Origin of the sequence: Bacillus sp. JJ1532, from assembly GCF_036965085.1 — a bacterium.
In the GTDB taxonomy this organism is placed as follows: domain Bacteria; phylum Bacillota; class Bacilli; order Bacillales; family Cytobacillaceae; genus Cytobacillus.
In genome coordinates, this window is sequence record NZ_JBALOW010000027.1 from 1 (window position 1) to 53,083 (window position 53,083).

Genomic DNA, 53,083 nt, shown 5'->3' on the forward strand with positions numbered 1-53,083 from the left:
TTTTTAATGAATTTGACATATCTATTCCAAAACTTCAACCAAAACACAAGATTGTACAAAGGTTGAAGATGGTACTACCAAAAAGCATGAGAAATTTTATGATGTATATATTAAATAAATACTTTCAACAAAATATACGTAATTATAACAACTTTAATCAATTAGCCGAAAAACTATTACAAAATATAAATAGTAAGGAATCAGTAGAAAATATATATTTAAATCAAAATATAAATCATGTTTTTTCAATATGGTTTTTAGAAAAACTATTAAAAATAGATTAAAAATCAATTAACAACCTGAATTATTCAGAGCTTTAATCTAAATTGACCAAAAATGTAGTTATGACAAGTAATTTGAAGTAAAATGTTTTTCTCCCAAAAGGTGAAAGTCAAAAAACATTGAAAAAGGCCTCATTTTTGGTAATGTCATAGGTGACTAAGTCAAAAACAAAACCAAGAAGGGGGCTTCTCTATGACTACTTTAAACGAACAAACAATGGATTTCAAGAGGAATTCACTTAAAGGAAAGTGATGGGTAAAATGAGGGATATTGGAAAGTGATTAATAGATTAAGGATTTTACTAAATAAGAAAATTCCTACAGGCAGTTTATTTAGGAATGTAATAACCCTAATTTCTGGAACAACTTTTGCACAAGTGTTACTAGTATTAATATCCCCAATATTAACAAGACTTTACGATCCAGAGGATTTTGGATTATTTACTATGTTTAGTTCAATTTTAGCAATTTTAGCGGTAGTATCTTGCTTTAGATATGAATTAGCAATTGTACTTCCTAAAAAAGATAAGGATGCTGCAAATATTTTAGCATCAACAGTATTAATTTGTTTTATTATCAGCATGTTTGTTTTAATCATTATTATATTACTTAGGGAACAGATTTCAATTTTATTGGGAGCTTCAGAACTTAGGATTTGGCTATTTTTTTTACCACTTAGTTTATTAATGACTGGTCTTTATCAAGCATTTAATTATTGGAATACAAGAAAGAGACAATTCAATCGATTAGCTACTCAACAGATTACACAGAGTTTGGTAACAGCTGCGACTCAAGTATCATTTGGTTTAACCGGAAAAATGCAAGCTGGAGGACTAATAGGAGGACAAGTAGCAGGACAGGTATTATCAACTGGAAGATTAATTTGGAAAACCTTGGGGGAGGAAGGTAAACAAATAATAGAGTATCTTAGCTTTAGTAATATGAAATTGAACTTAATTAAATATAAAAACTTTCCGCTTTATTCATTATGGTCTGGGTTACTTAATACATCGTCTGTAATGATGCCACCATTATTACTTGGATTTTATTTTACACCTACAGTTGTTGGGCTTTATTCTCTAGGACATAGAGTCTTAAACCTACCCATGAATTTAATAGGAAGTGCTGTAGCTCAAGCCTTCTATCCGCATGCTTCAGAGGCATACAGAAACGGTGAGCTTGGGCGTGTGACTTTTGATGTATATAAGAATCTTATTTCTATTGGATTAGTCCCAATATTGTTGATATCTCTAATTGCACCTGAGTTATTTTTGTTTGTTTTTGGTGACAATTGGTACGAAGCAGGCCAATATGTGAGGTGGATAGGACTCTGGATATTTTTTGTATTTATATCGTCACCGTTATCAAACATATATTTAATTTTAGAAAAACAACGGTTAGGGTTGATAATGGATTTTCTTTTGTTTTTTTGTAGGTTAATAGTTTTAATTATTGGCGGCTTAAGTGGTGACGCATTATTAACTATAGCTTTATTTGGAATGATCGGGGCGTTATTGTGGATAATAAATTGCATTTTTATTCTTAAATTAGCTGGTATATCACTTTATATAGTCTTAAAACAAGTAATTAGGGAGTTTTTAAAGGCAATACCATATACTTTATTGCCGATTATTTCTATGATTTTCTTTAAAGATTCTTTTACTTTGATATTTTCTGCTATTTTATCAGGAGTATTTTTTTTAATAATTAAAACATTAGCATTACGTAAATATAGTCGTAATTTTCAGTAAGCAATTCCTCTAAATTTAATCTAAAAATAAGCCACAGCTGTAAGCTTCTTTGTATAGTAGTCCTGTTTAATCTTCTTAACCGCCTCTAATTCAGCATTCTGCTTTTTTTCAAGCTGCTCTAAACGCTTTTGAAGTTCTTCAATTGTAGGGTTTGAAGTTGAGTTTTGTGAATGGAAAAATCTTGGGTAGGATTAGCATTGTGAATCTGCGTTTTAATCAAGGGATTCCTAGAAAGAGGGTATTTTATTGTCTGACAATGGTAAATTAGTTATATCGTTGGATTTTGAACTTTATTGGGGAGTAAGAGATAAAAAAAGTTTAGAAAGTTATAAAGAAAACTTACTGGGGGTTTGGACTGCAATTCCTGCTATATTGGAATTATTCGAAAAATATGGAATACATGCTACTTGGTCCACCGTAGGATTTCTTTTTTTAAAATCACGTGAAGAATTAATAGATAATTGTCCTCAACAAAAACCCGTCTATCTAAATAGCAATTTATCACCCTATGAACATATTTACAATATAGGTTCTAACGAAGAAGAAGATCCTTATCATTTTGCTCCTTCCTTAATTCAAAAAATAATTTCATATCCATATCAAAGAATTGGAACACATACTTTTTCTCACTATTATTGTTTGGAACAAGGTCAAAATATAAATTCATTTAAAGCAGATATTAGCGCAGCTATAAATGTTGGCAAGAAATACGGTTTAAAGATTAAAAGTCTAGTTTTTCCTAGAAACCAGTGTGAAGAGAAATATCTATTAGTATGTAAAGAATTTGGAATAACATCTTATAGGGGAAATCCAAGTTCTTTGTTTTATAAAGCAAGTGATGAGAAAGGAGAACATAAATTGAAGAGGGTAGCTAGATTATGCGATGCATATATCAATATATCTGGTCATAATTGTTATTCAATTGAAGAGATAAAGAACAATAATTTACCTTTGAATATTCCTGCTAGTCGCTTTTTAAGACCTTATTCTAAAACATTAGAACATTTGGAGCCGTTAAGGTTAAAGAGAATTATCTCTGATTTAAATTATGCAGCAAAAAATAAATTAGTTTATCATTTATGGTGGCATCCTCATAATTTTGGTACTAATTTAAATGAAAATTTATCTTTTTTAGAGAGTATATTGAAACATTTTTCTTTATTGAGACGAAATTTCGGTATGGAAAGTTTAAATATGGAGGAATTATCGAAACATTTATTAAGGAATGAGTAGGTTGAAGGGGCCACTATGTTAGCAAGTAAAGGGAGGGGAAACTACTAATATTGAATATAATTATCTAAAAGTAAGCTAAGTAATATTGAAACTTAGTTAAATTTCCTGCTCATATTTCGCATCAGTAAAACTAAGGCATTTACCAAGAAAGGACTTGGTGAATGCCTTAGTTTTTTCTAATATTGCTGGATCTTTGGAATGTAAGCGACAAATTCTGTCCGCATTTTAAGGTTTCAAATTGTATCGAATAATCCCCTTAATATTTAAGTAAAGGTGGAGCTTATTTGACGCTTACTTTGGAATTAAGTTTGCCTATAAGTCTGATAACCTAGTCAGTACTTAAAATTTTTGGTAATTAATAATGTTCATTATTTTTATGCATATATATATAATACGGTATTCAGATGATTTCAGGTTATTTAATGTTTAGCAGTTGGAGGTCGTTAGATGGAAGAGAATATAAGGATACAAGATATTTTTATAATTCAAAAGCGGGTATTACATATAGACAATGTGACAATTTTATCAATGGCCAATGAAGAAGCTAGTCACGTGCTAATTAAGCCTCGCCCGATATTAAACATGTATAGCTAAGTTTATTGATCATCAGTTAATTGCAAAATTATGACTGGTCGAAAAGGAGTAAGATTGAGTAAAATGCAAACACAGTCACTTGAAACACCATGTTATATAATCAAATACGATGAACTAGAATATAATTACAATCGCTTGAAAATAGCATTCACTAATTATTGGCAAGGCCCTTTGAAAATTGGGTATTCAGTAAAAACTAATCATCTTAAATGGATACTCGAATTCATGAAGGAAAAAGAAGTATATGCTGAAGTTGTGTCAAATGATGAATTTAGATATGCAGAACTCGTTGGATATCCTACTAGTGAAATTATATATAATGGTCCGCATAAGAAGGCAGACCTTTTAAAACGTGCGCTTAAACAGGGGAGTATTGTCAATATTGATTCCTTTAGTGAACTAAATGTATTAAAAGCAATGAAAAAAATTGAAGGAATGAAAGTGGGTCTTAGAGTAAATTTTGATCTCGAAAGTGAATGTCCAGGTGAAAGTGCTATGGGGATAGAGCCAAGTAGATTTGGTTTTTGTCTTGAAAATGGCAGTTTTGAAAAAGCGTTAAAAATATGTAATAAACTGAATATTTTAGTTTGTGGACTTCATATGCATCAAAGCACAAAAACTCGCAGTTTAAATGTATTCAGAGCATTAGCAAAAAAAGCGGCAGAATGTATTAAAAACTTTGGATTAAATAATTGTCTAGAATATATCGACATAGGCGGGGGATTTTTTGGTGGAAGAGACATTGGAAATAACCCTAGTTTTGAAGATTATGCAAAAACGATTAGTGAAGAACTCAATCACGCAGCAGATATGAAAAATATTCAATTAATAATTGAACCGGGTGCATCACTTATTTCAACACCTATAAGCTATATGACAAAGGTTGTCGATGTAAGGGATGTAAGAGGTTCAAGAATCATCACGGTTGATGGTTCACTGCTTCATATCAATCCCTTTATTGCAGATCGCCAGCCGTCATATAGAATTGTTTCAAATGGCGAAAACTTTTCTAATAGACAAACAATATGTGGAAGTACGTGTATGGAAAATGACAGATTATTGAATATTGAAAATGCGCCGAAATTAAGGGAAGGAGACATCATTGAAATTGAAAAATGCGGTTCGTACACAATGAGTTATAATTCTTGCTTTATTAATTTGCCGCCTGCAGTATATGTAATTAAAGGTGGGAATTATGAACTAGTTAGGGAAACTTGGGCACCTACTAGGCTATTGTAGAGTGAAAGAAGGGGAGAAAACTGAAACAAACAGTTAATCTATTATTAACAAGTACAGGAAAGAGAACTAAGCTACTTGAATACTTTAAGAAGGAATTACGCGGGGAGGGGAATCTAATCGCGGTTGATTGCAGCGCTTTAGCTCCGTCACTATATATAGCTGACGAACATTATATTGTTCCAACAATTGACAGCGCTGGATATATGGATGTAATTAAAGAGATATGTAAAAAAGAGGAGATAAGTGCCGTTATTTCATTAATTGATCCAGAGCTTTCTCTATTATCTAAATATTCAGGTGATTTAAAGAGATTAGGTATTTCCAGTATAGTTTCCCCATTTGATGTATGTGAATTATGGCTAGATAAATACGAAGTAAGTAAGTTTTGTAGCAACAATGGGTTTAAATATGCGAAAACCTATAATTCTTTTGAAGTATTTCAAGCAGCACTTGAACGAGAAGAAGTATTTTTTCCAGTTTTTATTAAACCGCAAAAAGGCAGTGCGAGCTTTAATATTCATTTAGCTAGGAATATAGAGGAAGCAAAATTTATCTTCCAATATTCAAGCGAAATGATTATTCAAGAATTTTTAGATGGGCAAGAACTTGGAGTAGATGTGTATGTTGATCTAATTTCAAAAAAGGTAGTTTCTATATTTATTAAAGAAAAGTTAGTAATGAGAGCTGGAGAAACAGACAAAGCTAAGTCAATAAAATCGGAAGAATTATTTAATTTGATTGAAGAACTTGTTATGAAAGCAGGGTTTATCGGACCTATAGATATAGATGTCTTTTTTATTAATGGAGAGTATTATATATCGGAGATAAATCCAAGGTTTGGAGGAGGCTACCTTCTTGCATATGAATGCGGGGTTAATTTTCCTAAGTTCATAATCAATAACTTGAAGGGAATTGTGAATAAAGTTCAGATTGGAAATTACGAAGAAAATGTTTATATGATGAGGCATGACATTTTAACGATTAAAAAGTTTATAGAGAATTAGGGTAAAGTATTTTTTTGGAAATTTCGTTCTCCATAAGGTACAATTCGTTCTTAAAAACCTTATATAGGAATACTCTAAAATAGGTGGCATACAAAATTCACAATGGGGGATTGTTTTTTGCAAATGTATATAAAGTATTAAAATGAAGTGTCATTATGATAAGACATGTATAGGTAAATATGATTAAAATTATTCAAAGTTTGAAATTCAAGAATGACAACTAAAATAGAGAAAAAGTTATAGATTGGAGGGCTATTTCATTGTCTTACAGCCAGCGCCTTTCATTTATTATTCTATCCGATCTTTTTCTCATCACTGTTTCATTTATTTTTAGTTCTTGGCTGTTGAATGAATTGATGGAAAAAGAAGAATTTATGGCAGTACTCCTTTTCTCATTTATTTACTTCCTTTTAGTATACGGGTTTAAACTGTATAGAAAAGCGTGGGAGCATGCAAGTGTTCGAGATGTTTTACAAATAGTTGCCGTTACTACCTTAGCAATGATTATTTTTTTTGTCATCCAATTTTCAGCAATGACCTTTATCAGTTTTCGAATGCTTTTATTATTTTGGTTAATGATTTCAATGTTTATTTGTGGAGCACGACTTATTTGGAGAATATCTTTCATTCGTTTAGTAAGAGATACTACAAATAAAAAAAGAACATTAATTGTTGGTGCAGGTTCAGCAGGAACTACGTTGGTAAGGCATTTTATTATTAATAGTGCTGAACGATTTTATCCTGTTGCATTTATTGATGATAATGTGGATAAACAAAAGCTTGAAATTTATGGTGTTCCGGTAGTCGGAACAACATATGATATAGAAATGACTGTACAAAAACTAAAAATTGAACACATTATCATCGCTATTCCATCCTTAAAGAAACAGCAGTTAAATGAAATCCTTAACATATGTATAAAAACGAACACAAAAACGCAAAAAATGCCAATGGTGGAAGATATAATGGAAGGAAAAAAATCTTTTAATGATGTGAGTGATATTCAGTTTGAAGATTTATTAGGCAGGGAGCCTGTTATCCTTAATGATTTGCTTATTTCCGACTCGATTATCGACAAAGTGATTTTAATAACTGGAGCAGGAGGTTCAATTGGATCGGAAATATGCAGGCAAATTGCAAAGTTTAAACCAGCCAAAATGATCCTATTAGGCCATGGTGAAAACAGTATTTATAACATTGATATTGAGATGAAAGAGGAGTATGGAGAACAGTTAGTATTTATTACAGAAATAGCTGATATTCAAAATCGCGAGAGAATATTTGATATTATAGGAAAATATCAGCCTGATATTATTTATCATGCAGCCGCACATAAACATGTACATCTCATGGAGTGGAACCCAGATGAGGCTATAAAAAATAATGTGATCGGGACAAAAAACTTAGCCGAAGCCTCCCATTTTCATAAAGTAGGTGCTTTCGTAATGATCTCAACAGATAAAGCTGTCAATCCAACTGGAGTAATGGGTGCCACAAAAAGATTGGCGGAAATGATCATTCAAGATTTTGATGAAACAAGCCAAACAAAATTTGTAGCAGTAAGATTTGGCAATGTCTTAGGTAGCAGAGGAAGTGCGATTCCATTATTTATAAAGCAAATAAATAAAGGTGGTCCAGTAACAGTAACACACCCTGAAATGGTTCGCTACTTTATGACCATACCTGAAGCTGCGAGATTAGTTATTCAAGCGGGTGCGTTAGCAAATGGTGGGGAAATCTTTATTCTTGATATGGGCAACCCAGTAAAAATTATCGATCTCGTTCATAAATTAATTCGATTATCAGGCTATCGGCTAGATGATATAGAAATTATCTTTACAGGGGTTCGTCCAGGTGAAAAAATGTTTGAGGAGCTTCTAGCTGCAGATGAATTGATAGACAAACAAGTTCATTCAAATATTTATATTGGAAAAGCCAGTCCTATTGAAATTGAGCCGATTGAACAATTAATTTCGGATTACAAAAACATGGATAGAGAGGAAATTCGAAATCAGTTATTAAATATTGCAGGGCAGAAAGGACAAAAAGTATAAGTGGGCAGGCGGGGGTAAAGCAATTAACGTATTAAAGTAAATTTGTATTTTTAATGGAGATGTATTATGAAGAGATGCATAGATCTATTATCAGCTGTTTTATTATTAATCATCTTGTCCCCGTCATTTGTGATCGTATCATTAATGGTTTATATGAAATTAGGATCGCCTATTATCTTTAAACAGATTAGACCAGGGCTTAATGAAAAACCTTTTTATTTATATAAATTCCGTTCAATGACAGACTTAAAGGATGAAAATGGCAATCAATTGTCCGATGAAATGCGGATAACTCCTTTTGGTCAATGGTTAAGGAAATATAGTATAGATGAATTACCACAATTAATTAATGTACTTAAGGGAGATATTAGTCTAGTTGGTCCCAGACCTTTGCTAGTGGAATACCTCGCTCTTTATAGCGCGGAACAGTCTAAAAGACATCTTGTTCGTCCAGGGATAACAGGCTGGGCACAAGTAAATGGGAGAAATGAATTATCATGGGAAGAAAGATTTATATTAGATGTTTGGTATGTAGAAAACCAAAGTCTTTGGTTAGATATGAAGATTATCTTCCTAACATTAATGAAGGTGCTGAAAAAGGAAGGCATAAATTTTGAAGGCCATGCCACCATGTACAATTTTATGGGAACAAAAACGGGGGCTTCGAGAGAAAGTAGATTTATTATTTTAGATACTAAGGAAGAATGGGATGAGGCTTTAACAAATTTTAAGTATCTAGATGTTTTCTACTCCCAAAAATATGCTCAGCTTTTTGCAAGACATGAACAAGGAAAGGCAAAAGCTGCATTCTATGAGCGTGCTGACACAAAAATTTTGTACCCATTTATATTACGTGATATTCCAATTTTAGATAATCAATATAAAGATATAATAACCCCATATGGGTATGGTGGCCACTATGTTGAAGGAAGCAATGATGAGATAGTAAACTTCTGCATTTACTTTTCTGAATATTGCAAAAGTAATAATGTTGTTGCTGAAATGGTACGTCTTCATCCTTTATATAACAATAAAGAATACGTAAATAAAGTAATGACTACGCGATATATTAGAAAAACAATTGCTATAGATCTTAAAAAGTCGTACAACGATCTTTGGAAGGGCTACTCTAAAAATAACCAAAGAAATATTACTAAAGCTAAAAATTTAGGCTTATCCGCTGAAATTGCAACTAAAACCTTAACAAATATCACAAAATTTCAACAATTGTATGAATTAACGATGAAAAGAACCAATTCATCTAAATATTATTATTTTCATAAATCCTTATTTAGTGAATTACTATCTGAAGATTCATTGTATGAGTCTTATCTTCTATTTGCCAATTATCAAAATCAAGTGGTTGGAGGAATCATTTTATTAATTGGAATGGAATTTGCTCACTATCAATTTGGTGCTTCTCATCCTGATTACTTGAATTTAAAACCGAATAATTTTTTGTTTGATTTTATGATCAGATTTTGCCAAGAAAAAGGTGCAAAGTTGCTTCACTTAGGTGGGGGATATGAGGAAAATGATGGTTTATTTCGATATAAATCAACGTTTTCTAATAGCGATCATTATTCCTACTATCTTGGAACGAATATACATGATCAAAAGGTTTTTGAACAGTTAAATGAAATTGCTTCAAAGTATGATTCTTATAATCCGAATTTTTTTCCGGCCTATCGGAGTGTTTTATCGAAATAGAATTTTTCATTAAATACAAAACCTTGGAGGTGTAAACTGATGAAAAAAATATCATTATCCACACCCCATTTAACAGGTAAAGAACAAGAGTATATTAATCAGGCTATTGAATCAAATTGGGTTGCTCCGTTAGGCCCAAATGTAGACAGCTTTGAAAAGGAAATTACCCAATATGTAGGTTCAAAAGATGCGGTAGCATTAAGTTCTGGTACGGCTGCTATTCATTTGGCTCTTGATTTGCTAGGAGTTGGAAAAGGGGACATCGTTTTCTGCTCAACTCTAACGTTTATTGCAAGTGCAAATCCAATTATATATCAAGGTGCTATTCCTATATTCATAGATTCTGAACCAGAAACATGGAATTTATCTCCAATTGCATTAGAAAAAGCTTTGAATGATGCGAAAAAAATAAATAAATTACCAAAAGCAGTGATTGTTGTACATTTATTTGGCCAGCCTGCAAAACTAGATGAAATCATAAGTTTATGCAGTCATTATAACATTCCAATCATTGAAGATGCTGCTGAATCAATGGGAAGCCTGTACAAAGGAAAGCAAACTGGAACCTTTGGTGAATATGGAATCTATTCTTTTAATGGCAACAAAATTATTACTACGTCAGGGGGAGGAGCACTCGTTTCTGACAATATTGACGGTTTAAAAAGGGCTAGATTTTTATCGGCACAAGCGCGAGAACTAGAAATCCATTACGAGCATAAATATGTGGGTTATAACTATCGAATGAGCAATATATTAGCAGGGATAGGTAGAGCTCAGCTGGAAGCTCTGGATGAGCGAATCCATTTGCGGAGAAATATTTTTAATAGATATGAAGAAAAGCTGGGTAGCATTCCCGGAATCGAATTTGTGCCAGAATTAAAGTATACAAAGTCTAATAGATGGCTAACAGCATTCACAATGGATAACAATATTATCAATATTAGACCTTTTCAACTAATAAAATTATTAAGTGAACAAAATATTGAGGCTAGGCCAATTTGGAAGCCTCTGCACATACAGCCTGTATTTAAGGATTGCCAATGCTATGACCATTTTGAAAAAGAAAACTTTTCTGTTTCATTGTTTAATAGAGGCATCTGCATTCCATCCGGGTCGAATCTTTCTTCAGAAGATCAAAACAGAGTGATAGAAAATATCGGAAATATAATTACAGGGGATATCCTATGAGAAGAATTATAGGTAAGGCAATCTTGGTAACAGTGCTACAGGACACTTTGGAAATAAATTCATTCGAAGATTTTTAGAGAGGATTGTGAATAAAGTAATTTTTATCTCATCCTGTAACATATGATTACAGTTGCGAGGAGCTTTAATATGTTTTTAATAATATCGATATCATTCATGAGAAATTTCAATTTTTCAGGGAGGACTTCCTTGCTAGTGCTTTGCCTAGGTACATAGGAAACTTGACAATGAAATTATTACTTGCGCAAATTTAGCTGTTGTGTTTACTCAGCAAGGGAAAAAAGTATTATTAGTGAGTAAATTTTATTATTCGCTACTTGGAATTAAAAAGGGTGGTGTATATGAAAATCAACAAGGCAATTATTCCAGCTGCAGGACTTGGTACGCGTTTTCTTCCTGCTACAAAAGCAATGCCAAAAGAAATGCTGCCTATTGTTGATAAGCCAACCATTCAATACATTGTTGAAGAGGCAGTTCAGTCAGGAATTGAAGAAATAATTATTGTGACAGGGAAGGGAAAAAGAGCAATAGAAGATCATTTTGATTATTCATTTGAATTGGAACAACATCTATTTAACAAAGGAAAAGTAGACTTATATAATGAAGTTCAAAAATCTTCGAATCTTGTTGATATCCATTACATTAGACAAAAGGAGCCGAAAGGGTTGGGGCATGCCATTTGGTGTGCGCGGAATTTTATTGGCAATGAACCATTTGCTGTGCTGCTAGGCGATGATATTGTCCAGGCAGAAAAACCATGTTTAAAGCAAATGATCGAACAATATGATCGGTATAAAGTATCGATCCTTGGTGTGCAAAACGTTCGCGATGAAGAGGTTTCAAGATATGGCATCGTTAATGGGAAAGAAATTGGCGGCCGTCTATTCAATGTACACAGTCTTGTTGAAAAACCACATAAAGATGATACACCTTCAAACCTTGCGATTTTAGGCCGTTATATACTTAGCCCCAAAATCTTTAAGATACTTAGTACTCAAGAGCCGGGAGCTGCGGGGGAGATTCAATTAACGGATGCTATCGCAAAATTAAATCAATATGAAGCAGTTTATGCGTATGATTTTGAAGGGGTTCGTTATGATGTGGGGGAGAAGATGGGTTTTATCCAGACGACGATCGAATTTGCTCTTCAACGTGAGGAGTTAAGGGATGATTTATTAAAATATCTTTCAAAAGTGGTGGACAAAGACAATAATTAATTTGGAAGAAGGTAAAAAAATAAATATTATGGTTTTTAATGTTCATAACGAAAATAGAGGAGCATTATCCATACTAAATGATTTCTTTGAAGAGGTAAAATCACATCATGGTAAAAACATAAATTGGATATTTGTCATTAGTAAACCCCAGTTGCAAGAAACGGGAAAATATTAGTGTTTTAAGATTTCCTTGGCTTAAGATAAGTTGAGACCATAGATTACTATTCGATCACTTTGTAGCGGCTAATCTAATAAAAAAACATAAAATTGATAAGTAATATCATTTCAAAATATAGTCATTCTTCACACTAATATTCCTCAAAATCGAGTGACAAGACGCCACCAATCAGATTTGGGATTGTAGTTTGTGGATTTATTGCTAAGAAAAAATAGACCAATTAGTATTCGAGGAGGAATGATATGTCGGAAAAATTGACAGAAAATCTGGCAGCTATTCGCCTAATTGAAAAGTTTAGCAATAAAACAGCCACAGTCGGCGTAGTCGGGTTAGGCTTCATAGGCTTACCCCTTGCGGTTGAAAAGGCAAAAGCAGGTTATAAAGTAATCGGCTTCGATTTACAAGAAGAAAAAGTGAAAAAAGTCAATCAGGGTGAGAATTATATAGGAGATGTTATTCCTGCAGACTTACACTCTTTAGTCAGCAATGGGAAATTGGTGGCTACATCAGATTATTCATTTATTAAAGGCGTAGATGCTGTGGCAATATGCGTACCCACCCCATTAGATATTTACAAACAGCCAAACATGAAATATGTAGAAAGCTCTACAAAAGCGATTGCAAATTATCTTCAAAAAGGAATGTTAGTGGTCTTAGAAAGTACCACATATCCCGGAACAACAAAAGAATTAATTAAACCAATTTTGGAAGAATCAGGACTAATTTGTGGAAAAGATTTCTTTCTCGCTTATTCTCCGGAACGTGTTGATCCGGGGAATAAAGACTTTAATACAAAAAATACCCCAAAAGTAGTTGGAGGCATGACACCAACTTGTACGGAAGTAGCTGCTACTTTATATGAAAATGTTTTAGAAGGATCTGTTCATAAAGTTTCAAGCCCGGCGGTCGCTGAAATGGAAAAAATCCTTGAAAACACTTTCAGAAATATTAACATTGCCCTAGCTAATGAAATGGCAATTCTTTGTGACAAGATGGGAATTGATGTATGGGAAGTGATCGATGCAGCAGCAACTAAACCATATGGATTTATGCCGTTTTATCCAGGTCCTGGTTTAGGTGGTCATTGCATACCAATTGACCCATGGTACTTAACATGGAAAGCACGCGAATATAATTATCACACTCGATTAATTGAAACAGCTGGAGAAATTAATGACAACATGCCGGACTTCATTGTAAAGCGATGCATCGAAATCTTAAATGATCAAGGAAAAACACTAAAAGGTGCGAAAATTCTTGTACTGGGTGTTGCGTATAAGAAAGATATTGACGATTACCGTGAATCTCCGGTCCTGCCGATTTTAGATAAACTTACGAAATACGGAGCAGCGTGGTCTGTCGTTGATCCTTATGTAAAGGATTTTAAGCTGAATGGTAACATTTATAAAACAGAAAAGTTGAATAAAGAACTTGTCGAGCAAGCAGATTTAACGGTAATTGCTACAAATCATAGTGGATTTGATTATGACTTGATTATGAATAAATCTAATATAGTATTTGATACAAGAAATACACGACAAAATAAACATTACTCAAAAAAATATATAAAACTTTAATTTTTTCAATAGTTGCACAGCATGATATATGTAATCGGTATATTTATTAAATACAGATTTGGCGTATACCGACAATCAAATCCAAATAGCTAAGAGATAAATTCATATTGGATGCTGTATCATTACGTTCCATCAGGGTCAAATCTTGCTTTAGATGATCAAGATAGGGTGATAGAAAATATTAATAAAGACATTAAATATGGCGAGTAACGTTTGATCAAGGTTATTTCCCCGTATTTTACCAAAAGGGAGCCGCTATATTTTGAAAGGATATAGCGGCTCCCTTTTTACTATTCAACCTAAAGAATAACTCATAGTTTAAGAATTCCTTTGTAAATCTCTTTCTCACATGTCAAAACCGGTTCCCTATCCATATCCCGTATCCAAAGAAGACCGTCTTGAAGAGGATTCATTTTTTTATCAAGGGATGGAAACTCATTATATAGAATAATGTTTTTGTATATTTCAGGCATATTTAAACCAGCTTCTGTAAAGAAATAGCAGGTCGTGAAAAAGCGCATGTTGATTTCTGTAGGATTCGGAAAATTATTCTGATCATATGTCATGTCTACACCCAAAACTCCATGAGGCATTTTATCAATTGCTAATATTGTATCCATAGAAACTCTATCGACAATTTCGTTTGAGTATGTTTCTCCTACTCCGGTTATTCCTGTCACACCGGATAATGTCCGGTTTGCAAATCCCCAAGATTTTCTTCGCCTCGTCTGAGCAACAACTAATTCGCCTTCATACCAAATGGATAGCCATGTTACTGTTTTATCAGACTGAAGCAATTCTGAAGCAGTAAAGGTTCCCCAGCCTTTATAAGTGTCAATCCAGTTTTTTGCGAAATCATAGTCATTAGTAGGTAATGCTCCTCTTCCTCCCGCTCCAACTGTACACCTCAGCCAAACATTCCCTTCCTTATTCCCTAGGTGAGAAAATGCTGTTTTTAAGTCAGATTCGTTATTTATTACAATAGTCTTTGGGACTTTGATTCCTTCAGCTTGCCAGACTTTATAAGATTTATATTTATCTGTACAGTTGTCAATTACCTCATGGCTTGGCATAAATAATTTGGTTCCAATCGCAGTAATTTCATTGCGAAATTTCGATGCCTCTAAGATTTCCCTGTCACTCATAAAAACTGCTAGTTCTGGCTTTTCTTCTTCCAAGATCCTTAATAATGACTTTTTATATTCCTTTCCAAAAACATATTCATATGGGATGTGTCGTTTCGTTTGAGCTCTAGATGTGAAAAGGTTTACCGGGTTTCTTGACACACCGATAATCTCTTCTTTTACTATTGACTGGTTCCATGACTTAATAACATTTTCTGCAGGGGCTACACCAACATCGGTAATTAGGATTTTTTTCAAATAAACACCTCATTAAATTAAATTAAATTAAATCAAATAAAAAAACCTAATATATAGGTGCAAGTTTAAGTAGTATTGTTATTTGTTTATTCCTTGAAGCGTTCCATACTGTAATGGTCTTTTGCGCTGACCCCTTCTCTTTTTATAACTTTTATAATAGTAGTAACCATTATTTTTAGGTCAAGGAAAATGGATTGATTATCTACATACCAAATATCTAACTTGAATTTTTCATCCCAATTTATTGTATTTCGCCCGTTCACTTGCGCCCATCCCGTGATACCTGGCTTAACATCATGCCTTCTGGCTTGTTCTTTAGTATACAAAGGTAAATATTCCATTAATAATGGGCGGGGGCCGACTAAACTAATGTCCCCTTTAATTACATTAAACAATTGGGGTAATTCATCTAAACTATATTTTCTTAACACTATTCCTGTTTTAGTTAATCTCAAATTTCCCGGCAGCATTTTCCCATTTTCATCAAATTTTTCTTTCATTGTTCTAAATTTATAAATATTAAATGGACTTCCCTTATGACCAGGACGGACTTGCTTAAACAAAATGGGTGACCCCATATTAATAAAAATCATGATGGAAATAGAAACCATTAGGGGAGATAAAATAAGTATTAATAAGAATGATCCGATTAAATCTATCATTCTTTTCAAAATGAATACCTCCTATAAAATGGGAATAAATGACTAATACAAAAAAAAGTGAGACACAAGTTTTAAATAAATGAGTTATTTGCTGTTGTTTGAAGGAGGAGATTATTAATTAGAAGAAATAGTGCAATTTTTTTTCGATAAATTTTGGCTCAATGATATTGAAGTTAGTTCCTGCCAAAGCATGAATGGCATTTGCTTCAAGAGACTTTCGATATTCTAATGAATAATTATTTTCTATATATTTATAAGCATCCATTAGTTCAAATTTACGGCGAATATGATGGTGAGCATCAGAGGCAACAAAGTGAACAAGATAATGATTTAATAAATGCAGCGAGAAACTTTTTAATCGCCTGCCATAAGTTCCAGTAATACTACCCGCTGTAATTTGGACTAATATACCTTGTTGTACCATATGAAAAATTCTTTCTGGATGTCTTCTCAAAAATCTATTTCTTTCAGGGTGAGCAAGTACAGGAGTAAGACCTTTTCTTTGTAATTCATAAAGAGTATTTTCTGTATGAGCGGGATAATGACGGCTTGGAAGCTCAATAAGTATATATTTACCAGTATTATTTAAAGTTAGAAAGTGATCCAAATTGTTTTGAATATCATATTGAATGTTGTCATGTAAATGAAATTCGATTCCAGGGTATATTGTTAAAGGAATTTTATTTTCTTTTAATATTTGATTCACTTTCTCCACCATTGAAAGAATGGTAGAAGGAGCATTTTCAAAAAGATGATCATTAAGTTGATGCATATGATGTGGGGTTGCAATAACATGGTTTATTCCTGATGCTACAGCTTGTTTAGCGAGTAATATCGTTTCTTCCTGGTTTTTTGGACCATCATCAAGATCATATAAAATATGATTATGAATATCTACGATCATACTTTACTCCTTTCAATTAATATTAAATCGTATTTTCTTTATAAAGATATTATTTTCTCCTCAATATAGAACAGGTTTTTCACATTTATTCCCTTAGTAAAATACTCTAATACTATTGATTTTTTTTATTATACTCAACATGAATGATATTGTGACAAGTACTATTGGAATTAAAAGTCCAATTCAAAAAGAGATGGAGAATATTTGGATAAAGTAAAATAATGGATGGTAATACGAGAATAACCTAAAAATAAAGAACTAAAAACGGATGGAAAAATGTTGCCCATCCGTTTTTTTTGATTAAAATTTTTTAGATGAAATTCTACTTCGTCCCATTCGCCCTATGCGCCAACCTGCTCGATGCAGCCGCTGCAATCGCTCCAACAATATCATCTAAAAAAGTATGAACTTTCCCTGAGGATTTATCATTAAGGTCCTTTAAAATGCCAGGTTTAAGCTTGTCGATATAGCCAAAATTAGTAAAACCAATAGACCCATATACATTCACAATGGATAAAGCCAATACTTCGTCCACGCCATACAGACCTTCATCAATTTCGACTACATGCTGAAGCGGTTCTAACAGCTGTTTCTTTTCAGCAAGCATATCGAGCTGGATGCCAGTTAAGACTGCGTTTTGGACTTCCCTTTTGGAGAGGACACGTTCCACATTTTCAATGCAAACTGACATTTGTAAATCTGGATGATACTTTTCTTGGAGGAAAAAGACTAATTCCGCAATATCTTGTATGGATACTCCTCGTTCCTGCAGCCATTTGCGCGCTGTTTGCTCAATCAAATCTACACGTTTTTCTTCATTCATCGGCTCCACCTTTTTCCTGTTAGTTTCAATATATATATAACCTATTCATAGAAATTATTCCATCGTTCTCAGTTATGAAAGACGAAGGTTGGACATCCTCCTCAGCTTTTCCTGCCCACAGTTACTTATTCAAGAAAAGCACAAGTTTTGCTGCTGCCTCACATATATTTTCGTTAAGGGGTTCATTACCTTATAAGGAGGTATGAAATGTTAAAGCTTCTTAAAACGCAATACGGGCTGCAGGCGGATGATGAAGTAAGGATAGGGAAGTATCAAGCATACAGGAAGCAGGAAGAAATTTATATTCTTGTCCCGATCGGTGGGATGGAGGAAGATGAGCTTAGTGAATTAAATATGCTTACAGACCATCTAGTTAAGAGCGGTGAAAAATATTGCAGTACTTTTATTAAGACAAAGGAAGGAAAACAATTTAGTGAATGGGAAAACGGAAGATATTGTGTTCTTATGAATAAGGAAATACAAAATCGAAAATTACAGCGAAGCGGCAGAAAGCTTGCGAAGTTTCATTTTAGGGGCAGAACAGTTTCGTTTCCCGTAAAGAAGGTTAGCAGGATTGGCCAGTGGAAGCAATTATGGGAAACTAGATTGGATCAAATGGAAAAAGTATGGAATGAGATGCTCTTTCAACAGCCAGAACATGAATTTGATAAGATGTTTTTGGAATCATTTCCTTATTATAGGGGAATTGCTGAAAATGCCATTCAATATTTGGTGGACACAGAAATTGACGATAACCCAGGTGCAATTGATAGCGGGACGATTTGCCATATACGATTCACGGCAAAAACATGGGACCATACTTATTATATAAAAAATCCATTTGATTGGGTTTTTGATCATTCCTCAAGAGATCTAGCTGAATGGGCGAGAGAGAAATATTTCCGCAATATAAAAACGTACGAGCCAGAGCTCCGGCAATTTATGAGGGATTACCAAAGCATTGTCCCATTAACCTCTTTCTCATGGAGGCTATTTTTTGCCCGACTGTTATTTCCGCTTCATTATTTTTATTGCATTGAAACATATTATGGAGCATCCTCAGAGCAGGAGAAAAAAGTATCGGAGGAAAGACTGCAAAAGTTTCTTCAGCAATCCAATGAGCACGAGCGCTTTTTAGGGGGCTTCTATGATTTTGCAGAAGTGCCTGTACAAAAGTTGAGAATTCCCATCATCGGATGGCTGAAAAAATAATGGGACAAGAGACAGTTCATTGTCCCGATGAAATTTTCGAAAGCGACTTTATTCATGTCGCTTTTTTTTTATAAAAAATTTCTATAAATCCTCGGCAGTAAGCGATTACATACATATTAGTCTGAAAATAACTATTGTAAAAAAGGATATTTCCCTCTATAATGTCTACTATACAAATACAAATGTACATATAGAGTGAACAACTTAGGAGGGGAATGAAAGTGAAAGCAATCTCGATCGGTTTATTAGGATTAGGAACGGTTGGTACTGGTGTTGTCACCATTATTGAAAATCATCAGGATAAGCTTATGCATCAAATAGGCTGTCCCGTAAAAGTGAAGAAGATCCTAGTAAAGGATTTAAATAAAGCAAGATCAGTGGAAATAGCTGCTGACAAGTTAACGACAGATCCGGAAGATATTATCAATGACCCTGAAATTGATGTCATTATTGAAGTAATGGGCGGTATCGGTGATACAAAAAATTACATCACGAAGGCTTTGAAAAATCGAAAGCATGTCGTAACGGCTAACAAGGATTTAATGGCTGTACATGGTTCTGAGCTTTTGAAAGTTGCATCAGAGCATGACTGTGATCTATTTTACGAGGCGAGTGTTGGCGGCGGGATCCCAATTTTAAGAAGCCTTGTAGATGGTTTGGCTTCAGATAGAATTACGAAAATGATGGGGATTGTGAACGGAACAACGAACTTTATCTTAACAAAAATGAGCAAGAATGGCAGTGCCTACGAGGATGTTCTAAAGGAAGCACAGGAATTAGGCTATGCAGAGGCTGATCCGACTTCTGATGTTGAGGGACTAGATGCTGCAAGAAAAATGGCTATACTTGCAACGCTTGGTTTTTCCATGGAAATAGATTTAGATGATGTGAAGGCTGAGGGGATTTCTCGTATCACAGAGGAAGATCTACAATATGGCCGCCAGCTTGGCTATACGATGAAGCTGATCGGGATGGCCGAAAGAGATGGGGATAAAGTGGCAGTCAGTGTTCAGCCGACTTTATTAGCTGACACACATCCACTTGCATCTGTTCATGATGAATTCAATGCTGTTTACGTTCACGGAGAAGCTGTGGGCGAAACGATGTTTTATGGACCAGGAGCTGGAAGCTTGCCAACAGCTACAGCCGTAGTGTCAGATTTAGTTCAGGTTATGAAAAATATGCGTTTAGGTGTAACTGGAAAAAGCGCTATTACTCCGCAATTTGAAAAGCAGTTGAAGGATGCAAATGAAATCTTCTCGAAATATTTCTTACGCTTGCATGTAAAAGATGAAGTAGGCGTTTTCGCGAATATTACTTCCATTTTCTCTGAACATCATGTCAGCTTTGAAAAGATTCTTCAATTGCCACTGAAAAATAAAGAGCTTGCTGAGATCGTTTTGGTTACCCATCAGGCTTCATTACAAGATTATCAGGATATTTTAGTTAAATTAAGAGATTTACAAGCTGTTAAAACTATCGAAAGCTCGTATCGAGTTGAGGGGAGCGCAAGTGTATGAGATGGGAAGGATTACTAAAAGCCTATAAAGAATATTTACCGATTAACGAAAACACACCATTACTAACTTTGAATGAAGGTAATACACCATTAATTAGACTTGATAAGCTTTCTGATGAATGGGGAATTGACCTTTACGTGAAAACGGAAGGAACAAACCCGACTGGCTCGTTTAAAGACCGTGGAATGGTTATGGCTGTAGCGAAAGCAAAAGAAGAGGGCAGTGAAACCGTCATTTGTGCATCCACAGGGAATACATCGGCAGCTGCAGCAGCTTATGCGGCACGAGCTGGCCTTCGTTGCATCGTCGTTATTCCAGAGGGGAAAATTGCGATGGGCAAGCTTGCACAGGCTGTTATGTATGGAGCAGAAATTATCTCAATTGAAGGAAACTTCGACCAAGCATTGGCAATGGTTAGAAAAATCAGTGAAACAGAACCTATTACTCTCGTAAACTCTGTGAACCCATACCGCCTTGAAGGCCAAAAAACAGGTGCGTTTGAAATATGTGATCAGCTTGGCGGCAAAGCACCGGATATTCTTGCACTCCCTGTCGGTAATGCAGGCAACATTAGTGCTTACTGGAAGGGCTTTAAGGAATACAATGAAGCAAAGCAAACAGGGCTCCCAAAAATGCATGGATTTGAAGCAGAAGGTGCTGCTGCAATCGTTCATAATAAAGTATTTGAAAATCCTGAAACCGTTGCGACTGCGATTCGGATCGGCAATCCTGCAAGCTGGAATTTAGCCAATGCGGCATTAGAGGAATCGAATGGGAAAATAGACGAAGTAAGTGATGAAGAAATTCTCTATATGTATAGAAAGCTCGCTTCTACAGAAGGAATTTTCGCTGAACCAGCCTCATGTGCCTCTTTAGCTGGAATTTATAAACAACTGCGAAATGGAGAAATTCCGCAGCATTCTAGAGTGGTTGCCATTCTTACTGGAAATGGCCTTAAGGATCCGAATGTGGCGATCGAATGCAGCCCTATTAAGCCAATTGTGCTTCCTAATGATGAAGTTGCGGTGGCTGAACATATAAAGGGAGTTGTCCATGTATGAGCGAAGGTGAAATGCTCATCATTAAAGTCCCGGGAAGCTCTGCAAATTTAGGCCCAGGATTTGATTCGATTGGCCTTGCCCTGAATGTATATTTAACTCTAGAGGTTGAAAGAGCAGATCAATGGGAGATTGTCCCAATATCAGAGCACTTAAATGTTTTTCCAAAAGATGAAACGAATTATATAATCCAAATTGCTATGAAAACAGCAGAAAAGTATAATCAAAAACTGCCTGGCTGTAAGATTAGCGTAAAAAGTGATATTCCGCTTGCAAGAGGGCTAGGTTCCAGTGCCGCAGCTATTGTAGCAGGAATTGAATTAGCGGATGCACTCTGCAAACTTCATTTATCAGATCAGGAGAAATTGGAATTGGCTTCTAGAATCGAAGGGCATCCTGACAATGTCGGCGCCTCCCTCTTAGGGGGACTAGTTGTCGGCTGTCAAAGAGGCGAAGAAGTAAGCGCTGAAGTCTTTAGCCATTTAGCACTTGATGTAATTGCCGTTGTGCCGAAAGAAGAACTTTTAACGAAGGAATCCCGAGGTGTTTTACCTAGCAGCCTTTCCTATAGTGAAGCTGTACAAGCGGGTGCCATCGGAAATGTTCTTATTGCCGCTCTATTTAGCAGCAACTTTGAGCTTGCTGGAAAAATGATGAAGGCAGATTTATACCATCATCCTTATCGAAAAGAGCTAGTTCCTCATATGGCCATTATTGAGGAAAAAGCAATTGATCTTGGCGCATTTGGGGTAGCTTTGAGCGGTGCGGGTCCAACTGTGCTATGCTTGGCTGAAGAAGGCGAAGGAAAAGCTGTGGCAGAAGGATTATCCAAGCTGTTTCCAGAAATGGATTGCCGCAGCTTGAAAATTGATCAGGTTGGCAGTCAGGTCTATACTGAATCACGAAACAGTCTTCTATGTAATTAAAAAAAAAGCGATGTCAGACGAGACATCGCTTTTGACCGTATTAAGCATCAGAATACTTGTTCAACCTCTACAACACCAGGTACTTCTTCTAATAAAGCACGTTCAATACCTGCTTTTAGTGTGATTGTTGAACTTGGGCAAGTACCGCATGCGCCAAGTAAGCGCAGTTTCACAATTCCATCCTCTACATCAACTAGTTCGCAGTCTCCTCCATCGCGTAGAAGGAATGGGCGCAATTTATCTAATACTTCTTGAACTTGCTCAAGCATTGTTGTTTGTTCAGCCATTTAAATCTACTCCTTTCTTTATATTTATTATAATCATTATGAGGGGAAAAATCTATTTAAAGAAATGGATTTCCGCTCAAATGAAAAATTACTAAGGTTTCTACCGTCATAATCATGTAAAATGAATATAAGATTCATTTTAAGGGGGAAAAGGGAATGCAAAGACAAGTGGAATTAACTGTTTATGGAGCGGAGGTATTATGTCCAAGCTGTGTAAACCTTCCTTCCTCAAAGGAAACATATGAGTGGCTTCAGGCTGCACTTGGCCGAAAGTATCCAGATCAGCCTTTCAAAATTACGTATGTGGATATCCACAATCCACCCGAAGAAGCCGAGAAACAGGAGTTTGCTCAAAGGGTGATTGAAGAGGATATGTTTTATCCGGTCGTCTTAATTGAAGATGAAGTAGTGGGGGAAGGCAATCCAAAGCTGAAAACCGTTTATTCAGTGATGGAGAAATACGGATATAAAGCAGACTAGAAAAAATGAGCATTTCCTAAAAGGAGATGCTCATTTTTAATGGCGCTTCTGCTTTTCTTAGCCCCGGTGAAATTTATACATCCAAAGAATTCCTGATTTAAGAAGTCGAGCTACTCGGCCTGTAATGGCACGATCAGCTACGACTCCAAATCCGTGCTTACTGCCAAGGGAGCCAAGTACACCTTTTAGCTTTATCGTTGGCAGTGATTCAGGAAGTTCTTCACCTTTCCAACGTTTCAATAGGATTTGCACAATTTGCTCGGCCTGTCCTTCAGCCAGCTGGGCACTTGGTGCATGTGGAAGGCTTGCGCAATCCCCAACAACATACACATGTTCATCCCCAGGAAGGTTATGATGCTTAGTAAGAACAACACGCCCTTGTGGATCCTTCTCAACATCCAAATCACGAACGACCTTATTAGGCTGAATGCCGGCAGTCCATACAATTGCATCACATGGAACGGGCTCATCATGATTAAAAAGAACATTTTTTTCTACACGTGTAATATTAGAATGACTGACAATCTCTATGCCATGGCTGTTAAACCAGTTTTCAACATACATGCTTAATCTTTCAGGAAAGGCAGAAAGAATATGGCTCCCTCTGTCAAATAATTTAATGTTTAAATCCGAACGGCTTTCATGCAGTTCTGATGCAATTTCAACCCCGCTCAATCCAGCACCGACAATTCCAACAACAGACCCTGGAGTTAAGTTATTTAAAGCTTGGTAGGTTGCACGAGATTTTTCAATGGTTTGAATGCTTAAAGTGAATTCATCTGCACCAGGCACATTATGATATTTATCCTCACAGCCTAAACCGATAATTAAATCATCATAATGAACCGATGTGCCTTCAAGCAAGTTAACCTTTTTGTTACTAAGATCAATGCCTGTGATTTCGCCAAATTTCACATCGAGTCTTGGGTGTTCAGGGTAGGCTACCCTTACATGCTGATCAGAGATTGTCCCAGCAGCTAATGCGTAATATTCTGTTTTCAAACAATGATAAGGTACTCGATCGATTAAAGTAATGGAAACATCGTCTGGCAGCTGATTGGGAAGAAGACGTTCAATTGCTCTCATCCCGCCATAGCCACCGCCAAGTATTACAAGACTTTTCATATTGTATCCCCTTTATGTCCCGTTCTAAAAAGCTTTGCTGAAATAGTATATGTAAAACGCTTATCCCATAGAAAGTATAACTAAATTGTCATAAAATCACAACCTTAATAGGAATGAAGCTTGACAATACTAGGCATATGTTGTATTAGTAAAGTTTTATATTTGTCCCTTTTTTATTATGAATTGCTGCTCGTTTATCCACTGAACATTTTTTAGAGACAAAAACCTTCAAGAACATGTGCGTATATAACGGTTAACATAATAAAAGTGAAAATCATTGCAGAAATAGCTGAAAAAAGGTAGCATGAAAAAGGGTTTATGTTTAAATATGAAGTATTCGGATTAATAGCTTCAGGCTGAGGTGATCGTAGTGATAAAGCCCATCATAGAGTTTTGTGTCAGCAATTTGGCAAGCGGATCTCAAAAGGCGCTTGAAATATTAGAGAAGGATTATGACCTCGATGTTATTGAATATGGATGTTTAGGCTATTGCGGAAAATGTGCATCTGCTTTATTTGCTCTCGTAAATGGCGAGGTAGTTACAGGGGAAACTCCTGATGAACTAGTTCAAAATATCTATCAATATTTAGAGGAAAATCCTATGTTTTAATAGAACTAAAAAATAGGGTGATAAAAAGGTTTTGCCGTTCATCATAACAAGCTTCAAATTGTTACGAGAAGGCTGGCATTTCTTCTTATCACCCTTTTCTTAAGCTTGCTTAGCAGTCTTCTGGCTGTCACGCATTTCATACCATCTTTCTCTAGCCATTTCGATAATACCAGATTCGATTGACCGATTTTGCTGTTCAATCACCTTTGAAAAGAATTTAACAGCTTGGTCATTTCGATGCGTTCGCCTAGAAAGCTCGCCTATTAAATACATAAGCTTCACTTCAGATACTTGTGTACCCCTAAAATCATCTGCCATATAAGAATCTACATACGATTTTGTTGCCAGCTTCAAAAATCTTTGCTCCTGTTCCTCATTTTCCAGGCTTCGATAGATCCATGCTAACCTCATATACATACCTGCAATTGTGATATGCTTCTCTTTCTTCAGCAGGCCGCAATAGACGGCTAATTTATATGTTTTGATGGCATCACTTAATGTACGCTTTTGTCCAAAATCATGGGGATTCCATTGATCGCAAACCTGAGCTTGTATGACTTCAACAGCTCCGGGTGGAAAATAGGGAGAAAAATCGCTAGTTGAAGAAAATCCGCAATGAGGGCAAACTTCAACGTGATAAAGAATCGGATTGGCTTCCTCGGAGGTATAGTTAGGGCGGAAATCAGTGTCATAGTTCTTTACCTTTATAAACCTGGAACGCAGCTTTTTACTAGTAAACGATTTTTTGCACATTCTGCATTCGCACTTTTTGTCAAAGATGGGTTCAATTTCTGTCATTGTGATCGCCTCCTAGGAAATTTGGTTTAGTTTTGCTGTAAGTTATATATACCATTATAACTAAAATTATACTTTATTCCATGATAAAAGCACTAATTCATCTCTTTCTGTTCATCAAATGTCATTAATTTGTTTGAAACTGATTAGTTGAGGTCACGAACTGTAGTGTATATACTATTATAGAAAGAGGATAGTTTTCATAGTTAATACCGTGATTAAGTTTAAATTAACGATTGACAATAATAAATGAATTAAAGGAGTGAAGATAAGTGAGTGATGTTGTTATTTTGACAGATGCTGCCGCTTCGCAAATTAAAGATATGATGAAGGCTAATGAAGAGGAAAATGCCTTATTAAGAGTTTCTGTAAAAGGTGGGGGATGCAGCGGATTATCTTATGGAATGGGTTTTGCCCATGAAGTAGAAGAAAATGATAGTCAATTCGAACAGCATGGGATTAAAATTGTTGTTAGCAAAGAGGACGCACCGATCCTGAATGGAACGAAAATTGATTATAAACAATCGATGATGGGCGGCGGGTTCACGATTGATAACCCGAATGCGATCGCCTCATGCGGATGCGGGTCTTCCTTCAGAACCGCCACTGCGGCAGGTACACCAGAGGAATGTTAATCAAATGGGGGTGCCCCTTAAGGCACCCTTAGATTAATTAGTCAAACATAGAGCTGCTATGCATTGGCTGTATTTTAGCTTTAGGATCAATATATGCCTTTGCATTGTTGACCGCAGTAGGTGCTTCACCAAATCCGCATGCGATTAACTTTACTTTCCCTTCATACGTACAAATATCTCCTGCTGCATAAATGCCTGGAATATTTGTTTCCATTTTGGAATTGACCACGATCGAGTTCTTCTCTATGTTAAGACCCCATTCTTTAATTGGACCAAGGGAAGAAACGAATCCGTAGTTACAGATGACTGCGTCTACATCGATCGTTTCCTTTGTCTTATCATCTGCACCTTCTAGCACTACTTGGCTTATGCCTTTGTCCTTGCCGATTAATTCTGTTGGGACAAATGGTGTTTTTATATTAACTTTAGAATTGTGAAGATTTTCAACACTATGCTCATGGGCACGGAATTTATCCCTGCGGTGAACGATTGTGACCTTTTCAGCAATCGGCTCTAGCATAAGCGCCCAGTCAACAGCAGAGTCCCCTCCGCCAAATACAACAACCTTTTGACCAGCAAATTGATTGAGGTCGTCAATAAAATAGTGAAGGTTTTTCCCTTCATATTGTGCAGCACTTTCTAATTCAAGGCGTCGAGGTTGGAAGGCACCGTTTCCTGCCGTTATAATAACTGTTTTCGTATAATGTATTTCTCTATTCGTTGTTAGCTTAAAAATGCCGTCTTCTTGCTTCTCAAGCTTCTCTACAGATTGTTCAAGTGCAGTTGCCGGTTCGAATTTAGCCATTTGCTCTTTCAAATTATTAATTAATTCTTGAGCGCGGACTTTTGGAAAACCTGCTACATCATATATGTATTTCTCTGGATATAGGGCTGATAATTGGCCGCCAAGCTGTGGCAAGCTTTCTATAATTTTAACAGAAGCCTGCCTCATTCCGCCGTAGAAAGCAGTAAATAAACCAGCAGGACCTCCCCCAATAATCGTTATATCATACACTTTTGGATCTTCTTTCACTACATAACCCCCCAACTATAATAGTGCAATTTAAAGTATATAATAACATATTTTTTTCCAAACCTCACTCCTGGTTAGAAATATTACGAATAGACGAAACATTTAATCATTTTTTCTGTTTTTGTTATGATCTGAATTTCGTGAATATTTTTCCCTTCTATTTTTAGGCTTGAAATCCATATAAAAAACGAATAATATGAAGGTAGATAGAATGTTAATTTTTTGTGACAAATTTCTAAATTTTTTTTGACATCTTTAGTGAATTACATCACAAACTTTTGATATCCTAAAGATACTAAGAGTAACGTGAAACGGTAATAATAAATTAAAATCTCTAAAAGGTGGAAGATATACATTGAGAAAGCAAAAGATTGTTATATTAGGAGCAGGTTACGGTGGTTTAATGACTGCGACTCGATTACAAAAGGCAATAGGGGTCAATGAAGCCGATATCGTCTTAGTTAACAAAAATGATTATCACTATGAAACAACATGGCTGCATGAAGCATCTGCAGGAACTCTTCACCATGACCGAGTGAGATATGATATTAAAACGGTCATTGATCAAAACAAGGTTGATTTTATTAAAGATACAGCAATTGAAGTAAAAACTGAAGAGAAAAAGGTTATTCTTGCAAATGGTGAGATTAATTATGATTATTTAGTCGTTGCTCTTGGCGGTGAATCCGAAACATTTGGCATTAAGGGCTTAAAAGAGTATGCCTTTTCAATTGTGAACGTGAACTCTGCACGGCAAATCCGTGAGCATATCGAATATCAATTTGCCATTTATAATACAGAAGCAGTAAAAAAGGATGAGCGATTAACCATTATTGTTGGCGGAGCTGGTTTCACTGGAATCGAATTCCTTGGTGAATTAGGAAACCGTATTCCAGAGCTTTGCAGAGAGTATGACGTTGATTTCCAGAAGGTAAAGGTCATCTGTGTTGAAGCAGCACCAATGGTTCTTCCTGGGTTTGATCCAGAGCTAGTAGAGTATGCTGTGGCTCATTTGGAGAAAAAAGGCGTTGAATTCCGCATTGGCACTGCGATTAAAGAATGTACACCTGATGGAATTATTGTAGGAAAAGGCGAGGAAGAAGTAGAAGAAATTAAAGCAGGAACGGTGATCTGGGCAGCTGGTGTACGTGGTAACTCACTTATTGAGAAATCAGGCTTTGAGGCAATGCGCGGCCGTGTGAAGGTTCAGCCGGATTTAAGAGCACCGGGTCATGACGATGTATTCATTATTGGGGATTGCGCTCTGATCATTAACGAAGAAATTAACCGTCCTTACCCTCCAACTGCACAAATTGCCATGCAGCAGGGAGAGGTTTGTGCCAAAAATATTACGGCTCTTATTCGCAATAAAACGGAGTTGGAGTCGTTCAAGCCAGATATTAAAGGTACTGTCTGTTCTTTAGGGGAAGACGATGCAATTGGAGTTGCGTTTGGGAAGAAAATGGTTGGCACAAAAGCTTCATTCATGAAGAAAGTTATCGACAACCGTTCCCTATATATGATTGGCGGCCCATCATTAGTTATGAAAAAAGGGAAATTTAAATTTTTATAAAATCGATTAAATGAAAAGCCTGAGGAAACGGTAAAGTTCCTTAGGCTTTTTAATTTTTTTTATTAAAGTAAACGTGCAAATAAAAAGATTAGCGTGCATAAAGCCGAAAATCGTGCAAATATGAAAATTAACGTGCATAAAATCAAAAAAATATATGGTACTATCAATTTAGAATCATAAAGGGGGATTGAATATGAGCCAAAAAAGGGGAAAGGTTTGGCTGGCGGTTTCCGGGCTTGTCATTTCACCAGATAGTAAATGGCTTGTAGTCAAAAAGAAATATGGAGGGCTAAAGGGAAGTTGGTCCTTGCCAGCCGGCTTTGTGGACCCGGGTGAAACTGCTGATGAAGCAGTCATTCGGGAAATAGAAGAGGAAACGGGCATTAAGTGCACTGTTAAAGGGATGATCGGCCTGAGGACGGGAGTTATTAAAGATGAGATTAGCGATAATATGATTATATTCTTGCTTGAAGCCTTGCCTGGGCAGACGATTCAAGTGCAGGATGGAGAGCTTTATGATGTTCAATTTATCGATCCGCTAGAATTGGCTGAAGATGAAAATGCGTCCATACTACTCAAATATTTAGCTAATCGTTCGGATTCCTCGGCAAAGCCGTTAATGGATGGAATAAACCCTGGAGATCAGTTTGGCTATACAGCATATCGGTTATTTTTATAATCTAATAGGACAATTTAACCCAATATAATAATTGACTCCCAAATCTACATTAAGTACACTAATTATTGATGTGCTGAGGGAGGAACGGAATCAATGCAGATGACTATTTTCGTATTGCCAATTTCCATGCTGTTATTCTTTGTGTTATTTTTTGGAATTGGATTTATTTTAAATATGCTGCTGAGAATGTCATGGATCATGGCAATTATTTATCCAATTGTTGCAATATTAATCATTGATAAGGTGCGTTTTATTGAGTATTTTCAAAAAACTAAAGAATCGTTTTCAAGCCTGGGAAATGAATTATCCCAGCTCGCCACAGCGGATGTACTGATTTTGAGCAGCGGGATGGCAGGTGCCATAGTGGCGGGAATAACGATTAAAGTTCTTCGTAAAAAAGGGTATCAAATGTTTTAAATCAAATATTCTACAAGTTGGAAATCTCTGCATTCAGCAGGGATTTTTTTATTTAATAAAATTCGGAAAAAAACTTTAAATACTGGTTTTACAGGGGCATAAAGGTTTGTTTTCAGATAATTTAATTTATTTTTTTGGCTCTTCTGTGAATATTCTCTTGAAAGTTGGAAATGAATATTCTTGGGAGGAGTGAAAAATAAAATGAATAGAATAAAAACTTGGACAAGACGTGTAATCATGTCAACTTTATTTTTGGCAGCTTTATTAACAACCTTTCAATCCATTTCAGGAGTACATGCAAAATCAATCGTCAATTATTTTAATAGTGATGATTTCCGTCAAAGTAAGAATTCAGATGACCATCCTTTTAGTCATACATTTAAAAGCGTGGGTATCGCCTATAAATATTTAAAGCAAATTGCAAATGTAGATTTAAAAATTTCCTCTAGCCGGGCGGTATCCGGAACACCGCCAAAATTAGAGGAGGCCATTGATTGGTCACAATATCCGATGAAAAAAGTAATAGCTACGGGTTATACTGCTTTCTATGAATCAACAGGGAAAAATCCTGGTCATCCTGGATTCGGTATTACATATTCAGGCGTAAAGGTGAAAAGAGATTTATATTCAACAGTAGCAGCAGATTTAAATGTATTCCCAATAGGAACGATCATTTTTGTCCCTGATTATGGATATGGAGTCGTTGCTGATAAAGGCGGAGCGATAAAAGGAAATAAAGTTGACCTATATTTTGAAACAGTCGATGATGTCTATAATGAATGGGGAAAAAAGACAATTGATGTTTATGTTGTTGAAATGGGTGACGGAACTCTTACTGAAGAAGAATTACATGCTTTAAATGAAAATGAATCCATGCAGGTTTTTCGTCAGCAATATATTAAATCAGAGCGAAAATAAAAAGTACAGGCAATCCATTGAAACGGATTTGCCTGTTTTTTTATAACTGCCTTTTTAGCAGACTATTGAATAGACGCATACGCTTCGGGGTGAATTTTCTTCGCCAGCTTAATCGCTCCTTCGATCAAACGAGGTGACGGCCTGCAGTATAGCTCTTCCTCAAGAACAAGAATATGCTGATTTCTGACCGCGTCCATTTGATCCCAGCTTGGTCTTTTTAGAACAATTTCTGGATTGACTTTCTCCTTCCGAACACCTACCCATGCAAGGCAAATATAATCGGGGTTCCGGCGAAATACATCATCCCAATCAGTTTGAACACTTGCCAATTCTACATCTTTAAACAAGTTAACTGCTCCGGCAAGTTCGCTTATTTCAGTTAGCCAATTGACTTGACCCGGGGTAAAGACAGGCTTCGGCCACCATTCCCAGTAAAGGGAAGGCTTTTCCTCAATATTTGCAGCGATCATCCTTAATTCTTCGATTTGTGAGCGGAATACCAAAGCGGCTTTTTCACCGGCCTCAGGATGAGCTAATGCTTTTGCGGTAATAATTAAATCATTTTCAATATCTTTTAAGCTTTGTGGATTTAGAATGATATGGGGTATGTTTCTTTTCTCTAATTCTTCAATGTTTTTCTCCATGCCAGGCACACTCAAAGACGCCAGGACTAAATCTGGCTGCAGTTCTTCCACTTTATCCATATTAATCGAAAGATCCGGCCCGAGCCGAGGCAAATGTTTAATTTGTTCTGGCCAGTCGGAAAAGTCATCAACACCTGTGAGAAGGTGAGTAAGGCCTAAATATTCAACTAGCTCTGTATTACTTGGACATATAGAAACGATTCTCAATGATTTCACACCTTTTGGTTAACATTAAGCAGATATTTATTAAGAAATAATATAATGTAAAAAAAGTGTTAACAGAATGCCGGTTAAGCCGCCAAAAAAAACCTCAATTGGTTTATGGCCAAGCAATTCCTTTAGTTCCTTCCTTTTCTCTTGTTCTGCTTTTTTTTGCCAAACCTTGGCTTCTTCCATAAAACGGTTAAAATCTGACATTAATTGATTTAACACAATGGCTTGTTCCCCTGCTTGTCTACGAACTCCAGTCGCATCAAACATAGTGATAATGGCAAATACAGCAGATATTGCAAACACTGGTGAGTCTAAACCAGTTTCCAATGCAACACCAGTAGAAAGTGCGGTAACGGCTGCTGAATGAGAGCTTGGCATTCCGCCTGTGCTCGTAAGCAATGCCCAATTAACCTTTCGAGTAGCAATAAAGTGAATTGGGACTTTAACAAACTGGGCAAAGAAGATGGCCGCTATGGCCGACCAAAGAGGAAAATTCAATAATAAATCCATTTATTAACCACCTTTTAAACAACCAAAAGGAAACATATTTAATTCTGTGGCTTTTTTTTAGAAAAATTTCGACTATTTCCCGCAGAATTAAATCCTTTTGTTAAGATGATAATAATAATTTGCTGATAGTGCAATGTTTTTCAGAAGGAAAAGAAGAGGGGCATTGTATTATTTTTGTAAAATCTCTCATAGGGGAGTGATTTGATTGAAGGACTACCCACTCGAATATTATGAGTTTTTTATAAAGTTTAATGAAGGGGATTACTATACTTGCCATGATCTTATTGAAGAAATGTGGATGACCGATAAGGGGAATTTATTTTTTAAAGGGCTGCTGCAAATGAGTGTAGCGATTTATCATTATGAATACGGCAATATTAAAGGCGCAAGGCTCATGATGCAGGCAGCACATGATTATTTACAGGATTACCGTCCAATGCACTGGGGAATAAATCTTGAACACGTCTATTCATTTATGGAAGAATGTCTTTCCCTTTTTCCTAAGGATATTGACCGTGTTCCGTTTGAAGAGGTTGAGTCCCTTCCTAAATTACCTGAGTTAATATTGTTTTTAAATGATTAGATAGTCGAAATAATTTTCTTTTTTCGCTATAATGAGAGCATCAAATATGGAGGTGGAAATATGTTTACGGTATTAAAGGAATTAAATTATGCAAAAGAACATGAATGCCTCATCCTTGGAATTTTCGAAAAGCCGAATAAATTCGATGGAGTTCTTTCGAGTCTTGATCATGAATTTGGCGGGCAATTAACGGACCTTGTTAGAGGCGGTGATGTATCTGCCAAGAAAAAGTCTGTTTCAAAGGTACATACTTTCGGGAAAATAGGGGCAAAAAGAGTATATATTGTCGGTCTTGGCAAGGAAAATGATTATAGCTTTGAAATTTTACTTGAGGCACTTGGAAAAACATTTAAAGCTGTAAAAGCAGACAAGCTACAGGACGCAGCTGTATTCCTTTCATCATTCACGAATGAAAATGTAGATGCAATGGATGCTGCACATGCTGTTGGTGAAGCACTTACATTATCGACTTATTCCTTCGCTGGCTATAAACAAAAATCAAATGAGCCTGAAAAATTCATTGAGAATGTAACCGTATATAGCGATTCTTTAGAAGAAGAGGAAATTAAAGCAGCTTTAACGGTCGGTTATACATATGGAAAAGGAACGAACTCAGCCCGTACACTTGTAAATCTGCCGGGAAATATGCTGACGGCTACAGACATGGCTAACTATGCTCTAGAATTAGCGGCTAAATATGATTTTGAAGCAGAGATCCTCGAAAAGGAAGATATGCTAAAGCTCGGCATGGGTGCCTTATTAGCCGTTAACCAAGGCTCTGTCGAACCCCCTAAAATGATTGTTCTCAAGTATCAAGGAAAAGAAGAATGGAAGGACGTCATTGGTTTAGTCGGAAAAGGGATTACGTTCGATACTGGGGGCTACTCCATTAAGCCAAAGGATGGAATTGTTGGCATGAAAGCGGATATGGGCGGTGCAGCAGCTGTCCTTGGAGCTATGGAAATTATTGGTGAGCTTAGACCGGAACAAAATGTTGTCGCGGTTATTCCTTCAACTGACAACATGATTAGCGGAAATGCGCTTAAGCCTGATGATGTGATCACTTCTATGAGCGGCAAAACGATTGAAGTACTGAATACAGATGCTGAAGGTCGCCTTGCTTTAGCAGACGCGGTAACGTATGCAAAGTTTCATGGGGCTAACTATCTTGTAGATGTTGCGACATTAACGGGAGGAGTCATTGTTGCGCTCGGAAATGAAACGACAGGTGCTTTAACTAATAATGAAGCACTATGGGAGCAGGTTCTCGAAGCATCCTATGAAGCAGGGGAGCCAATCTGGAGACTTCCTTTATTTGAAAAAGATAAACAAAGAATAAGAAGCAGTAAGATTGCCGATTTAAATAACTCTCCAGGACGAGAAGGACATGCGATTATGGGAGGAGGGTTTGTGGGAGAATTTGCTGAAGGAACACCGTGGGTGCACCTTGACATTGCTGGAACAGCAACGACCCGCAAAGAACATAGTCTTGGCCCATCCGGTGCAACAGGCGTAATGGTCCGTACACTAGCCCTGCTTGTTGAAAGATTTGAAGTATAGGGACGGTTCTCAATATAAAATGGGCCAAGGGAATGTCCCCTTGACCCAGGTTCTTCTATCCCAATGGTATGGTCAAGGGAATTGAAAGTTTGACCTCCCTTGGCCTAAAATCCGAAAAGAGATGTAATAATATTTTTTCTTTTTATCTTCTTTTTAGGCTTCTCATTATCAAATATTAATAGATTTTCGGCAGGCAGCTTATTTTTTAGGCTGCTCTGTTTATTTTCAAGTATTTCAATCCGCTCAGTTAAATTCTTAATAATGCCCTGGAGATCTTCAATCTCACGGCGGTGCTGCAGCAGTTGATAGGAAACTACATCATCTGCTTTCCCGTTCACTCTCTGTTCCAGCAGTTCGATTTTCTCCAGCAGCTTTTCAGTTGCTTTGTCACTGAGATTCACGGTTGTTGTCAGACTTCCTCTCCTTGGCTTCCCTTCTTGTACAGTCACATTCTGTAGAATAATTCCTTTACTTAGCTGATCTTGAACTTGTCTCAGCAATTGAATATCTTCCTCTTTAAACCAATAATGACCAAGCTCGTTCCGTTCCATTTGGAGCTCCAGCTGTCTTACCCAACGCTGTACTGTGCTTGGCGAAACCCCTAACAACTTTGCAACAGCACTTGTATTCACACTGATCCCCTCCTTCATTAGTTATTGAATTCTTCCAATAAAAATAAACTCCTTCCTATATGACAAAACTAGTTTATTTTCGGCAAAGAAAGTGGAGATGCTACATGTTTTTATCATTCCCTATAATTAGAAAAAAAGGAGATTAAAAATAGGCAATAGTCCGAAAAATACAACAACTGACAAAATATTTACAAGTGCTCGAATAATGTTGATTAATCTGAATTCAATTATTATACTTAAGGTGCTTATAATTTTTTGAATGTTAGGAAAGGGGAATATTTTCTATGATTATTGGGGTACCAAAAGAAATAAAAAATAATGAAAACCGTGTGGCTGCAACACCAGCGAGTGTATATACACTAGTTAAAGCAGGTCATCAAGTATTAGTAGAATCAGAGGCAGGTCTTGGAAGCGGATTCACAAACGAAGATTATAAAGAGGTTGGAGCGGAAATCGTTCCTACAGCTGCTGAGGCATGGGCTGCAGAAATGGTTATGAAGGTTAAAGAACCTCTTGAGTCGGAATATAAATATTTCCGCAAAGATTTAGTATTATTCACATATCTACACCTAGCTGCAGAGCCAGAATTAGCTAAAGCTCTAGTAGATACTGGTGTTACAGCGATTGCATATGAAACAGTTGAAGTAAATCGTACATTGCCATTACTTACTCCAATGAGTGAAGTAGCTGGACGTATGGCTACTCAAATTGGAGCTCAATTCTTGCAAAAGACTAATGGCGGAAAAGGCATCCTTCTTGCAGGCGTACCAGGCGTTTCACGCGGTAAAGTTACTATCGTTGGCGGTGGAGTAGTTGGTATTAATGCTGCGAAAATGGCAATCGGACTTGGTGCTCAAGTTACGATTATCGACCTTAGCCCTGAGCGTCTTCGTCAATTAGACGATATTTTCGGCAACAACATCCAAACATTAATGTCTAACCCATTCAATATCGCTCAAGCTGTTAAAGAAAGCGATCTTGTAGTTGGTGCTGTATTAATTCCTGGTGCTAAAGCTCCTAAATTAGTTACAGAAGAAATGGTTAAGACAATGGCTCCTGGTTCAGTTGTTATTGACGTGGCTGTTGACCAAGGCGGAATCTTTGAAACAGTTGACCATATTACAACTCATGACAACCCAACATATGAAAAGCATGGCGTTGTTCACTATGCAGTTGCAAATATGCCTGGTGCTGTTCCAAGAACTTCTACAATTGCCCTTACAAACGTTACGATCAACTATGCTTTACAAATTGCTAACAAAGGTGTTAAGAAAGCAGTTGAAGACAACGCATCATTAAAACTAGGCGTTAACGTCCTTAACGGAAACATTACTTACCAAGCGGTTGCTAAAGACCTTGGTTATGAGTATGTATCTGTTGACCAAGCTTTCGAAAACTAAGAATTAATTTTTCAACTTAAGCCCTTTTAGCTTCAAGCTAGGGGGCTTTTTCAATGGGATTTGACATTGTGAAGATTTATTTATATAATTTCCAAAAATAGAGTAAATACATTGACGAGGATTAGTAAAGTGTTTCAGTTTATTCTAGAGAGGAAGTCATTTGGTGCAAGACTTCTATAAACGGTCACTTGAACCTGCCTCCGAGTACTGTATCGGATAAATATTGAAGATACAAGCGGGTTCATATCCGTTATCATGATTCGAGAGTAAAGCTATGCTTTAAATTAGGGTGGTACCGCCATGCATTGGTCCCTAATTTGAAGTATGGCTTTTTTTAATAAGGGGATAGGGAGACGGATCTAGTGTCCCAGCAAAATAGGACATCAGAACCGTCCCCTTGTCCCTCAAAATTTAAAAGAGGTGTAAAGAAATGGCTAAAGAATTTGTTAAAGACATTACAGCAATGGATGATGATTTTGCCCAGTGGTATACAGATGTTGTAACGAAGGCAGATCTAATCGACTATTCAAGTGTACGCGGATGCATGATTATGCGCCCTTACGGTTATGCTTTATGGGAAAATATTAAAAATGAATTGGATCAACGCATTAAAGATACAGGTCATGAAAATGTGTATATGCCTTTATTTATTCCAGAAAGCTTGCTGCAAAAGGAGAAAGACCATGTCGAAGGATTTGCTCCAGAGGTAGCTTGGGTAACGCACGGGGGATCAGAAGAACTGGCAGAGCGCTTATGTGTCCGTCCAACTTCAGAGGTGCTTTTCTGTGAGCATTATAGTAATATTATCCACTCATATCGGGATTTGCCTAAGCTATACAATCAATGGGCAAATGTTGTGAGATGGGAGAAAACAACTAGACCGTTCCTGCGTACAATGGAATTTCAGTGGCAAGAAGGTCATACTTGTCATGCAACTGATGAAGACGCACATGAAGAAACAAAACAAATGCTTGATGTATATACGGATCTTTGCGAAAATATCCTCGCTATACCAGTGGTAAGAGGTAGAAAGACTGATAAAGAAAAGTTTGCAGGGGCTAAGTTTACGTACACAATTGAAAGCTTAATGCATGATGGAAAGGCACTGCAATCTGGAACTTCTCATCATTTAGGAGATGGATTTGCTAAAGCGTTTGGCATTCAATATTTAGATAAAGAGGGAAAGCAGCAATATGTACATCAAACATCATGGGGATTAACGACCCGCATCATTGGAGCCATGATCATGGTTCATGGAGATGACAGAGGACTTGTGATTCCGCCAAAAGCTGCTCCAACTCAAGTGATGATTGTTCCAATTGCTCAGCATAAAGAAGGCGTTCTTGATTTTGCCTATGACTTAAAAGACAAGCTTTCTAAACTTGCGCGTGTGGGCATTGATGCAAGCGACAAAAAGCCAGGCTGGAAATTTAATGAATATGAAATGAAGGGTGTTCCACTTCGTTTAGAGGTTGGCCCTAAGGATATTGAAAATAAACAAGTCGTACTTGCCCGCCGCGATACAGGGGAAAAATTGATTGTTAGCCTGGATCAATTAGAGACAAAGCTTACAGAAGTATTAGATGACATTCAGCAAAATTTATATAATAAAGCAAAAGAGCTACGCGAACAAAAAACCTATGTTGCGACAACTTATGATGAATTTAAAGATACTTTCGCCAATAAATCAGGTTTCGTAAAGGCCATGTGGTGCGGAGAGCTTGAGTGTGAAGAAAAAATAAAAGAAGAAACAAGCGTGACTTCAAGATGTATCCCATTTGAGCAAGAAGCTGTTTCATCCGAGTGCGTCTGCTGTGGACGTGAAGCTAATGAGCTAGTATATTGGGCGAAGGCGTATTAAATAAAATGTGCTTCATTCTGGACCTTGTTCAAGCGTGAAATTAGTTCCCGCGGTCACCAGAAGAGTGTTCTGGTGCCTGCTTAAGCGTAAAATCAGTGCCCGTGGTCACCAGAAGAGCAGTCTGGTGCCCGCTTAAGCGTAAAATCAGTACCCGTGGTCACCAGAAGAGCAGTCTGTTGCCCGCTTAAGCGTAAAATCAGTACCCGTGGTCACCAGAAGAGCAGTCTGGTGCCCGCTTATGCGTAAAAACAGTGCCCATGGTCACCAGAAGAGCATTTTGGTGCCCGCTTAAGCGTAAAATCAGTACCCGTGGTCACCAGAATAGGGTTTGATTCCCGTTCAAGTGAAAAATCAGCCTGAATGGTCATCAGAAGTGATATTAAATACCAGCTCAAGTCACTTTTCAAGGTTAAAAATAGTAGTCTTACTCTTTTCGTTTTTTCTATAACCTAATAGAAAGCCCACTCAAAAACTGCTTAAAATGCATATGAAGTAGTGTAGGCAAAAATATTAGGAGGTTACCCAAAATGTATTACCTGAGAGGAAGACCAAGTTATTATAGAGGAGACGAACGGTTCCTTGGTTTGTTATTTGGCGCCCCATTTGCTGGAGGTCTTCTAGGTGGGTTAATTGGAGGTGGGATAGCTGGATTTGGAACGGCAGCTCTCCTTGCTAATCGACCGTTTTATGGAGCACCATTTCCGCCATATTCACCATATGGCTTTGGATATGGTGCATATGGTGGATATGGTCCATATGCACCACCGTTCCAAGCAGGCTTCCCTTATTATTAAAAGTAATTTTCACATAGGAAAAAGCTCTCTCTTTACAGAGAGCTTTTTCCTTTTATTTTCGTAAAAAAAGATGGAAATCTATTTCCATCTTAACTTTAATGATAAACTGCAGCATTTCTGAATTTGATTGATGGATTCGAAGTCTAAAACCAACCCATCTGGTGTATACCTAACTTTAGGGATATGTTTGATTCCGGTTGATTTAATCATTGTACTAACCTTGTCCTGCTGTGATGCTTGTGCCGCACTCATTAATTGAAATGAAAAGGTTCTGGAAGAAGCCATCTTTGTTAATAATAGGCTGACATCTCTCATAATATTCTCCATATCCTTTGCAGAACTCATGAAGGTCCCCGGGTCTACAGTCGGATATTGCCGATTGGGCATACCTTGGAGAGGGTAATAGGGAAATTGATAAGGTGAAGTACAAAAAAAAATTTGTCCATAAGTAAAATGGGGAGTCATTCCAAATGGCCCCCTTTCTTTTTATCCTATATATGCGAAGAAAGCTTTTCCTGTGTTTCCACAAGTATTAATAGATGGAAAACTCTGTTATATTATTGTAAAAGGCGTAAAGGGGAGAATTGAATTGAATCTGAAAAATACATTGATTGAAGCTCTAGGGATGGAAATCATATCACTTGAAAAAGGCAAGGTTGTTGCGACAATGCCTGTTGATGAACGAACAAGACAGCCATTTGGTGTACTGCATGGCGGAGCCTCTGTCGCTCTTGCAGAAACTGTAGCAAGCATTGGCGCTTACGAACTGGTCGATCATGAAACAGAATCGGTTGCGGGGCTTGAAATAAACGCCAACCATATAAGAGCAAAGCGGGATGGAAAGGTTACTGCCATTGCAACCGTTCTTCATCAGGGAAGAACGACAATGGTTTGGGATATTAAAATTGTTGATGAAGAGGAGAAGCTAGTCTGTGTGTCAAGGTGTACAATGGCTGTTATAAAGAGAAAATAGGAATGGATAGGGCTGAATTCGAAATAGGTTGAAATTCAGCCCTTTTTAGTAGAAAAACAACATACCAGCAATTAACAGATTAAATTTGAAAATGACTGAGGTAATAAAAAGATGATAATAGGAAATAGAATGATAAAGGGAATTATGAAAAAAATAGGATACCCTTAAGGAATAAGTGTTATTGCAATCTAAGAGTGGTGGAATGAAACGAGAGGATTCGAAATGAACAAAAAGAATAAGATGTTGCGAACGTCAAAAGTATTATCAATGGCATTCGTAATCTTCGTCCAAATTTATTGGTATAAAATCCGAAAAAAGCCTGAAGAGGAATGGAAAAATCTTTGGAGGAAAATAGGAGAAAGGTTTCGAAAGACGCTTTTTGAATTAGAAGGGTTACTAATCAAAATTGGACAGATATTAAGTATTCGTACAGATTTACTGCCAGAAGCATTTATTCTCCAAATACAAGACCTTACTGATAAGGTTCCTTCTTCTAGCTGGGATGTAATTCAACAAATCCTTGAAACGGAATGGAAAAGTCCCATCGATCAGCACTTACTTTCAATTAAAAAGGAAGCTATTGCGTCAGCTTCGATTGGAGAAGTATATAAAGGTGTTCTGAAGGATGGGACAGAGGTTGCCATCAAAGTGAAGCGCCCCAATATCCAATCGATCATCCAAACGGACTTTCGTATATTACGCATTATTATCTGGTTTGCTGATCACTTTGTTCCTATTCCAAAAGGCTTTATCAATTTTAAAGTCTTATTTCAGGAGCTTAAACAAGTGATTGAACGGGAACTTGATTACTCAAAAGAGCGGGAGGTTTTGCTTTCTTTTAAAGAGAGATTTAAAGATGTGGATGCAGTACAAATCCCTTCTGTTTTCTCAGAGCTAAGTACTTCAAGGGTCTTGGTGATGGAGTGGATACATGGTATAAGACTTACAGATCGAGATGGGCTAGAGCAGTTAGTAGTAGGCAAGAACGAATTGGCCAAGCGGCTAATCAAAGTGTTTCTACCCCAATGGCTTGAACCAGGAATGTTCCATGCTGACCCACATCCAGGTAATGTCCTAGTTTCAAAGGAAGGAAAAATAATATTACTAGATTTTGGTATGGTAGGGGAAATCTCGAAAATGGATGCTGAATATTTCCAAGATTTAATTAAAAGCTTTCTTTCTAAAAATTATACTAAAGCCGTGGAAAGCTTGATTCATTTAGGTTTTTTCCATGATGAGGGAGATTCAAAGACGCTAGAAAAGCTATTAGCGGAAACTATGTCTTTTCAACTCTCAGATTTAAAAGATATGGATATGATTGCCTTAAAAATAGAAATGAATGATATGATTCAGGCACTCCCCATTCAGGTTCCAACAAGATTTGTTTTTCTAGGACGTTCTTTCGTAACGATTGAAGGAATTCTACAAGAATTAGCACCACAAGAGGAGCTAATTGATTTAGCAAAACCGGTATTTTTTGATTGGTTAAATAAAAAGGAGAATAATAAATGGTCGTTTGTCTGGATGTGGATTCAGTCACAGCCTTTATTTAAGGTCTTGCATTCCGCTTCAGAGTTTCTTAAAGCTCCGCAAACCTTTGAGCGCATAAAGGAAGTGGAACAAAGAAGACAATTTCAGTTTACTATTTTTGAAAATTATAAAAAGCAGCTGTTCCAATTAACACTGCTGGGTCTTATCGGGATCGCAGCTGGTGCTTATACCTCTCAACCCATTATTTTTCAATTATCGATTGGCATATCAGCCATCTCTAGTGTTTGTTATTGTATTTGCAGCTATAAGCTAAAAAAATGGATGAAATACATGCCAGAAAAGCGAAGATAGGACTGACAGAAATGAATGATATGTTAAATGATCCAAAATAAATCTTCGGATGGGAGAAATGAATAGATGAAAATAGTAAAAGCAACATTAAATGACCTAGAATCTGTAACTGAGCTTTTTGATTTATACAGGATATTTTATAAACAGAAATCTGACATCGAAGGAGCAAGGGATTTCATTCAAGGCAGATTAACTAGTGAAGATTCCGTTATTTTTATCGCGCTTGAAGGTGAAAATGCTGTTGGTTTTATTCAATTATATCCATCCTTTTCATCGGTCGGCATGAAACGTATTTGGATTTTGAACGATCTATATGTAAAAGAAAGTGTACGAGGGAAAGGCTTTGGCGAGAAATTAATGAAGAAAGCTATCGAATTTGCCAAGGATACAGAGGCTAAAGGAGTTCTCCTTGAGACTGCTGCAGATAATTTAGGAGCACAAAAGCTTTATGAGAAAGTGGGTTTTACAAAGGAAACTACTTATTTTTACTTTTATTCCATATAAAATTTAACCTTTAGGGAGAGGTCTATATGAATGCAAATTGTTTTATTTGTAAAAAACATAAGGGAGAGCTGCAAACATCCGGGGTGTTAATTTACGAGGACGAGTATGTATATGTTGGACATATTGATAGTAATGGGAAGCCCAATTATTTAGGACATCTTATGGTAGATTTAAAGAGACATGTCCCTACTCTAGCAGAAATGAATCCCGAAGAAGCAAAAGCATTTGGCATGATAATGGCGAGAGTGAGTAAAGCACTTAAAGAAACTGAAAAAGCTGAGCATATTTATGCTGTTGTTTCTGGTAATGCCGTTCCACATTTGCATATGCATCTTGTCGCCCGTTATCCTAATACTCCTGAGGAATACTGGGGGCCGTTTGCAGTATATGATTCCCCAAATGCTCGTATGGGCGACAATAGTGAAGTTATTGAAGTTTGCAATAGATTAAAAACTTTTCTTGAAATGAACCCCTATGAGTAAGGCCGGTGTATATGAATATAGTTGGGTAGGGAGCAAAGAAAGTTTTGTTGACAAAATAAATATTCATAGGATTAAGCATGTTGTTTTAGGGCGTTTTGGCGGAAATAAGACAGCGGGCCAGTATAAGAATGAAGATGGCTGTGTTATTTGGGTGGATGAAAAAATGGATTGGGAATTTGTTATCCTTTTGGACGCTCACCAAACGGCGGAAAGTGCAGAATTAGTCATTTCCACTTTTGAAGCTCAGAAACATGCCATAAAGGACATTTTATCCCTTTCAATTAACGAATCCTTTGATAGTTTAAGTAAACTAATATTAACCACTTTCAAAAGCCAATGGTTCAAAGAGGCTTGTCAAAATATTCAAGGAGAAACAGCTTGTCTGTTTGTTATGAGAAAAGGCAAGTTTCTTTGGTGGCTATCAATTGGCGATTGTGCACTCTATCTTTTTCACCCAGAATTATCAGCTCTGAACGAATTTCAGCAAAATCATAGGAGCTTCTATGAATGGGTTGGACGAGTTAATACTTTCGATTTGCCTGTTCCATGCTTTAGTGAAGGAAGAAAGGAACTAAGAAAAGGAAAAAATCATTTGTTTTTAACAACTGATGGACTGATAGAATGTCCAAATACTAATTTTGAAAAACCTAAAGAAATTTTTAAACCATTTGAGACTCGCTCAAATGATGAAAGTGTAAAGCAACTGCTGGAGGAAATTAGAGGTAAAAAAGTTCGTGACAGCACAACGATCATTTCCTGGTTTGTACAAATTGCATCAAATGGCAGCCTTCCTAGCCAGTGATAGAAATTTACGAAAAATCAATGATAACATCGATAAATAATCAGACCATTCCTATTCTAATTCGGAGGAATGGTCCAAAACAAATTGTTTGAATTTTTCAGTTGCAGGTGATAAATATCTTCCCTCTACCCACGCAATTCCAATTGTCCGTTGGCACTTTGGACCTTTGATAGGTATTTGTGATATTTTACTTTGGTCTGTCCCTTTTAAATTCGGTAGTATTGAAATTCCCAGTCCAGCTGCGACAAGCCCCGCAACAGTATCTGCTTCCGCTCCTTCAAATATAATCTTAGGTGCAACTCCCACTTTTTTAAACAATTGCTCTATGGTGATACGAAGGGAGAACCCTTCTTTTAAATGAATAAAAGATTCATCTGCAATTTCTTCTAACGTAATGTTTTTACGATTAGCGTATTTGTGGTCTTTCGGGACAATAACAAACAGTTCCTCATTCCAAAGCTGCCGCCATACAATTGGTGATTTAATTCCCATTGGAGCAATTAGACAAAGATCCATATCCCCTAATTGCAATTGATCAATAAGATTATGGGAGGGACCTTGTCCGAGTCGAAAGTTAATTTTTGGATAGTAGGCACGAAAAGAAGCGAGTAAATCAGGTATATGACTTGTACTCAAAGTGTGCAGAAACCCAAGAGACACTTCTCCCTTATCTGGATCAAGTAATTCTTTAATTTCTTGTTTACCTTCATTGAATTCTTTCATCATGCTATCCACATGCTTTAAAAAAATTTGACCGTATTTATTTAATCGAATAGAACGTCCCTGACGTTCAAATAAAGGCACTCCTATTTCATCCTCAAATCGGGCAATCGAACGGCTAAGGGCTGACTGGGAAATGGAGAGAGCTTCTGCAGCGTGCGTCACATGCTGCATTCGTGCCAGTGTTTGAAAGTATTCAAACTGCTGCCATTCCATCTTATAACACCACTTTCCAATTGAATTTCTTATTACATATATGCATTAAATTCATCGATATAATGAATTATACAACATATAAAATCGGTGGTACTATAAAAATAGGAAGCTCGCAAAGAGGCTTATTAAAACGAAATTTTTTAAGGGATGATTGATTTATGCATCAATTTGGAAGTCACGCGAATTGGGCGATTGTATGATGAGTTACATTCAACAAGGTACGACACTCTTTCGCAAAACCAGTTTTGCTTTCTTTGCTGCTGGTTTTAGTACATTTTCCATTCTTTACTGTGTACAGCCTTTAATGCCAGAATTTACAAAGGAATTCAACATTAATCCAACAACAGCAAGCTTATCACTTTCCATAACTACAATGGCGCTTGCTATTAGCATGCTGATTATTGGTTCATTATCAGAAGTATGGGGACGCAAGCCGATCATGGTCATTTCCATGCTTGCCGCTTCTGTCGTTTGTATTCTCACAGCATTCAGTCCTAATTTTCATTTTCTGCTGGGTTTCCGAACGATTGAAGGAATTTTATTGGCAGGTCTGCCCTCCATTGCCATGGCTTATCTTGGAGAAGAAATAGAACCGAAGAGTCTTGGAGCGGCTATGGGTCTATATATATGTGGCAATGCAATTGGTGGTGTTTTTGGCAGAGTTTTCACAGGTACGTTGAGCGACTATTTTGGTTGGCAAATAGCTATAGGGGGAATTGGGTTCTTAAGTTTAGCCGCTACTCTGATTTTTTGGAATAGCTTACCACCTTCGAGAAATTTTAAAGCCCGTCAATTAGAAATTGGAAAGTTAGGTAAATCATTAATTGACCATCTGAAAGATCCAGCTTTAGTTTGTTTATTTGTCATGGGATTTTTACTTTTAGGGAGTAATGTAGCGTTATTCAATTATATAACTTACATTTTTCTCGAAAAGCCTTATTCGCTAAGTCAAACATTTGTAAGCTGGCTATTTTTAATTATGATCATTGGAATGTTTAGCTCTGTCTGGACAGGAAAATTAGTAGAACGCCATGGTAAGCAAAAAATATTATTCATCAGTCTATTCATTGCTTTGATCGGTGTCCTTTTGACTTTGAATTTTCATTTATATATAAAAATAATCGGTCTTGGCTTATTTACTTACGGTTTCTTTGGAAGTCATGCGATTGCTAGCAGCTGGGTCGGCCAACGTGCTATACAAAGCAAAGCACAAGCCTCTTCCTTATATTTATTTCTTTACTATGCTGGTTCAAGTGTAGGAGGAACACTCGGAGGGTTATTTTGGTCAAAACTCGGCTGGGGAGGAGTCGTTAGTATGACTGTTGGCTTCCTCATGATTAGTTTAATACTTTGGGTGTTGGTTTCAAAAATTGTACAGAATTCGAAGAAAGTTTCTACAGTAGCCTAATTGTTCCTTGTTTGTAGAAAAGGAATTGGATGCTAGCTAACCAAGCCGGTGAGAGGCGTTAATTGATTTTGAAAAAGGTGAATGATTGATTAGCAATATTAACGGGGTTTTAATACTGTTAAACATATGATAGAATGTAATTAATCAAATATTGAATTACTTGGAGGAGTCTGTCACCAAGGGATAACTATGTCCTTTGGTAGCAGGCTCTTTTTGTATTTCAATAATAAAATAAGGGGGAGAAAGATTGATTATCTTACAATTAGCGATCATTTTATTTGCAGCAAAGCTTGCAGGAAGTATAAGTGTGAGATTAGGGCAGCCTTCAGTCTTGGGAGAAATTATTGTTGGGATTTTACTAGGACCATCTGTCTTTGGCTTAGTAACTGCGACAGATACCTTAGCAGCGTTTAGTCAGCTTGGAGTTATCTTGTTAATGTTTATTGCAGGGTTGGAGACAGACCTTAATGAATTCAAGCGTTCTGGGAAAGCATCAACCTTTGTTGGCTTTGGTGGAATTATTTTTCCGCTTTTCTTCGGGTATTTAGCAGGTTTAATGATGGACCTTTCATCCTTCCAATCTATGTTCTTAGGATTAATGCTTTCAGCAACTAGTGTAAGCATCTCTGTTGTGGCATTAAGGGAGATGAATCAATTAAAAACTCGAGAGGGTACTACCATTTTAGGGGCAGCTGTCATTGATGATGTCGTTGTGATGATTGCGTTAGCATTCTTAATGAGCTTCGCAGGTGGAGATGTTAGTTTAAGTACTGTCATTTTAAAGAAAGTTCTCTTTTTTGCAGGAGCTCTGCTAGTAGCATGGAAGGCTGTACCTTACGTTTTAAGAATATTCTCCAAACTGAAAGTCTCTGAACCTATAATTGCAGCTGGATTAATTATTTGTTTTGTGTTTGCTTATGCTGCTGAAATCACAGGGGTTGCGGCTATTATCGGCTCTTATATGGCAGGTATAGCTATTAGTGTAACAGGCTTTAAGCATGAAATTTTTGAGAAGGTAGAAACTATTAGTTCGGCTGTCTTTGTCCCGGTATTCTTCACGTTTATTGGAATTTCTTCAGAGTTTTCAGGGGTTATTGATTCCTTATGGATCATTATCCTATTGAGTGTTTTAGCGATATTAACGAAATTTATCGGTGCCGGTTTAGGTGCCAAGTTTGCTGGCTTTGGTTGGAATAGTTCAATGGGAATCGGATCCGCAATGATTTCGCGGGGAGAAGTGGCACTTATTATCGCCGCTTTAGGAATTGAATCCAATTTAATAGACAAAGATTTGTTTGCTGTAATGATTGTTGTTATTCTTGTTACAACCATTGTGACGCCGCCGATGATGAAATGGTTTTTTAAAGATTCTGAGGCAGAGATGAGTATTAATATTAGGAAGAGTGTATAAAGAAAAAAGGGACGAATGCTCTATAGCGTCTGTCCCTTTGCTTGTTCTTAACCAAATATTAGAATGACAATAAAATAAGCGACCATCGTAATTAAACCAAGTGGAACACCAAATCTTGCCCATTCCTTACTCGTAATATTCAATTTCCCTGCAGAGATAATGTTCGGAATGTTTCCGGGAATAAGCATACCGCCGCTGATCATCAATCCAAGTAAAATGGCTCTAATGGTTGGCTCGTCCATTGCAGGGCTAATTTCTGCCGCAGCAAGTGTTGCATTATCCAAAATAGCTGAGATCATATTGATCCAATATAGAACATAAGGGCTCATTCCTAGTAAATATTTTTCAATGAAAGGTTCGAATCCTGCACCTAGGAAAGTAAGTCCCATTACAAAAAGGTAGATTTTAACTGCACGAATAATAATTTCTTTATAGCTTTCCTTTTCAAGGGATGCCGTTAATCCATCTTTCCCCTTTTGAGGGTTAATTAAAACAGCTGATAGAATTCCAAAAATGATTACAGCGATAATGACATCGGCGCCAATAAGCTTAAATAAATAGAAAAATTCCTCATTTAATTTGCTGATAGCAATCGTAGAAAGCGGTTCTCCAATTGGAGTAAGAGCAGCACCAAGACCAATTGAGAAACAGGCTAGAACAACGAGACGTACCTCTGATTTTCGGTCAAGGCGAATAACGCTTACGATAACGACTAGCACGATCGCGGCAATAATTGCAGTAATCACACTAGAAATTAATCCAAGAACGATTGTAACTAATGCTAAAAATAAGCGAAACGGCATCATATTGCTTAATCCAAGAATCCCTTTTTCGATTGGACTTTGGCACCATCTAAATATTAAACCAGCTATAAGTACAGCAAGAGTAATATGGATTGGATCTTCAAGAGCCTTAATAAATAATTCTCCATTTAGCACCTGGCTGATCGTTGCTGCGGCTAAACCCATAATAAATAAAAAGGCTTCTAGATTATGTTCTACCTTTTTTACTGTGAATGGCAGAAATAATACTAATATTAAAACAATTGTTAGTCCAACTATCATTCTATTTGTCAGTCCTTTTCTAGTAATATTTCCGTCTTAACGGACTTACGAAACATCTGTGAATATCCAGAAAATTTCACCTATGGCAGTTAACAGTTTATATTATAACATGAATATCAGTTTTTTCTGTATAGTTTTTTAATTTTCTATTTTTGGTCATGTAATAATTATATAGGTAGAAACAGGGATAAAAGAGGAAGAAGCTTAAATAAAAATGTCGATTATTTATGAAATAATAGAAAAAATTGAGGAATTATGTAGTAAGTTTACTACTTTAAACTAGTAAACTGTTTCGTTAATTATTATTTCAGGAAAAGTAAGAACAAATAGATTATGTATTATTATTCGTTCCTATGATTAGTTTCTGGAATATCAAACTATTGTCTAAATCGACAGGTTCCGTAATAATGAAGAAGTAGAAAAAGTAAATTGAATAATGTTGATTCCTTCCAATAAAGATTTTTAGGAATAAGCGAATGGAGAAAAAATGAAGAATACATATTTTATGAGTTACTTTCCGCTGCTTTCTATCATATTGTTCAGCCTAACTCTATCGATAAAGGTTGAAAAAGTTCTCATTGATTTTCTTAAGAATGCTGGTATTTATACTGGTATGCTGGAGTTTTTTTCAGAGGGCGGGATTAAGCTTTCACTGCTCATTCTTCTCATGCTGTTATTTTTTATGGTATTTGCTGCATTGAAGCTAATCGCGAATACAATTAACGAGCTTTCTCTTTTGTTCTTTTCTAAAGACTCAGAAGGGGACAGCTTAAAGCAAATTCGGAGCGGGGCTGTTATATTTTTTGTCGGAAGCTTCTTATCTTTAGTAAGTATGAACAGCTTTACGGGGATTGGCATTATTTTTGCAGCGACCACGGCTGTTTATTTCTTATATTTTGTGCATAAAGTCAGCTCATCTTTATCTTATCTTGGTCTTGTTGGGCTCATTTTTTTTCAAGTGCTTTTCTGGTCTAGCTTTATTTCTGGAGTTATTTATCTTGCTGTTAAGGTGTATAACAGCCTTATCGCAAGCTTACCAATATAAAAAGAGGGGGGCTCATTTAAGTATGGCCCCCTTTATTGTCCCGACATAATTTCCTTCCAGATGAGCTGCTGAGGGGCAGTCGATTCCACGTATGCAATATTTTCAGGTGTATCCTTTCCAATCCATACGCCTGCTGTATATTGGTCTGTTAAACCGATAAACCAATAATCTTTATAATCATTCGTTGTTCCCGTTTTTCCGCCTGAATATCCGGCAGATAGGTAGGCTTTACGAGCTGTACCGGACTTAACCGTTTTTCTCATTAGCTGTCGTACTTTGTCTGTAGTATCCTTACTCCATACTTGAACCTTGGGCTCATTCCAGCTATAAAGAAGCTCTCCATTCGTATTCGTTACCTTTTTAATGGCTCTAGCGGGCTGGTACTGCCCATCAGTCGCAAACACTGTGTAGGCGGATGTAAGTTCAAGTGGAGTCATCCCATATGAAAATCCCCCAATTGCTGCAGCTAGAGTATAATCCGATTTGGAAACCTTACGGAAGTGAAAGTTGGCTAGATCTTTAAATCCATTTGCAATTCCAATAGAATCTAAGATTCTGACAGCAGGTGTATTATAAGAATGTATAAATGCCTGTTCTAACGTAACGAAACCATATTGGCCGCCGCCATAGTTTTGCGGGCAATAACCGTTTTTGCAAAAGGAATTTGCATTAATTTTTTTCCGTAAGGATGCATCGCTTCTTTCAAAATAAGGTGCATAGACGAGCAATGGCTTGATCGCAGAGCCTGGTTGACGGTAGGCTTGAAATCCTCTGTTAAAATCATGTTTTTTGTATTGCTTGCCCCCTACAAGTGCAACAAGCTGATGGGTTTCATGATCTATTACTGCTGCAGCCCCCTGGATTTCAGGGTAGGGCAAGTTTCGAGTGACTGCACTTTTCGCGCGCTCTTGGATAACTGTATCGAGGGCCGTTTCAATAATAATGCCTGATGCCACAACTTCCTCTAATCGCTTTTCAAGCATTTCTTCAAGATTTTTTTGCTCTTTCTCCGTTTTAGCTGATCGTATTTTTTCCGTAAAGCCTTCCTGCTGCCCGATCAATTCCTTTAGCTCGGCTTCTGCATATGTAACGTAGTCAGGAAATAAATCAGTTCGATCCTTCATATTTAATTGAATGGGTTCTCTTTTTATTTCTACCCCTTCTTCTGTTGAGATTAATTGATGCTTGCTTAATTGATCGATTAATCGTTCCTGTCTTTCCTTCGTCTGCTCAAAGTTTTTTACCGGATTATAAAGAGAAGGATTATTAGGGATTGCGGCCAAAAATGCAAGCTCTGCTTTAGAAAGCTCACTCGTATGTTTTTGAAAATAAAGCTCAGATGCAGCTTCAATGCCATAGGCTCCATTTTGAAAATAGATGGTATTCATATATAGCGTTAAAATTTCTTTCTTTGTATATTTACGTTCAATCTCATAAGAGTAAAGAAGCTCGCTCAGTTTACGGTTATATGATTTTTCATTGTTAAGAAAAAGGTTCCTTGCTAATTGTTGAGTAATGGTACTAGCCCCTTGCTCAATCTTATTTGACTTCATATTAATTGCCAAGGCGCGGCCAATGGAAGTTAAATCAAAGCCAACATGATCGTAAAAATGCTGATCCTCAGAAACGATAAATAATTGGGTAAGAAAGGGAGGAATGTCCTCAATTTCAAGGTTTATTCGGTTAAACGGCCGATGAATTTCAGAGATAATGGTGCCATTCTGAGCTTTCATATAGGAGGTTTGCGGCAAGGATATGTCCTTAATTTTGATTTTTTCTTCTAATACATGGTGAATGCTTTTTACCTTAGATATTTCAGAACCAGATGCAAAAATAAGCAAAAGGAAGCATGGAACTAAGGCAACTATGATCAAATATCCGGTTAACGTACGCAATGCCCATCTTCCTTTCCGAAAGCACTTGCCAGATTTTCCAACCTCTATTCTACAGCAGAATCAAACAAATAAAAATTCATTTAAAAATGAAATTACCCAGAAAAATTAAAAAATTCCATGGTATAATAGTGGAAATGACGTGCGTTTATTTTTTCAATGAAAGAAGGTGTAAACATGGGGGAAGAGTGTCATTATTTATTTATTGACTTTGAATTTACTATGCCTGAAAAAAATGGCAGGTACAAAGGTTTTTATCCAGAAATTATTGAAGCCGGAATTGTTTCAGTATCCAATGACCAAATTCTTGATCAATTTTCTTCCTTCGTTTCTCCAGTTCGCTTTCCGAAGCTATCAGAACGGTGTAAATCATTCCTTCATATTTCACAAGAGCAGGTAGATCAAGGGATTTCCTTTATAGAACTGGTCAAAAAGATGAAGGAAATGAGTGGAAATCACCCATGTCCTATTATTACGTGGGGGAATATGGATATGAGGGTTCTGCGAAATAATTGTCAACAGGTTGGAATTCCTTTTCCTTTTAAAGGGAAGGAAGTGGACTTATCAATGGAATACAAACGTTTTTTTGGTGATCAGAATCAAACAGGATTATGGAAGGCCGTCCAGGAATATGGAAAGGAAGGCACCGGAAAACATCATCGTGCTTTAGATGATGCCATGACTACTTATAATATTTTTAGATTAGTAGAAAAGGATAAGAAATACCTTGGAAAGCCTGAGCCGACCACTATTGGGGATCGGGTAGATTTTTCAAAGCTATTAAATAAATTCGCATAAAAAGCCAAATCGCATATGAATCGATTTGGCTTTTTATTTTCTCATTAAAAATAATCCTTCTCAAGAGTTTCGATATTCTTTAGGCTAAGCTCTGCCCAAGGGGAGGCATCTTCTTTAAGTTCCTGAATCATTTTATCTAAAGCGGTTCTTAAAGAAGCTGTAAATTCAGGGATATCACCGTCAAATGGTTTAACCATTTGTTTTGGGACATTTGTTTGTTCCCGATACGCTAAAGCTCTGCGTTCATGAAACATTTGAACATGTGCATCTTTAGGGTTATGTAAATCACCCTGCATCGGATGTTTAACTACCGCTAGAACCCGAACAAGAAAGTGCTGCGGCCGAATGTCTGTAATTTCTCCAATATATTTGCCTGTTTTATAAATGGCTGTTACCTTATCGCCAACATTTAAATCTGCCATATAAAATTCCCCTTTCCGAGATGTACCGTAGTATTCTCATTATGGCTTACCTGCTTGGAAAAACAAAGTAAAATGAAGATACAAATCATCTAAGCAAGGGAAAATTGATAACACTTTAAAACGGGAATTACCGTCTTTGGTGCCCGTCATGCGCATAAAGTGGCCAACACGGTCATCAAACGCCGTCTTTGGTGCCCGTCATGTTCAAAAAGCGGTCACCAGGG

Annotated in this window: 50 protein-coding genes, 2 pseudogenes and 1 other annotated feature; of the genes and pseudogenes, 36 read left to right on the forward strand and 16 right to left on the reverse strand. The window is 36.7% G+C overall.

What is annotated here, in order from left to right:
• From V7122_RS10930 to V7122_RS10980, 11 genes and pseudogenes are all read left to right on the forward strand, one after another.
• Positions 1-284: hypothetical protein (locus V7122_RS10930; RefSeq protein ID WP_335526742.1), on the forward strand; the 284-nt coding region annotated here is incomplete at its 5' end.
• Positions 285-559: 275 nt separating this feature from the next.
• Positions 560-2,032 (forward strand): lipopolysaccharide biosynthesis protein, encoded by a 1,473-nt coding sequence (locus V7122_RS10935; protein WP_335347428.1) that lies wholly within the window; start codon positions 560-562, stop codon positions 2,030-2,032.
• A 246-nt stretch (positions 2,033-2,278) separates the two neighbouring features.
• A complete protein-coding gene (locus V7122_RS10940) occupies positions 2,279-3,265 on the forward strand; it encodes a polysaccharide deacetylase family protein (RefSeq protein WP_335526745.1) in 987 nt (328 codons plus the stop codon).
• A 657-nt stretch (positions 3,266-3,922) separates the two neighbouring features.
• A complete protein-coding gene (locus V7122_RS10945; RefSeq protein ID WP_335347430.1) occupies positions 3,923-5,098 on the forward strand; it encodes a pyridoxal-dependent decarboxylase in 1,176 nt (391 codons plus the stop codon).
• A gap of 20 nt (positions 5,099-5,118) precedes the next feature.
• Entirely contained in the window at positions 5,119-6,102 is a 984-nt protein-coding gene (locus V7122_RS10950; protein ID WP_335347431.1) for an ATP-grasp domain-containing protein, read from the forward strand.
• Positions 6,103-6,362: 260 nt separating this feature from the next.
• On the forward strand, positions 6,363-8,156 hold the full coding sequence (locus tag V7122_RS10955; RefSeq protein WP_335526746.1) for a polysaccharide biosynthesis protein: 1,794 nt from the start codon (positions 6,363-6,365) through the stop codon (positions 8,154-8,156).
• Positions 8,157-8,222: 66 nt separating this feature from the next.
• A pseudogene (locus tag V7122_RS10960) lies at positions 8,223-8,810 on the forward strand (sugar transferase); the annotation flags it as partial.
• A gap of 399 nt (positions 8,811-9,209) precedes the next feature.
• Positions 9,210-9,866, forward strand: a complete 657-nt coding sequence (locus V7122_RS10965; RefSeq protein WP_335526768.1) for a GNAT family N-acetyltransferase — start codon at positions 9,210-9,212, stop codon at positions 9,864-9,866.
• Positions 9,867-9,905: 39 nt separating this feature from the next.
• On the forward strand, positions 9,906-11,054 hold the full coding sequence (locus tag V7122_RS10970) for an aminotransferase class I/II-fold pyridoxal phosphate-dependent enzyme (protein WP_335345850.1): 1,149 nt from the start codon (positions 9,906-9,908) through the stop codon (positions 11,052-11,054).
• A 359-nt stretch (positions 11,055-11,413) separates the two neighbouring features.
• Positions 11,414-12,289: a UTP--glucose-1-phosphate uridylyltransferase GalU gene (gene galU / locus V7122_RS10975; protein ID WP_335526748.1), complete on the forward strand. Its 876-nt coding sequence runs from the start codon at positions 11,414-11,416 to the stop codon at positions 12,287-12,289.
• A 420-nt stretch (positions 12,290-12,709) separates the two neighbouring features.
• Positions 12,710-14,044, forward strand: coding sequence for a nucleotide sugar dehydrogenase (locus V7122_RS10980; protein ID WP_335355154.1), 1,335 nt, complete (start codon positions 12,710-12,712; stop codon positions 14,042-14,044).
• Between the two features lie 311 nt (positions 14,045-14,355).
• Here the strand turns inward: V7122_RS10980 and V7122_RS10985 are convergent, their stop codons facing one another.
• The 4 genes from V7122_RS10985 to V7122_RS11000 form a co-directional block, all read right to left on the reverse strand.
• The gene (locus V7122_RS10985; RefSeq protein ID WP_335526750.1) at positions 14,356-15,426 is read right to left on the reverse strand and encodes a carboxylate--amine ligase; all 1,071 of its coding nucleotides are present in this window, start codon (positions 15,424-15,426) and stop codon (positions 14,356-14,358) included.
• 86 nt (positions 15,427-15,512) lie between these two features.
• Positions 15,513-16,088 carry a sugar transferase gene (locus V7122_RS10990; protein ID WP_438824782.1) on the reverse strand — a complete coding sequence of 192 codons (576 nt, stop codon included), beginning with the start codon at positions 16,086-16,088 and terminating at the stop codon, positions 15,513-15,515.
• A 118-nt stretch (positions 16,089-16,206) separates the two neighbouring features.
• The gene (locus V7122_RS10995) at positions 16,207-16,992 is read right to left on the reverse strand and encodes a tyrosine-protein phosphatase (RefSeq protein WP_335526754.1); all 786 of its coding nucleotides are present in this window, start codon (positions 16,990-16,992) and stop codon (positions 16,207-16,209) included.
• A gap of 322 nt (positions 16,993-17,314) precedes the next feature.
• A complete protein-coding gene (locus V7122_RS11000) occupies positions 17,315-17,815 on the reverse strand; it encodes a phosphatidylglycerophosphatase A family protein (protein WP_335345856.1) in 501 nt (166 codons plus the stop codon).
• 207 nt (positions 17,816-18,022) lie between these two features.
• Between V7122_RS11000 and yutH the strand changes: the two genes are divergently transcribed.
• From yutH to thrB, 4 genes are all read left to right on the forward strand, one after another.
• Positions 18,023-19,027, forward strand: coding sequence for a spore coat putative kinase YutH (yutH, locus tag V7122_RS11005; protein WP_335526755.1), 1,005 nt, complete (start codon positions 18,023-18,025; stop codon positions 19,025-19,027).
• Positions 19,028-19,242: 215 nt separating this feature from the next.
• Positions 19,243-20,547, forward strand: a complete 1,305-nt coding sequence (locus tag V7122_RS11010; RefSeq protein ID WP_335526757.1) for a homoserine dehydrogenase — start codon at positions 19,243-19,245, stop codon at positions 20,545-20,547.
• Complete coding sequence (gene thrC / locus V7122_RS11015) at positions 20,544-21,608, forward strand: threonine synthase (protein WP_335526758.1); 1,065 nt, start codon at positions 20,544-20,546, stop codon at positions 21,606-21,608. The genes V7122_RS11010 and thrC overlap by 4 nt, the downstream gene beginning before the upstream one ends.
• Positions 21,605-22,531: a homoserine kinase gene (gene thrB, locus V7122_RS11020; RefSeq protein ID WP_335486799.1), complete on the forward strand. Its 927-nt coding sequence runs from the start codon at positions 21,605-21,607 to the stop codon at positions 22,529-22,531. Before thrC ends, thrB begins: the two co-directional genes overlap by 4 nt.
• Before the next feature lie 47 nt (positions 22,532-22,578).
• On the opposite strand, the pseudogene V7122_RS11025 reads toward thrB, so the two are convergent.
• Positions 22,579-22,809, reverse strand: a pseudogene (locus V7122_RS11025) (NifU family protein); the annotation flags it as partial.
• A 165-nt stretch (positions 22,810-22,974) separates the two neighbouring features.
• On the opposite strand from V7122_RS11025, the gene V7122_RS11030 reads away from it, so the two are divergent.
• Positions 22,975-23,298, forward strand: a complete 324-nt coding sequence (locus tag V7122_RS11030) for a YuzD family protein (RefSeq protein WP_335526760.1) — start codon at positions 22,975-22,977, stop codon at positions 23,296-23,298.
• Between the two features lie 57 nt (positions 23,299-23,355).
• Here V7122_RS11030 and V7122_RS11035 read toward each other — a convergent pair whose 3' ends face one another.
• Positions 23,356-24,423 (reverse strand): NAD(P)/FAD-dependent oxidoreductase, encoded by a 1,068-nt coding sequence (locus V7122_RS11035; protein WP_335355150.1) that lies wholly within the window; start codon positions 24,421-24,423, stop codon positions 23,356-23,358.
• A gap of 370 nt (positions 24,424-24,793) precedes the next feature.
• On the opposite strand from V7122_RS11035, the gene V7122_RS11040 reads away from it, so the two are divergent.
• Positions 24,794-25,033, forward strand: a complete 240-nt coding sequence (locus V7122_RS11040) for a YuzB family protein (protein ID WP_335345862.1) — start codon at positions 24,794-24,796, stop codon at positions 25,031-25,033.
• A 99-nt stretch (positions 25,034-25,132) separates the two neighbouring features.
• On the opposite strand, the gene V7122_RS11045 is transcribed toward V7122_RS11040, so the two are convergent.
• Entirely contained in the window at positions 25,133-25,831 is a 699-nt protein-coding gene (locus V7122_RS11045) for a DUF2225 domain-containing protein (protein ID WP_335345863.1), read from the reverse strand.
• Positions 25,832-26,100: 269 nt separating this feature from the next.
• Here V7122_RS11045 and V7122_RS11050 point away from each other — a divergent pair, with 269 nt between their 5' ends.
• On the forward strand, positions 26,101-26,463 hold the full coding sequence (locus tag V7122_RS11050; RefSeq protein WP_335345864.1) for a HesB/IscA family protein: 363 nt from the start codon (positions 26,101-26,103) through the stop codon (positions 26,461-26,463).
• Between the two features lie 37 nt (positions 26,464-26,500).
• On the opposite strand, the gene V7122_RS11055 is transcribed toward V7122_RS11050, so the two are convergent.
• Positions 26,501-27,496: an NAD(P)/FAD-dependent oxidoreductase gene (locus V7122_RS11055; RefSeq protein ID WP_335345865.1), complete on the reverse strand. Its 996-nt coding sequence runs from the start codon at positions 27,494-27,496 to the stop codon at positions 26,501-26,503.
• A gap of 355 nt (positions 27,497-27,851) precedes the next feature.
• On the opposite strand from V7122_RS11055, the gene V7122_RS11060 reads away from it, so the two are divergent.
• From V7122_RS11060 to V7122_RS11075, 4 genes are all read left to right on the forward strand, one after another.
• The gene (locus tag V7122_RS11060; protein WP_335345866.1) at positions 27,852-29,069 is read left to right on the forward strand and encodes an NAD(P)/FAD-dependent oxidoreductase; all 1,218 of its coding nucleotides are present in this window, start codon (positions 27,852-27,854) and stop codon (positions 29,067-29,069) included.
• Between the two features lie 193 nt (positions 29,070-29,262).
• The gene (locus V7122_RS11065) at positions 29,263-29,748 is read left to right on the forward strand and encodes an NUDIX hydrolase (RefSeq protein ID WP_335345867.1); all 486 of its coding nucleotides are present in this window, start codon (positions 29,263-29,265) and stop codon (positions 29,746-29,748) included.
• 93 nt (positions 29,749-29,841) lie between these two features.
• Positions 29,842-30,165: a YuiB family protein gene (locus V7122_RS11070; RefSeq protein WP_335345868.1), complete on the forward strand. Its 324-nt coding sequence runs from the start codon at positions 29,842-29,844 to the stop codon at positions 30,163-30,165.
• Between the two features lie 201 nt (positions 30,166-30,366).
• Positions 30,367-31,083 carry a 3D domain-containing protein gene (locus V7122_RS11075; RefSeq protein WP_335345869.1) on the forward strand — a complete coding sequence of 239 codons (717 nt, stop codon included), beginning with the start codon at positions 30,367-30,369 and terminating at the stop codon, positions 31,081-31,083.
• 62 nt (positions 31,084-31,145) lie between these two features.
• Here V7122_RS11075 and V7122_RS11080 read toward each other — a convergent pair whose 3' ends face one another.
• Positions 31,146-31,934, reverse strand: a complete 789-nt coding sequence (locus V7122_RS11080) for a cobalamin-binding protein (protein WP_335486807.1) — start codon at positions 31,932-31,934, stop codon at positions 31,146-31,148.
• Positions 31,935-31,973: 39 nt separating this feature from the next.
• Positions 31,974-32,450, reverse strand: a complete 477-nt coding sequence (locus tag V7122_RS11085; protein WP_335345871.1) for a divergent PAP2 family protein — start codon at positions 32,448-32,450, stop codon at positions 31,974-31,976.
• Positions 32,451-32,655: 205 nt separating this feature from the next.
• Between V7122_RS11085 and V7122_RS11090 the strand changes: the two genes are divergently transcribed.
• Together V7122_RS11090 and V7122_RS11095 are read left to right on the forward strand one after the other, a co-directional pair.
• Positions 32,656-33,033 (forward strand): DUF309 domain-containing protein, encoded by a 378-nt coding sequence (locus V7122_RS11090; protein WP_335486810.1) that lies wholly within the window; start codon positions 32,656-32,658, stop codon positions 33,031-33,033.
• Between the two features lie 60 nt (positions 33,034-33,093).
• Positions 33,094-34,593 carry a leucyl aminopeptidase gene (locus V7122_RS11095; protein WP_335526761.1) on the forward strand — a complete coding sequence of 500 codons (1,500 nt, stop codon included), beginning with the start codon at positions 33,094-33,096 and terminating at the stop codon, positions 34,591-34,593.
• Positions 34,594-34,697: 104 nt separating this feature from the next.
• Here the strand turns inward: V7122_RS11095 and V7122_RS11100 are convergent, their stop codons facing one another.
• Positions 34,698-35,225 carry a MerR family transcriptional regulator gene (locus tag V7122_RS11100; RefSeq protein ID WP_335345874.1) on the reverse strand — a complete coding sequence of 176 codons (528 nt, stop codon included), beginning with the start codon at positions 35,223-35,225 and terminating at the stop codon, positions 34,698-34,700.
• A 284-nt stretch (positions 35,226-35,509) separates the two neighbouring features.
• Between V7122_RS11100 and ald the strand changes: the two genes are divergently transcribed.
• The 3 genes from ald to V7122_RS11115 all read left to right on the forward strand — a co-directional run bounded on the left by ald (position 35,510) and on the right by V7122_RS11115 (position 39,280).
• Positions 35,510-36,625: an alanine dehydrogenase gene (ald, locus tag V7122_RS11105; protein WP_335345875.1), complete on the forward strand. Its 1,116-nt coding sequence runs from the start codon at positions 35,510-35,512 to the stop codon at positions 36,623-36,625.
• Positions 36,626-36,727: 102 nt separating this feature from the next.
• Positions 36,728-36,942: a binding site (T-box leader), on the forward strand.
• A 113-nt stretch (positions 36,943-37,055) separates the two neighbouring features.
• Complete coding sequence (gene proS / locus V7122_RS11110; protein WP_335345876.1) at positions 37,056-38,486, forward strand: proline--tRNA ligase; 1,431 nt, start codon at positions 37,056-37,058, stop codon at positions 38,484-38,486.
• 527 nt (positions 38,487-39,013) lie between these two features.
• A complete protein-coding gene (locus V7122_RS11115; protein WP_335345877.1) occupies positions 39,014-39,280 on the forward strand; it encodes a hypothetical protein in 267 nt (88 codons plus the stop codon).
• Positions 39,281-39,358: 78 nt separating this feature from the next.
• Here the strand turns inward: V7122_RS11115 and V7122_RS11120 are convergent, their stop codons facing one another.
• Positions 39,359-39,745 (reverse strand): hypothetical protein, encoded by a 387-nt coding sequence (locus tag V7122_RS11120; protein WP_335345878.1) that lies wholly within the window; start codon positions 39,743-39,745, stop codon positions 39,359-39,361.
• 124 nt (positions 39,746-39,869) lie between these two features.
• Between V7122_RS11120 and V7122_RS11125 the strand changes: the two genes are divergently transcribed.
• The 5 genes from V7122_RS11125 to V7122_RS11145 all read left to right on the forward strand — a co-directional run bounded on the left by V7122_RS11125 (position 39,870) and on the right by V7122_RS11145 (position 43,883).
• Positions 39,870-40,253 (forward strand): hotdog fold thioesterase, encoded by a 384-nt coding sequence (locus tag V7122_RS11125; RefSeq protein ID WP_335355037.1) that lies wholly within the window; start codon positions 39,870-39,872, stop codon positions 40,251-40,253.
• Positions 40,254-40,475: 222 nt separating this feature from the next.
• Positions 40,476-42,095 carry an ABC1 kinase family protein gene (locus tag V7122_RS11130; protein WP_335345880.1) on the forward strand — a complete coding sequence of 540 codons (1,620 nt, stop codon included), beginning with the start codon at positions 40,476-40,478 and terminating at the stop codon, positions 42,093-42,095.
• Between the two features lie 66 nt (positions 42,096-42,161).
• Complete coding sequence (locus V7122_RS11135) at positions 42,162-42,599, forward strand: GNAT family N-acetyltransferase (protein WP_335345881.1); 438 nt, start codon at positions 42,162-42,164, stop codon at positions 42,597-42,599.
• A gap of 26 nt (positions 42,600-42,625) precedes the next feature.
• The gene (locus V7122_RS11140) at positions 42,626-43,081 is read left to right on the forward strand and encodes an HIT family protein (RefSeq protein WP_335345882.1); all 456 of its coding nucleotides are present in this window, start codon (positions 42,626-42,628) and stop codon (positions 43,079-43,081) included.
• Entirely contained in the window at positions 43,074-43,883 is an 810-nt protein-coding gene (locus V7122_RS11145; protein ID WP_335345883.1) for a protein phosphatase 2C domain-containing protein, read from the forward strand. The genes V7122_RS11140 and V7122_RS11145 overlap by 8 nt, the downstream gene beginning before the upstream one ends.
• Positions 43,884-43,934: 51 nt before the next feature.
• Here V7122_RS11145 and V7122_RS11150 read toward each other — a convergent pair whose 3' ends face one another.
• Positions 43,935-44,819 (reverse strand): LysR family transcriptional regulator, encoded by an 885-nt coding sequence (locus V7122_RS11150; RefSeq protein WP_335345884.1) that lies wholly within the window; start codon positions 44,817-44,819, stop codon positions 43,935-43,937.
• Positions 44,820-45,018: 199 nt separating this feature from the next.
• On the opposite strand from V7122_RS11150, the gene V7122_RS11155 reads away from it, so the two are divergent.
• Positions 45,019-46,227: an MFS transporter gene (locus tag V7122_RS11155; RefSeq protein WP_335526764.1), complete on the forward strand. Its 1,209-nt coding sequence runs from the start codon at positions 45,019-45,021 to the stop codon at positions 46,225-46,227.
• A gap of 247 nt (positions 46,228-46,474) precedes the next feature.
• Positions 46,475-47,638 carry a cation:proton antiporter gene (locus V7122_RS11160; RefSeq protein ID WP_335345885.1) on the forward strand — a complete coding sequence of 388 codons (1,164 nt, stop codon included), beginning with the start codon at positions 46,475-46,477 and terminating at the stop codon, positions 47,636-47,638.
• Positions 47,639-47,685: 47 nt separating this feature from the next.
• Here V7122_RS11160 and V7122_RS11165 read toward each other — a convergent pair whose 3' ends face one another.
• Entirely contained in the window at positions 47,686-48,702 is a 1,017-nt protein-coding gene (locus V7122_RS11165; protein ID WP_335345888.1) for a DUF1646 family protein, read from the reverse strand.
• 487 nt (positions 48,703-49,189) lie between these two features.
• Here V7122_RS11165 and V7122_RS11170 point away from each other — a divergent pair, with 487 nt between their 5' ends.
• Entirely contained in the window at positions 49,190-49,747 is a 558-nt protein-coding gene (locus V7122_RS11170; RefSeq protein ID WP_335348017.1) for a DUF5366 family protein, read from the forward strand.
• Positions 49,748-49,779: 32 nt separating this feature from the next.
• Here the strand turns inward: V7122_RS11170 and V7122_RS11175 are convergent, their stop codons facing one another.
• On the reverse strand, positions 49,780-51,642 hold the full coding sequence (locus V7122_RS11175; protein ID WP_335348018.1) for a transglycosylase domain-containing protein: 1,863 nt from the start codon (positions 51,640-51,642) through the stop codon (positions 49,780-49,782).
• A gap of 174 nt (positions 51,643-51,816) precedes the next feature.
• Here V7122_RS11175 and kapD point away from each other — a divergent pair, with 174 nt between their 5' ends.
• On the forward strand, positions 51,817-52,437 hold the full coding sequence (gene kapD, locus V7122_RS11180; RefSeq protein WP_335486839.1) for a 3'-5' exonuclease KapD: 621 nt from the start codon (positions 51,817-51,819) through the stop codon (positions 52,435-52,437).
• Positions 52,438-52,481: 44 nt separating this feature from the next.
• Here the strand turns inward: kapD and V7122_RS11185 are convergent, their stop codons facing one another.
• On the reverse strand, positions 52,482-52,859 hold the full coding sequence (locus V7122_RS11185) for a kinase-associated lipoprotein B (protein WP_335526767.1): 378 nt from the start codon (positions 52,857-52,859) through the stop codon (positions 52,482-52,484).
• Positions 52,860-53,083 lie beyond the last annotated feature (224 nt).

What these genes read in the sequence shown, in the direction of transcription:
- thrB (WP_335486799.1), top strand. Translation starts at nt 21,605, where the DNA reads ATGAGCGAAGGTGAAATGCTCATCATTAAAGTCCCGGGAAGCTCTGCA.
- yutH (WP_335526755.1), top strand. Translation starts at nt 18,023, where the DNA reads ATGTTAAAGCTTCTTAAAACGCAATACGGGCTGCAGGCGGATGATGAA.
- V7122_RS11035 (WP_335355150.1), bottom strand. Translation starts at nt 24,423, where the DNA reads ATGAAAAGTCTTGTAATACTTGGCGGTGGCTATGGCGGGATGAGAGCA.
- V7122_RS11170 (WP_335348017.1), top strand. Translation starts at nt 49,190, where the DNA reads ATGAAGAATACATATTTTATGAGTTACTTTCCGCTGCTTTCTATCATA.
- V7122_RS11095 (WP_335526761.1), top strand. Translation starts at nt 33,094, where the DNA reads ATGTTTACGGTATTAAAGGAATTAAATTATGCAAAAGAACATGAATGC.
- V7122_RS11065 (WP_335345867.1), top strand. Translation starts at nt 29,263, where the DNA reads ATGAGCCAAAAAAGGGGAAAGGTTTGGCTGGCGGTTTCCGGGCTTGTC.
- kapD (WP_335486839.1), top strand. Translation starts at nt 51,817, where the DNA reads ATGGGGGAAGAGTGTCATTATTTATTTATTGACTTTGAATTTACTATG.
- V7122_RS11115 (WP_335345877.1), top strand. Translation starts at nt 39,014, where the DNA reads ATGTATTACCTGAGAGGAAGACCAAGTTATTATAGAGGAGACGAACGG.
- V7122_RS11030 (WP_335526760.1), top strand. Translation starts at nt 22,975, where the DNA reads ATGCAAAGACAAGTGGAATTAACTGTTTATGGAGCGGAGGTATTATGT.
- V7122_RS10980 (WP_335355154.1), top strand. Translation starts at nt 12,710, where the DNA reads ATGTCGGAAAAATTGACAGAAAATCTGGCAGCTATTCGCCTAATTGAA.
- V7122_RS11085 (WP_335345871.1), bottom strand. Translation starts at nt 32,450, where the DNA reads ATGGATTTATTATTGAATTTTCCTCTTTGGTCGGCCATAGCGGCCATC.
- ald (WP_335345875.1), top strand. Translation starts at nt 35,510, where the DNA reads ATGATTATTGGGGTACCAAAAGAAATAAAAAATAATGAAAACCGTGTG.
- V7122_RS11070 (WP_335345868.1), top strand. Translation starts at nt 29,842, where the DNA reads ATGCAGATGACTATTTTCGTATTGCCAATTTCCATGCTGTTATTCTTT.
- V7122_RS11010 (WP_335526757.1), top strand. Translation starts at nt 19,243, where the DNA reads ATGAAAGTGAAAGCAATCTCGATCGGTTTATTAGGATTAGGAACGGTT.
- V7122_RS11165 (WP_335345888.1), bottom strand. Translation starts at nt 48,702, where the DNA reads ATGATAGTTGGACTAACAATTGTTTTAATATTAGTATTATTTCTGCCA.
- V7122_RS10970 (WP_335345850.1), top strand. Translation starts at nt 9,906, where the DNA reads ATGAAAAAAATATCATTATCCACACCCCATTTAACAGGTAAAGAACAA.
- thrC (WP_335526758.1), top strand. Translation starts at nt 20,544, where the DNA reads ATGAGATGGGAAGGATTACTAAAAGCCTATAAAGAATATTTACCGATT.
- V7122_RS10965 (WP_335526768.1), top strand. Translation starts at nt 9,210, where the DNA reads ATGACTACGCGATATATTAGAAAAACAATTGCTATAGATCTTAAAAAG.
- V7122_RS11155 (WP_335526764.1), top strand. Translation starts at nt 45,019, where the DNA reads ATGAGTTACATTCAACAAGGTACGACACTCTTTCGCAAAACCAGTTTT.
- V7122_RS10990 (WP_438824782.1), bottom strand. Translation starts at nt 16,088, where the DNA reads ATGATAGATTTAATCGGATCATTCTTATTAATACTTATTTTATCTCCC.
- V7122_RS10995 (WP_335526754.1), bottom strand. Translation starts at nt 16,992, where the DNA reads ATGATCGTAGATATTCATAATCATATTTTATATGATCTTGATGATGGT.
- V7122_RS11000 (WP_335345856.1), bottom strand. Translation starts at nt 17,815, where the DNA reads ATGAATGAAGAAAAACGTGTAGATTTGATTGAGCAAACAGCGCGCAAA.
- V7122_RS11150 (WP_335345884.1), bottom strand. Translation starts at nt 44,819, where the DNA reads ATGGAATGGCAGCAGTTTGAATACTTTCAAACACTGGCACGAATGCAG.
- V7122_RS11145 (WP_335345883.1), top strand. Translation starts at nt 43,074, where the DNA reads ATGAGTAAGGCCGGTGTATATGAATATAGTTGGGTAGGGAGCAAAGAA.
- V7122_RS11185 (WP_335526767.1), bottom strand. Translation starts at nt 52,859, where the DNA reads ATGGCAGATTTAAATGTTGGCGATAAGGTAACAGCCATTTATAAAACA.
- proS (WP_335345876.1), top strand. Translation starts at nt 37,056, where the DNA reads ATGGCTAAAGAATTTGTTAAAGACATTACAGCAATGGATGATGATTTT.
- galU (WP_335526748.1), top strand. Translation starts at nt 11,414, where the DNA reads ATGAAAATCAACAAGGCAATTATTCCAGCTGCAGGACTTGGTACGCGT.
- V7122_RS10945 (WP_335347430.1), top strand. Translation starts at nt 3,923, where the DNA reads ATGCAAACACAGTCACTTGAAACACCATGTTATATAATCAAATACGAT.
- V7122_RS11120 (WP_335345878.1), bottom strand. Translation starts at nt 39,745, where the DNA reads ATGACTCCCCATTTTACTTATGGACAAATTTTTTTTTGTACTTCACCT.
- V7122_RS11135 (WP_335345881.1), top strand. Translation starts at nt 42,162, where the DNA reads ATGAAAATAGTAAAAGCAACATTAAATGACCTAGAATCTGTAACTGAG.
- V7122_RS11140 (WP_335345882.1), top strand. Translation starts at nt 42,626, where the DNA reads ATGAATGCAAATTGTTTTATTTGTAAAAAACATAAGGGAGAGCTGCAA.
- V7122_RS11045 (WP_335345863.1), bottom strand. Translation starts at nt 25,831, where the DNA reads ATGACAGAAATTGAACCCATCTTTGACAAAAAGTGCGAATGCAGAATG.
- V7122_RS11130 (WP_335345880.1), top strand. Translation starts at nt 40,476, where the DNA reads ATGAACAAAAAGAATAAGATGTTGCGAACGTCAAAAGTATTATCAATG.
- V7122_RS11075 (WP_335345869.1), top strand. Translation starts at nt 30,367, where the DNA reads ATGAATAGAATAAAAACTTGGACAAGACGTGTAATCATGTCAACTTTA.